Raw genomic sequence first — 54160 nt, forward strand, 5'->3', positions numbered from 1 at the left:
ACTTCATCGAGGAATGGGCCCGGTCGGGGCTGGTCAACATCGTCGGCGGCTGCTGTGGCACGACCCCCGACCATATCCGCCACACCGCCGAGGCGGTGGCGAAGCTGCCCACGCGCGAGATTCCGGAACGGGCGGTGGCCATGCGGCTGGCGGGGCTGGAACCGTTTGAGCTGGTGGCGTGATGGGTACCTGGGGACTCGCTGCTTTCGAGAACGACGACGCGGTCGACCTTCGATACGAAATCGAGGAAGGGGGCTGGACCGTCGCGACCAGGGCGATGGCGAAGGTAATCCTGAAATTCGGCTATCTGGAAGCGCCCGACAGCCAGAGAGGCGTTGCCGCCGCGACGCTCGTCGCCGCCAAGCGGAGACCGGATGTCGTAGACCTCTCTCCAGAGGTGGCGATCCTGCGTGATCTATTACCGCCGCCCCCTCCGTTTTCGGCACAGCTCGCAAGGTTGACGCTCAACAGGGTGATGAGGCGCTCGGAGTTGCAGGAACTCTGGGCCGAAAGCCCGGAGCTCGACGAGTGGCGAGCAGAGACCAGCAAGGGTTTACAGGCTCTCTGATGCGTCCCACCTTCATCAATGTCGGCGAGCGGACCAATGTCACCGGCTCGGCCAAATTCCGGAAGCTGATCGTCGCGGGTGACTATGCGGCGGCACTGGATGTGGCCCGTCAGCAGGTCGAGGCGGGCGCGGCCATCATCGACGTCAATATGGACGAGGGCCTGCTGGACGGCGCCGCCGCCATGCGGACCTTCCTCAACCTGATCGCGGCCGAGCCCGACATCGCCCGCGTGCCGGTGATGATCGACAGCTCCAAGTGGGAGGTGATCGAGGCGGGGCTGAAGTGCGTCCAGGGCAAGCCGATCGTCAACTCCATCTCGATGAAGGCGGGCGAGGCCGAGTTCCGTGAGCAGGCGGTCAAATGCCTGCGCTACGGCGCCGCCGTGGTGGTCATGGCCTTCGACGAGGTCGGCCAGGCCGACACCGCCGCGCGCAAGATCGAGATCTGCACCCGGGCCTACCGCATCCTTGTGGACGAGGTCGGCTTCCCGCCCGAGGACATCATCTTCGACCCCAACATCTTCGCCGTGGCGACGGGGATCGAGGAGCACGACAACTACGCCGTCGACTTCATCGAGGCGACGCGGGCGATCAAGGCCACCCTGCCCTACGCCCGCGTCTCGGGCGGGGTGTCGAACGTCTCGTTCAGCTTCCGCGGCAACGAGCCGGTGCGGCGGGCGATCCACAGTGTCTTCCTGTATCACGCCATTCAGGCGGGCATGGACATGGGCATCGTCAACGCTGGCGACCTGCCCGTCTATGACACGCTTGACCCGACGCTGCGCGAGGCCGTCGAGGACGTGATCCTGAACCGGCCGCAGCGGACCAATGTGTCCAACACCGAGCGGCTGGTCGACCTCGCCCCGAACTACAAGGGCGACAAGGGCGCGGCGCGGGTCGTCGATCTGAAATGGCGCGACCAGCCGGTCGGCAAGCGGATCGAACACGCCCTGGTCAACGGCATCACCGACTATATCGACGCCGACACCGAGGAGGCGCGCCTGTCGTTCGACCGGCCGCTGCACGTCATCGAAGGCCCGCTGATGGACGGGATGAATGTGGTCGGCGACCTGTTCGGCTCGGGCAAGATGTTCCTGCCGCAGGTGGTAAAGTCGGCGCGGGTGATGAAGCAGGCCGTGGCCTGGCTGGAGCCCTATATGGAGGCGGAGAAGGCCGGCAAGCCGCGCGAGCAGGCGGGCCGCATCCTGATGGCCACGGTCAAGGGCGACGTCCACGATATCGGCAAGAACATCGTCGGCGTCGTGCTCCAGTGTAACAACTATGAGGTCATCGACCTGGGCGTCATGGTCCCGGCCGACCGGATCCTCGACGCCGCCGTCGAGCACAAGGTCGATATCGTCGGCCTGTCGGGCCTGATCACGCCGTCGCTGGACGAGATGGTGTTCGTGGCCTCGGAAATGGAGCGGCGCGGGTTCGACATTCCGCTGCTGATCGGCGGGGCGACGACCAGCCGGACCCATACGGCGGTCAAGATCGAGCCGGCATATCACCGCGGGTCGACCACCTATGTCATCGACGCCAGTCGTGCCGTCGGCGTGGTCTCGGGCCTGTTGTCGAAGGACGAACGGGCGAGGAACGAGGCGCTGACCCGCGACGAATACGTCCGCATCCGCGAGCAATATGCCCGCAGCCAGGACACCAAGGCGCGCACCTCGATCACCGACGCCAGGGCCAATCGCTGGCGGGCCGAGGCGGATGCCCCCTTGCCCGGCGCACCGTCATTCATCGGTATACGGACGTTCGACGCCTGGGACCTGTCCGATCTGGCCGACCATATCGACTGGACGCCCTTCTTCGCCAGCTGGGAGCTGATCGGGCGCTATCCGCTGATCCTTGAGGACGAGATCGTCGGCGAGGCCGCGCGCGACCTGTTCGCCGACGCCAAGGCGATGCTGAAGCGGATCATCGACGAGCGCTGGTTCACGGCAAGGGGCGTGGTCGGCTTCTGGCCGGCCCGGGCCGAGGGCGACGACATCGTGGTCTTCACCGACGAAGGCCGAAGCGACGAACTGGCCCGGTTCCACACCCTGCGCCAGCAGATCAAGAAGTCGAACGGCAAGCCCAATCTGGCCCTGTCCGACTTCGTCGCCGAGACCGGCCAGGACTATATCGGCGCCTTTGCCGTGACGGCGGGCCATGGCGAGCTGGAGATCGCCAAACGGTTCAGGGACGCCGGCGACGACTATTCCGCCATTCTGGCCACCGCGCTGGCCGACCGGCTGGCCGAAGCCTTTGCCGAGGCCCTGCATCGCAAGGTGCGAACCGAGCTGTGGGGCTATGCGGCCGATGAGGCCCTGGACGTCGACGCCCTGATCGCCGAGCAATATCAGGGCATTCGCCCCGCCCCCGGCTATCCCGCCCAGCCGGATCACACCGAAAAGGCGACTTTGTTCCGTATACTGAATGCTGAGCAGAATGCGGGCATGGCGCTGACGGAAAGCTATGCCATGACGCCGCCGGCCTCGGTCTCCGGCCTCTATTTCGGGCACCCGGGCAGCCACTATTTCGGGGTCGGCAAGATCGACCGCGATCAGGTCGAGGACTATGCCCGACGCAAGGGTTGGGATGTGGCCATGGCCGAACGCTGGCTGGCCCCGATCCTCAACTACCAGCCGGAGCGCAGAGCGCGCAGCGACGCGGCTTGAGCCCTACTCGGTCGCAGCGGCCGGTGGTTCCAACCCGACGTCCGCCAGGGTGGCGGGCGGCGTGGTGATGTTCTCGCGGATGCGGCGGGCGGCGTGCTCACACCGGCCGGGCAGGCCGAAGAACAGGCCGAAGGTCTCATCCCGGGCAGTCAGATCCTGCTCCATCATGCGGGACCAGCGGGCACGGACACCCGCGGCGGCCGTGTCGGCGAGCTCCAGCATATCAGGGCTCTGCCGCGGGCCGGCGACCTCGAGTGCGCGGCTGAATTTGCGCTCTTCGGCGCGGCCCAGTTCGATCAGCTCCAGATCCAATTCGTCGTCGGTGTTCAGGCTTTCGCCCAGCGCCACATGGCCGCTGACCATGGCCTCGCACCAGGCCACCAGCGGATAGTCGGCGGTCGGCGCGCCGGGCGGCAGCGGGTTGGAATAGGCCACGGCCTCCCACATGCGCTCGGTGTTCTGGGAGGCGAAGACGGCATCGGTCCCGCCTGTGCGGATGACCGCGTCCTGGGCCGCGGCCGTGCCCGCCAGGCCGATCGCCATAGCGGTTCCGAGAAGAAGTGTACGAACAGTCATCGACATCCTGAAGTCTGAGGGGGACACCCCCTTAATGCGTGGGCCAGCGTCACGGTTCAACCGGGCATTTTGACGGCGGTTCCCGGCTACGCGCAAAGAAAAGGGCGGCGAACCCGAAGGTCCGCCGCCCCAGTCTTGTATCTGGCTTACCGTTTAGAAGCGGTAGGCCATGCTCAGACGCACGCCGCGCGGGGCCTGATAGGCCGTCGGGCGACCGAAGTTCGGGTCGGGCGTCGAGGCGTCCAGATCACCGAATTCGTTGTAGTCGGTCTCGGCTTCGAAGCCGAAGACGTTGAACACATCGGCACGCAGAACCAGGGAGTCACCGGGAATGGTGAAGACTTCCGACAGGTTGTACGCGAACGTCAGGTCCAGGTTCTTGGTCCAGTCGCTTTCGAAGACCGAGCCGCGCGGCGTGGCCACGCCCTGACAGAACCACGACGCCGGGCCGTAAAGCGAGGCGAAGAAGTCGGTCGGGTGAACCCCCTGACAGCCGAACTTGCGCGGCGACTGAATGATCAGGTTGGCCCCGATGTTCAGCGCCGGCGTCACCTGCCAGTTACCGAACGCCTTGAAGCTGTGCGCGCGGTGGTTCGGCAGGAAGCCGTAGGAGTTGTCGGTCAGGCCGGGCTGGTCGAAGTCCTGCGACAGGCCGGGGTCGACCTGGCCGTTGTCGGACTTCAGGGCCCCTTCGTAGTTGCCTTCGCTTTCCGACCAGACGTAGCTGAACCGGGCGCCCCAGATGCCGTCGAAGGATTTCTCCATCGAGATTTCCACGGCCTTGTAGGTCCGCTCGGGCTCCGGATAGTTCAGTTGGTCAGCCGTCAGTGTGATCTCGCGGTCTTGCGTGATCGCACCGCCGGTGGCGCGCGACAGGTCGGCACCCGACAGGGTGATGACCATGTCCTCACCCGGGTTGGTCAGGACGTACTGGTGGAAGCCGTACCACACCGAATAGCACTGGGTGTAGGTCAGGTCCGTCGCGACGTTGTCGCAATAGTCCAGAACGGCGGCGTCGATGGCGACGTCGTCGATGGCCGTGCCCAGTTCACGATAGGTGCCTTTGACGCCCAGGGTCCAGCCGTCCCACATCTGCTGTTCGTAGCCGAGGATGAACTCGTCAACGTACATCGGATCAATTTCAGCATCGACCGAGGTGTTGGTGGCCTTGAGCGTTCCGTCACCGAAGTTGGCGCCACTGACGAAGGTGCCGAGGATCGGCTCATCCGTGGTGTCGTGGATACCGTCGGCGTTGGTGTCGTTCGGGCCACCGCTCAGGTCCAGCATCCAGCGATCCTGGATAAAGAACTCGGCGCCAGCCAGACGCTGGTTGGTGTTCACGGCCACCGGCAGGAAGTAGCGGCCATAGAAGCCGAACAGCTTGGACGTACGGTCGCCCGTGACGTCATAGGTGAAGCCCAGACGCGGAGCCCACTGATCCTGCAGGTCGATGAAGGCCACGCCGGCGAGGTTTTCGTTCTCGAAGCCCTCGTTACGCACGCCCAGGTTCAGGGTCAGCTGATCGGTCACCTGCCAGGAGTCCTGCAGGTAGTAGGCGTTCTGCGTCGACTTCCAGCCACCGTCGTTGTCATAGGCGCGGATACGCACGCGGGTGGGCTGGCCACCGACGAGACGCTCATAGCGATACCAGATACCACCCGTCACCTGACCGGTACAGGCGATGGTCGGAGTGATGCCGCCCGGGCGGCAGTAGTTGTAGCCGGAACCCGAATAGTCGAGCGCCTGGTAGGACTCCAGCTTCTCCTGGTCGATACCGAAGCGGAAGTGGTGAGCACCATAGAAGTCGGCATAGATGTCGACATCAGCGCGCAGGATGGTGCGCTCGTCCTCGTTGACCGAAGGCTGGCCCACACCCCAGATACCGCGACGCGGGAAGCCCGGGTTCTGATCGGTGATCAGGGCCCCGGCGTCGCCCGGCGAGGAGTTGTACTCGTTGTACTCGTTGACGCCGTAGGCGAGCGAGGTCGTCAGCCAGTCGGTCCAGATGCCGGTATAACGGGCAACCCAGTTCGATCCGCCAAACTCGAAGGTCGAGGGCGTGAACTGACCCACATAGTCGCCATTGGCATCGACGAAGATGTTGCTGGTTTCCTGGGTCTGCTCATCCGAGAAGTAGGTGAACTCAACGCGGTGATCGTCATTGATCAGATAGTCGATCTTGGCGCCGTAGAACGGATCGTTCGACGTCACCCGGGTGCCGTTGGCGCCCGCACCGAAGTCCGGATCGGTGGTCGGGGCTCCGATATTGACGAATTCACGGTCGCGGAAATTCACCAGACCGAAGATGAACAGGCGGTCGCGGATGATCGGGCCGCCGAAGTCGAAGATGATGTCGGAGGTTTCGACTTCATCGAAGCGGTTCTGGGCCAGATAGGTGTCCGGCGAGTCCGAACGCAGGGCGTCGGGCTCCCAGTACGCGGTGATACCGAATTCCCACTCATTGCCGCCCGACTTGGTCGTGCCGTTCAGCACGCCGCCGGTGCCGCGACCGAATTCCGACGAATAGCCGCCGGTCTTGGTTTCCAGCGTCTGGTAGAACTCGAACGGAACGGTCGACGACCCGGTGAAGTCACGGAACTTCGTGATGTTCAGGCCGTTGATGAAGTAGGTGTTTTCACCGGCCGAAGCGCCGCCGATGGTCGGGATGCCGCCGAAGGCGTTATCCGAGGCCGTCACGCCCGGAGCCAGCAGGGCCACAGCGCCGGCATCGCGGGCGATCGGCACATTGCTCGACAGCTCTTCAACGTTGACGGTCAGGCCGGTGGTGGTGGCGTCGAAGTCGGACACGGCGGTCCGAACGCCGACGACGACGATGTCATCGACGGTCGAGGCACCCGAGGCGCTGCCGACGGTGAAGACCACCGAGGTGGTGCCGCCCGAGCCGACCGAAATGACGTCGGACAGCGAGGAGAAGCCCGGCGCCGTGATGGTCGCCGTGTAGCGGCCTTGCGGCAGGGCGATGGCGCGGAACGAACCGGAAGCGTCGGTCGTGTAGGTGCGGGTGAAGCCTTGCGACACCGATTGCAGCGTCACGGTGGCGCCGGCGACCGGCGTCTGCGACTGCGTTTCAACGGTGCCGGAAACGGCGCCCTGCACCAGGTCCTGGGCCATGGCGGTGCTGGGAGCCAGCAGGCCGACGGCCGGGGCCGCCACAAGCGCCATGAGGGCGGTACCGCCGATCATGGTCGAGTGCAGCAAGCGTTGGCGAATGGTCTGGGTTTTCAAACTGTGGTCCTCCTGTGGCCGAGACGAAGTTCCCGTAGGTCCCCCGCGTCCCGACAACCATTATCCGTGCGCCCCAATGCACACAGACTGTTTGCCACCGTAGACCCGCATCTTCGGTCGCGCACGACAATTACAGGTCGGTAACCCAATCGTCGCCACATTGTCGCAATCAAGCCACAGTGTCTTTAAATTGCTGATGTTTCGCATGATTTTAGAATGCCCTCGTGTCATCAATGGCGAAGACACCGGTGTCACGCCTCATGCGCGAAACCGCAGTTCGGACCCTGTGCATCGGCTTTCGTGGGCTATTCCAGACAAGAGATGGTCTGCCGTGGCGACCTGAGTCGCCTTGCTGCTACCGCGTTAACGGCTGATCGCCACGCGGCTGGCGTAGGGCACGGGCTCGGGTGTGCATGACGCCACCACCAGCTGGCTCGTCATGATACAGATGACGGCCAACATCACCGGCAAGAGCCGATTTGAAACATCCAGAGCCAGGGTTCGGGCCATGACGCGCACTCCACAGAGGGTTTACGAGACCTTGACGCAAACCCCGGGCCAGCTCCGGGGCCAGCCCGCGTGACCGCCGCGCCCATTCCCTTCGTCCGTGACTTCACGCCCCTGTACGGACAGGCCGAGCGCCTGACGCCGCGCATCCGGCGGGTGCTGGCCAACAATCCCGGCCCCTTCACCTTTGCGGGGACGGGCACGTTTCTGGTGGGCGACGCAGACTCAGTGGCCGTCATCGATCCAGGCCCGGCGGATGACGGCCATCTGTCGGCCCTTCTGCAGGCAATCGAGGGCCAGACGGTCAGCCATGTGCTGGTCACCCACGGCCATGCCGACCACCTGCCGCTGGCCCGCCCCTTCGCCGAGGCGGTCGGGGCACCGGTTCTGGCCCACCCCGCCTTGTCGGCGGATCAGGATCTGACCGACGGCGACCGGATCACCGGCGACGGCTGGACGCTGGACGTTCTGGCCACGCCCGGCCACGCGCCCGAGCATCTGGCCTTTGCCCTGCGCGAGGAGAATGCCCTGTTCAGCGGAGATCATGTGATGGGCTGGTCGACCAGTGTGGTCTCGCCGCCCGAGGGCGACATGGACGCCTATCTGGACAGTCTGGACCGGGTGATGGCGGCCGGGTTCGACACGCTGTGGCCCACCCACGGCGGGCCGGTGACCGCCCCCCTGCCCTTCCTGAAGGCGCTGAAGGCCCATCGGCTGGGCCGGGACGACCAGGTGCTGGAAGCATTGGCGAAGGGGCCATCGTCTGCGCGGGCGATGGTGCCCGCCCTCTATGCGGCCGTGGACCAGCGCCTGTGGCCGGCGGCGGCCCAGTCCCTGCTGGCGCATCTGATCCGGCTGGAGCGACGGGGGGACGTAGAGGCGAACGGGGTGCCGTCGGCCACCACCGTCTATCAGCTACGCGGTTGAAGTTCCGCCACGATCCGGGCGAGGAGGCGGCAGGTCTCGCCGCCCTGGGGCCGTTGATCGCGGGGGGCGACCCGCACATCCGTCTGGCCGGGGCGAATGCGGATGGTGACGTCATGCCTGCGCAGGAACCAGAGCCCTTCGTGGGTGCCCTCAACTTGGAACAGGGAGGATGGCAGGGGTGTAAAGCCTGCGCGCTGCAAGGCCGCGGTCGCATCCTCGGCGCGGACTTGGGAGGGGATGGAGACGACCCCGGGACATGACGTGCTGCGCAGGGTCTGCTCCGGCACTGCTTCAGAGGCGGCCCTCGCAGCCGTCAGCCGGGCCGAAAAGCCGGGCGGATCATCTGCATTCGTAGAGACGCTGCGCGGCGAGGGCTGGGTCATCGAGTACCCGACAGCATGCCGGTCGTAGAGCCATACGCCTCCGCCAACCATGGCTAAGGCAACCAGCCCGACAATCCAGCCCATTACGCCGGTGCGCCGCGCCCGCCACAACAGCAGCAGGGCGCAGATCGCGCCCAGACCCAGCAGCCACGGTGCGACCGTGACGCCCAGCAGGTCGAGCGCGACATCAAGGCCCCACCAGCCGAAGCGCAGGCCGAAGACGCCGATGAACACGACCAGGGGCGCCGACAGCACGCCGGCGACCAAGGCCAGCGTCACCCAGCCGCCTGGGCCCCGCCGCGCCATCGGATCAGCCCTGCGCCGTCGGCAGGACGTAGTCCTTCATTCGCTCGCGCACGAGCTTCTTGTCGATCTTGCCGGTGGCGCCCAGCGGGATGTCGTCGACGAACACCACATCGTCGGGCATCCACCATTTGGCGATCTTGCCCTGCAGGAAATCCAGATGCTCCTGCTTGTTCTCGGTCTCGCCGGGCTTGAGCTTGATCACCAGCACCGGACGTTCGTCCCACTTGGGATGGGCCGCGCCGATCACGGCCGCCAGTTCGACCTTGGGATGGCCGACCGAGATGTTCTCGATGTCGATCGAACTGATCCACTCGCCACCCGACTTGATCACATCCTTGGCCCGGTCGGTGATCTGCATGAAGCCGTAGCTGTCGATGGTCGAGACGTCGCCGGTGTCGAAAAAGCCCTCGTTGTCGAGAATTTTGCCGCCCTCGTCCTTGAAATAGCCCCCGGCAATGGTCGGGCCGCGGACCATCAGGCGCCCATAGGTCTTGCCGTCGTGCGGCATTTCCTGACCGGCGTAGTTCTTGAGCTTCAGTTCGACGCCCAGCGGCGGCATGCCCTGTTTGATGCGCCACTTCATCTGCTCATCGTACGGCAGGGCAGAAAGCTCTGGCGTCAGCCGCGACAGGGTGCCAACCGGCGAGGTCTCGGTCATGCCCCAGCCCTGGAAGACCTCGACGCCGAACTCGTCGTTGAAGGCGCGGATCAGGCTTTCCGGTACGGCCGAGCCGCCGATCAGGACCTTCTTGACCGTCGACAGCTTCAGCGAATTCTCGCGCATATAGGCCAGCAGCCCCTGCCACACGGTCGGCACGGCGGCCGAGAATGTGACCTTTTCGGACTCGAGCAGTTCGTAGATCGACGCACCGTCCATCTGGGCGCCGGGCATGACCAGCTTCGAGCCGGCCGCAGGGCCCGAGAAGGCGATGCCCCAGGCGTTGGCGTGGAACATGGGCACCACCGGCAGGATCACCTCGTCCGGCGTGGCGCCCATAATGGTGGCCTGCAGGGTGACCAGGGTGTGCAGGAAGTTGGAGCGATGCGAATACAGCACTCCTTTGGGGTTGCCCGTCGTGCCTGACGTATAGCAAAGGCCGCAAGCGGTGCCTTCTTCGAAGCCGCCCCATTCAACATCCTCGGAGGATTCCTCGAGCAGTTGCTCGTAGCATTCGGCCCGGGGCAGCTTGGTCGCCGGCATGTTCCACTGGTCGGTCATGACCACCACCCGCTCGACGCTGGGACAGTGCGGCAGGATGGCTTCCAGAAGCGGCACAAAGGTCAGGTCGACGAAGATGATCCGGTCTTCGGCGTGATTGATGATGTAGATTAGCTGTTCCGGGAACAGGCGCGGGTTCAGCGTGTGACACACTGCGCCGATACCCATGATGCCGTACCAGGCCTCGATGTGGCGGCCGGTATTCCAGGCCAGGGTGGCGACCCGGTCGCCGACCTTGACGTCCCAGCTTTTCAGGACGTTAGAGACGCGTTTGGCCCGACCGTGGATTTCACCATAGGTGGAGCGAACGATCGGCCCTTCGACCGAGCGGGTCACGACCTCGCGCTGGGGATGCCAGTTCTTCGCGTGATCGAGGATCTTGTCGACCGTCAGCGGCCAGTCCTGCATCAATCCGAGCATCGGTTTCCTCTCCGAAATTCATGGGTCTGGCCGACGTTGCCCGCGGCACTTGCCGGCAAGCTATCGGCGGCGTGAGGGATAGGCAACGTGACGCAACGTCAGGGGGAGCGACTTTCTGTGCCCCGGACGCGTCGCTTTCGGCTAGTTTGGGCACAAACCTTCCCCGATCTGGCCGACAGGACCCTTCCATGACCCTCGCCCGCACCGCCCTTACCCTCGCTGCCCTGCTGGCCCTTGGCGCCTGTGACAGCATGACCGGGGCGCCCTCGCCTGCCCCGGCGACGGAACCGGAAGCCACGCCTTCCGGGCAGGACGCCGCCGAGGCCGCGCAGGGTGGACTGGCGCTCGAGGGCGAGGGCCTGCGGGCCTTCACCGCGCAAGGCTCGGCCCGGGCCCTGCCCTTCGGCATGTCGCAGGACATGGTCCTGAACGCCGTCTCGACCCTGCTGGGCACCGAAACGCCCCAGGTGACCACCAACAGTGAGTGCGGAGCCGGCCCGACGCAGTTCGCCGAATATCCGAACGGCCTGCAGCTGGCCTTTCAGGACGACAAATTCGCCGGCTGGTTCCTCGACGAGGCCAGTCTGACCACTGCAGATGGCGTCGGTGTGGGCTCCAGCCGGACCGACCTTCAGTCCGCACGGGTCGTGGAAATGATCCCGGACTCGACGCTCGGCACCGAGTTCTCGAGTGGCGATCTGGGCGGCATGCTGTCATCCGAGGGGCCGGATGCCACGGTCGAAACCCTGTACGCCGGCCTGACCTGCTTCTTCCGCTAGAGCCGATCCATGGCCATTCTGATCGCCATCACCGGCGGCTCGGGCTCGGGAAAGAGCACCCTGGCCGAGGCCCTGATCCGGCACCTGCCGGAGGGAGTCGCAGCCCTGGTGCGCGAGGATTCCTATTATCGGGACGCCGCCTCCTTGCCCGACTTTGACGCGGCGACCTTTGATTTCGACGACGTGTCCGCCCGGGACCATGATCTGCTGCATCGCCACCTCAGCGCGCTGAAGGCGGGGCAGCCGGTCGAGGCGCCGGTCTATTCCTTTGTCACCCACGGGCGTGAACCGGGGGGCGAGCCCGTGCCCGCCGCCGATGTGATCGTGATCGAGGGCACCCACCTGCTGTGCACCCCGGCGCTGGTCCAGCTGTTCGACATCCGGGTATTCGTGGACACGCCGTCGGACATCCGCTTCATCCGGCGATTGTTGCGCGACCAGGTCGAGCGTGGTCGCACGGCGCAGTCGGTCATTGACCAGTATCTGCTGACGGTCCGCCCGGGGCATGAGCGGTTGACGGAACCGGCCAAGGTACATGCCGACTTCATCGTGGCCGATGCGACTGCCGCCGTCGTGCTGACCGACCCGCAGTCGGTGGACCGGCTGGTGGCCCCGGTGCTGACCCATCCGCTGCTGGAGCGGTGGCTGGGGTGAGGTCGGGTAACGTCGGTCGATTTTAATCTTGCGAGACGGCGTTATCCACGCCACCCTTCGTGCTCATGAGTCTGCCCCAACCCGCCCGGCCTGAGCCGGCCACCTTCTTCCAAGTTGACAGTGAGGACCCCCGGCGCCGCAATGTGCTGGCCGAGGCCCGACGCCAGTTCATGGCCCAGGGGTTCGCCGCGACGCGAGTCGAGCCGATCGCCCGCGAGGCCGGGGTTTCGACCGCCACCCTCTATACCTTCTTTCCCTCAAAGGCCGAGCTGTTCCACGCCGTCATTGAGGACGCCTCAAACGAATTCGCTCGCCAGATCAGCCATGTCCGAGCTGTCGACGGTCCCGCGCGCTGCCAGTTGATCCGGTTTGCTGAAGCCTATGCCGCCTTCATGAGTGATCCGCTGGTCCGGTCCGTCTTCCGGCTGGTCATGGCCGAGCGTCCGCGCTTCCAGGCCATGGCCAGCCATTTCTTCGAGCGCGGCAAGGCTCAGATCGGAGCGTCCCTGCTCGAGGCCATCGTGGCGCTCGACGCACGCGGGGAGCTGGTTTGCGACAAACCGTCGTGGGCCGCCGGCCAGTTGATGGGAATGGTCGAGCACCCGGTCTTCTTCGTCCCCCTGGTCACCGGTGACTCCGTCCAGGTCACGCGTTCGCACGCCCGCATCGCCGCAGATGCCGTAGAGACCTTCCTCGCCCGGTACGGCGGACCCAATCTGGACCCGGCAGCGCCCGACCTCGATGGCTGATCCTCAGGGATAGAGCCGCTGCGTTTGCCAGGGCGAGTCTGCGTCATCCCGGTGAAGCCGCAGCCGATCATGCAGGCGGAAGGGGCGATCCCGCCAGAACTCGACCTGTACCGGCACCAGCCGCCAGCCGGTCCAGCCCTCGGGGCGCGGCACGTCCTGACCCTCGAAGCGCGCGGTCTGACGCGCCACGGAGGCCTCCAGTTCGGTACGGTCCGCCAGAGGCCGGGACTGGGTCGAGGCCCAGGCCCCGATCCGGCTTTCGCGGGCGCGGCTGGCGAAATAGGCATCGGCTTCTGCCGCGCTGACCGGCTCGACAGTTCCCCTGAGGCGCACCTGACGCCGCAGCGATTTCCAATGGAACAGCAGGGCCGCCTGCGGCTGACCCTCCAATTGCTGACCCTTGTCGCTTTCGCGGTTAGAATAGAAGGTCAGGCCTTCGGCGCTGACATCTTTCAGCAGCACCATCCGGCAGTCGGGCAGCCCGTCGGCATCGACGGTCGCCAGCGCCATGGCGTTTGAGTCGTTGATCTCATGCGCCCCGGCATCGGCCAGCCACCGTTCCAGCAGGGCAAACGGCTCGTCACAGGCAAAGTCCGCCTCATCGCTGTTGGCGGCAAGTGCTGCGGCATAATCGCGGGCATATTCCTCACGCGACGGGCTGGGCGGGATAACGGGCGTGCTCATGCGCCACTCTCTAGCGCAGCCCGCGCCAGTTCGCGAGAGCCAGCTTCACGGTTAACCCGGCATTGACCCTGTTCGTGGCTTTTGGTCGCAATGAGCGGCCCCGACACCTCCCTTTTGACCTATCGCCAGGCGCTGGCGGTGCTGGGCCTGCCCGGCCCGGTCGATCACGAGACGACGCGTCAGGCCTTCCTGCGGGCGGTCAAGGCGGCGCGTCCCGACCATCCCGCAGGGGACGCCGAGCGGTTCCGCGAGGTCATTGCCGCCTGGCACGTCATTCAGGCCGAAAGGCCGGCCCTCCTGGCCCTGGCGCCGCCGATGCGCCGCAGCGCTCCTCTGCCGACCTTGTCCATCGATCCGATGCTGGCACTGAACGGCGGGCCGGTTACGACCCGCCACCGGGGACGCACCTTCCGCCTGACCCTGCCTGCGGGCCTCAGGGCGGGCGAGCATGTGCGGCTGAAGGGTGCCGGTCGGGACGACAGCGATCTGTTTCTGGCCGTCCGCATCCGGGCAGCCCATGGCCTGTCGGTGCTCGGCGACGACCTGTTCATGCAGGCGGAGGTTTCCCCCCGGGTGCTTCAGGACGGCGGCCGCGTCGAGGTGATGACCCACGCCGGACCACGCAATGCCTGGGTCGTCGCGGGGCTTGAGCCGCCGGTGCGTCTGCGCCTCAAGGGACTGGGTCTGCCCGCCAAGGGTCGTCACGGTCAGGGGCATTTGTTCATCACCCTCATGCCCGCCGAGGAAGCACCCTCTGCCGCCGAACATCTGCTCGACCGCTTCGCCCGGGTCTGGACGACACCGCGTCTCGCGGCCTAAGGCCAGAGGGCCATGTCCCACAACAGCTTCGGCCATCTGTTTCGCGTGACCACCTGGGGCGAAAGCCACGGGCCGGCCATCGGCTGTGTCATCGACGGCTGCCCGTCGCGGATCCCGCTGACCGAGGCCGACATCCAGCCGTGGCTGGACCAGAGGAAGCCCGGAGGCAGCCGCTTCGTCACCCAGCGGCGCGAGAGCGACACGGTCCGCATCCTGTCCGGCACTTTTGATGACGGAGATGGCCCGGTCACGACCGGCACCCCGATCAGCCTGATGATCGACAATGAGGATGCGCGCTCAAAGGACTATGGCGAGATCGCCCGCGCCTATCGCCCCGGCCACGCAGACTATGTCTATCAGGCCAAATACGGCGTGCGCGACCATCGCGGCGGGGGCCGCTCCAGCGCGCGCGAGACCGCCCTGCGCGTGGCGGCGGGCGCTGTCGCCCGCCTGATCCTTGGCTCGGACATCGCCATCCGCGCGGGAGTGGTCCAGATCGGGCCGCACCGCATTCCCGATGACGCGCTCGACTTCGACGCAGTGCAGGACAATCCGCTGTTCGCGGCCTCCGCCGAGGTCGTCCAGCCGTGGTCCGACTATCTGGACGGCATCCGCAAGGCCGGATCCTCGATCGGGGCCGTGGTGGCGCTTGAGGTCACAGGCGTCCCCGTTGGCTGGGGTGCGCCGCTCTATGCCAAGCTGGATGCCGAACTGGCCGCGGCCCTGATGTCGATCAATGCCGCCAAGGGGGTCGAGATCGGCGCCGGGTTCGCCTCGGCCGAACTATCGGGCGAGGACAATGCCGACGAGATGCGACTGAGCCCTGACGGACTGCCGGTCTTCATGTCGAACAAGGCGGGCGGCATTCTGGGCGGCATCTCGACCGGCCAGCCGATTACGGCGCGAGTGGCGTTCAAGCCGACCTCCTCGATCCTGACGCCGCGCCGCACCATCACCCGCGACGGCACCGAGACCGAACTGCGCACCAAGGGCCGCCACGACCCCTGCGTCGCCCTGCGCGCCGTGCCTGTGGTCGAGGCCATGGCCGCCTGCGTCCTGGCCGACGCCATGATGCGGCACCGGGGGCAGATGGGTGGCTAGGCTCGGCATTTCGCGCGTCAGAGCGGAAACGCGACCTCCACAACCAGCCCGGTCGGCTCCCATTTGCGACTGAAGGTGCCGTTCAGCTGGCGCACGACACTGGCTTTGAGCGATGAGCCGAAGCCCTCGCGCGTGGGCGCGGTGACAGGCGGGCCGCCGGACTCGCGCCACACCAGCGTCACCTGACGCGCGTCCAGCGTCCAGGTGACCGAGACACGGCCCCCGCCACTGCTACAGGCCCCGTACTTATTGGCATTGGTCGCCAATTCGTGAAGCAGCATGCTGATCGGCTGGACCTGCTCGGGCGAAAGCTCGACCTCAGGACCCTTCACCTCCACACTGTCTTTGGGACAGAGCGCTTCAATCTCCTCGCGGACCACGTCCTCGAGACGCCCGCCTTCCCATTTGCGGCTGGCCAGGGACGCCTGGGCTCGCGCCAGGGCGCTGATGCGCCCGACCAGCGCATGTTTGTAGGTTTCAAGATCATCAGCGCGCGTAAGACGCGTGAGCGACTGCACGATCGAAAGGACATTGCGCGCCCGGTGGTCGACCTCGTGCATCAGAAGTTTGCGCGCTTCCTCCCTGCGCTTCTCCTCGCTGATGTCCCGCGCCTCGATCACGGTGCCGATGACGTTCGCCTCGTCGTCGCGGATCGGACTGGCGGTAAAGGCAACCGGATAGAAGGAGCCGTCCTTATGGACAAAGACCTCCTCGCCCTGCGTTCCGGCCTTTTCGGGGAAAGCACGGTCGATGGCGCACTCCGAGAGCGGAAACGGCGAGCCATCCGGACGGGTGTGGTGGATCACATCGTGCAGCGGGCGTCCGGTCGTTTCATGGAAAGCATATCCCGTGAGCTTCTCCGCCGCCCGGTTCATGAACACACAGTGCTGCCGCTCATCCATCAGAAATACGGACATGGTTGTATTGCTGAGGATGCCATCGAGCCGTCTGGCCGTGTCCCTGAGTTCGGACTCGATGCGACGGTAGTCTGTCGTGTCCTGGATCGCCGCATAGTAAACGGCATCATCACCATCGACGAACAACTGCAGCTTCACAGCGACATTGTAATCCGTTCCATCTTTCCGCCGGTGAACGGTGTCAAAGTCGAGCCTTTCGACTTTCCCCGCCTGAAGCGGCTCAATCAGGGCGAGGAAGGCGTCGCGGCCAATGACCGGCTTGATATCCCACGGCGTCAGACCGGCCAGCTCTTCGATGCTGTATCCCAGATTATCCCGGGCACCCTTGTTCACAAGCCGGAACCGGAAATCCTCTGCGCCGAATATATAGACCTCGCTCGCGGCTCCCTCGACGATGCGGCCAAGACGTTCACTCGTCATACCTGCGGAGTTTGGCATGCTGGGAAACTGTCGCTCCGACGGGAAAAGTGATGAGTACCCGTATATAACCGCCAAACGTGTGGCAATGATCCTGACACGCCGTACGCGGGGCCCCTTTTCGTCACCGGCACAGTTACCTATATAGCGGCCGAACCGGCGCGGGCTGACCCCCGTTCCACCCTCAGGGAGACCGCATCATGATCGACGTCCGACCCTTCAACAGTCTCGGCGGGGCCGACCACGGCTGGCTGAAGGCCCGCCACCACTTCTCGTTCGCGAACTATTATGACCCGGCCCGCATGAGCTGGGGCCGGCTGCGTGTCTGGAACGATGACGAGATCGCCGCGCAATCGGGCTTTCCGCCCCACCCCCACGCGGACATGGAAATCATCACCTATGTCCGGACCGGGGCCATCACCCATGAGGACTCCATGGGCAATCGCGGTCGCACCGGCGCGGGCGACGTCCAGGTGATGAGCGCGGGCACCGGCGTGCGTCACTCGGAGTTCAACCTCGAGGACGAGACCACCACCCTGTTCCAGATCTGGATCGAGACCGACAAACCCGGCGCCAAACCCGGCTGGGGCATGAAACCTTTCCCCAGGTCGGACCGGACCGGCAAATTCCAGGTGCTGGCCTCGGGCGATCCGGACGACGGCGCGCTGGACATCAATGCCGACGCGCGCGTGCTGGGCGCGACGCTCAAGGCCGGCGAAAGCCTGACCTATGACCTGGCCGAGGGCCGGCGTGCCTATCTGGTGCAGGCCGTAGGGTCCATCGACGTCAACGGCACAGTCCTCAATGCCCGCGACGGCGCAGGGATCAAGGACGAGCCCACCATCACGGTGACCGCCCACGAGGACGCCGAACTGGTCATGGTCGACAGCCGCTAGACCTGTCCTCAGTCCTTGTTCATCATTGGCCGGTAACCCTGATCCCGACCCTGGGAGTACCGGCCAATGATCCGTTCCACATCGCGTTTGATCTCGCTTGCGGCCGTGCTCGGTGCATCCCTGATGCTTCAGGGCTGTCTGGTGGGCGCTGTCGTCGGCACGGGCGCTGCCGTGGTCGGCGGCACGGTCAAGGCGACGGGGGCCGTGCTGGGCGCCGGTGTCGACGCCGTCACGACCTCGGACGAGGAAACCCGTCTGAAGCGCGAGCGAGAACAGCGGGGCTATGAGCGCGAGCAACGCCGCTGCGAACAGCGCCGCGCCTCGGGCCGCGACTGCTAGAGCGTCAGCACGCACCGCTCGTTGATGGTCGGGCGGGCCACCTGGATGCGACACAAGCCCGGCCACTCCGGCTTCATCCGGTTGGCGAACCACAGGCACAGGTTCTCCAGGCTGGGCATTTCCAGCCCCGGCTTTTCATTGAGCAGGCCGTGGTCCAGCTCTTCCGCCGCCGCCTTCAACGCCCGGTCCAGCGCACCGAGGTCCGCGACCCAGCCATGCTCGGCATCCAGCGTCTCGGACCGCACCGTGGCTTCGACCGTGAAGGAGTGGCCATGCACCCGGCGATAGATGCTGCCCTCCGGCTCGTTCGGGAAATGGTGAGCCGCGTCGAAGGTGGCCTGTTTGGTGATCTCGAAAGTGGGCATCAACGCACGCCGATATATTTGTGGGTCTGGACGCTCAGGCGCCACTTGGGATGGGTCAGGCAATAGTCAAAGGCCGCCGCCGTGTTGGCCAGGACGTCCGGACCATCCATCGGCTGCAGCCAGAACCGTTCAAAGGCCAGGTCCTCGAACCGTTCGGGCCGGGCCGTGTCCTGCGGATAGACCAGTTTCAGCTCCTGGCCCGTCGTCTGGATCACCAGGGCATCGGCCTTGGGGCTGACGCAAATCCAGTCGATGCCCTCGGGGGCCGCGATCGTGCCATTGGTCTCGACCGCAATCTCAAAGCCGCGCGCGTGCAGGGCCGCGATCAGGGCACCGTCCAGCTGCAAAAGGGGCTCGCCCCCGGTGCAGACGACCAGCGGCCGCCCGCCCTGCCCCGTCCAGAACCCGGCGACGTGGTCGGCCAGGGTCCCGGCCGTCGCAAACTTGCCGCCGCCGTCGCCATCGGTGCCGACAAAGTCCGTATCGCAGAAGGTGCAGACCGCCGTCGACCGGTCCTGCTCGCGCCCGCTCCACAGATTACAGCCGGCAAAGCGCAGGAAGACGGCCACACGCCCCGCCTGTCCGCCCTCGCCCTGCACCGTCAGAAAGGTCTCCTTGACCGAATAGGTCATGCGGCCACCCATTCGGAATGGCCGCGCGCGCGCAGCTCGCACGCCGGACAGGTGCCACAACCATAGCCCCAGACATGTCGCTCCGACCGGTCGCCCCGGTAACAGGTGTGGCTGGCCTCAAGGATCAGCTCGACCAGCGGCTCGCCGCCGATCCGGTGCGCCAGCGCCCAGGTCCCGGCCTTGGTCAGGGCCATCAGCGGCGTCTCGATCCGCACCGGCTGATCCAGACCCAGCGACAGGGCCCGTTCCATGGCGTCGATCGTCTCGCGGCGACAGTCGGGATAGCCCGAGAAGTCCGTCTCGCACATGCCCCCGACCAGCACGTCCAGTCCACGCCGGTCGGCCAGCGCGGCCGCCACGCTCAGGAACACCAGGTTGCGCCCCGGGACGAAGGTGGTCGGCAGGCCCCGCGCGTCCATCTCCATGGCCCGGTCGGCCGTCAGGGCGCTCTCGGCGATGGCGCCATAGCCGGTCAGGTCGACGACATGGTCCTCGCCCAGCCGGTCCGCCCCTTGCGGCAGGGCGGCGCGCATGCCGTCGCGCACCGCAAGCCGGGCCTGCATTTCTACCGCATGGCGCTGGCCATAGTCGAAGCCCACCGTCTCGACGCGCGCATACCGCTCCATCGCCCAGGCCAGGCAGGTCGCACTGTCCTGCCCGCCCGAGAACAGGACGAGGGCCGAAGCGGCGGGCTGTGGGTCGAAAGCGCTCATGACAAATCTGCGGTCGGCCGTCTGGCCGCGCGCATGCGAAAAAGCCCGTAAAGGCGGGAGAGGCGCCTCATACACCCGCGGCGGGATCGATGCAAAAGCGTCGAGAATGCGGCAGGAAAACCGAAGTTTCCCGCGTTTACCAATCTGCAAATGGTTGTCGGTTAAGCCTCACATCCAGTCGAGGGAGTATCGGTCAGTTATGCCGACGATCGAAAAGCTGACCGAAAGGGCCACACCGGTCCCGCCCGAGACGCTCGGAGCGGCGATCTTTGCCCACTTCAAGGATTTTCCGGACGCGCTTGTGATACCGGTGGTCAAGGATGACCGGCCCGTGGGCCTGATCGAGCGCAATGCCTTTCTGCTCAAGGTCGCGGGCCCCTTTGGCCATGCGCTGTACGGCAACCGCCCCATCACCGAACTGATGGACGACGAGCCCTCGGTGGTCGAGGCCGGGGTCCGCATCGACAGCTTCTGCGACGCCATGCTGAGCTCGGGGCCCGGCGCCCTGACCCGGGGCTTTATTGTCACCCGCAAGGGCAAATACTGGGGCATCGGCACGGTCATCTCGCTGCTGAAGGCCATCAATGACGACCAGCGCCGCCAGAATGCCGAGCTGACCGAACAGGCCCGCATGCTGTCCGACACCCGTACCCAGGCTCTGTCCGCAGCGCGCGCCAAGAGCCAGTTCCTGTCGATCATGAGCCATGAACTGCGCACACCGCTGAACGGCGTGCTGGCAGTGGCCGAACTGCTGCGTCGACAGCCGCTGAATGCGGCGGCCCAGTCCCACGTCCAGACCATCGTCGACTCGTCGGAAGTCCTGCTGCAAATCCTGCAGGACGCCCTCGACCTGTCGCGCGCCGAGGCCGGCGAGCTGGACATCAATCTGCAGCCCACGCCGCTCCGCGCCCTGATGGACGATGTCGCCGCCATGTGGGAGCCGCGCGCCTCACAGGACAATGTCCATCTGGTCGTCAGCTATGAGGGCGACACCGAACTGGCCGCGAAGATTGACCCGGTCCGTATCAAGCAGATCTTCAACAACCTGATCGGCAATGCGCTGAAGTTTGCCCGCAATGGCATGGTCGAGGCCGGGCTGAAGGCCTGGATCGAGGGCGACCGCGTCGTCATGCAGGCACGTGTCCGCGACGATGGCCCGGGTGTCCCCGCAGACCGGGTCGATGTGATCTTCGAGCCCTTTGTGCACGGCTCCGGCCCCGACGGTGCGGGTCTGGGTCTGGCCATCTGTCGCCAGATCATGGACCGGCTGGACGGACGCATCTGGGCCGAGAACAACCCGGGCCGGGGCGCGACCTTTGCGTTCGACATCTCGGCCGAGCGTGCCGAGCGGCCCGTCGAGGCCGACAGCAATGTCTCGGACATGGTCGAATCCGACATGATCGCCAATCCGCATATCCTGATCGTCGACGACAACGCCACCAATCGCGTGGTCGCCCAGGCCCTGTGCGAAATGTTCGGCTGCACGTCCGAGACGGCCGACGACGGCATGGAGGCGCTGGACGCCATCAAGGAACGCGACTTCGATCTGGTCCTGATGGACATCAAGATGCCGCGTATGGACGGGCTTCAGGCCACCCAGGCGATCCGCAAGCTCAAAGGACCGATGCGCGATGTGCCGATCATCGCCCTGACGGCCAATGCCGACCCCGAGGACGCCCGTCGCTACATCGCGTCCGGCATGGCCGCCGTTGTCGAAAAGCCGATCAAGCCCGAGCGCCTGCGCCACGCCATGAACGCGGCTCTGTCCGCGCCCCAGGTCGAGGACGAGGCGATGGCGGACGGACCCCAGGTCGCCGCAGGCTGAGTTCGAAGACGCGCTCCGCCATTTGCAGGCATCGTTCGGCGCGATAAGCACGGGGTATGGACGTTCCCGCAATCGCCCCGCTTCTACCGCAACTGGCCTCGGGTGCAGCCCACACCCACGCGCTCGGCTTCACCTATGAGTCGCTGGACGGCGATCGCGTCCGCATCCGGGTGCCCTGGCGCGAGGATCTGGTCGGTGACCCGGACACGGGCGTCATCGCCGGCGGTGTCGTCACCACACTGCTGGACCATGTCGGCGGACTGGCCGTCTGGGTTTCGCTGGACAACTTCAAGCCACTGGCGACCCTGGACCTGCGCGTCGACTACATGCGCGCCGCCCGGCCCCGCGCCGATCTGATCGCCGAGGCGCGCTGCTATCGCCTGACGCGGTCTATCGCCTTTGTCCGCGCCTGGGCGTTCGAGGATGCGCCCGACGATCCGGTCGCGGCGGCCCAGTCCGCCTATATCCTGACCACGACACGGCCTGAACGCCGTCCGAAGCCGGAGGCCGGGGAATGAGCCGCGTGATCGAGGCCATGCCCTATGCCCGCTTCCTCGGCCTGACCGCCGAGCAGGCCGGCGATCTCCTGACCGTGACCATGCCGTTTTCCGATCATCTGATCGGCAATCCGATGCTGCCGGCCCTGCATGGCGGATCAACGGCGGCCCTGCTCGAGATCACGGCCATGGCCCAGGTCGCCGAGAGCTTCCCCGGCATGCACCTGCCCCGTCCGATCAATGTCTCTGTCGCCTATCTGCGCTCGGGGCGGCCCCAGCACGTCTATGCCCGGGCCCGCATCAACAAGGCCGGGCGGCGTGTCGCCCACGTACTGGCCGAAGCCTGGCAGGAGGACGAGGCCCAGCCCATCGCCGCCCTGACCGCGCACTTCCTGCTGGAAGACAGCCCCGGGTTGTAAGTTTACGCAGGTTATGGTTGTATTTTCCCGTGGCAACCCGCCACAGGGGAGATTCGCACATGACCCGTTCCGACGTCGGCCAGACACTGGCCCATCGCCTGTATGCCGCTGAATCGGCCATTGACGCCGCCCTGATCCACACCGCCCGGCTGGCCGCCTATCTGCCCGAGGCCCGGGCCGAGGCCTATCTGTCGGCCGTCACCGGACAGAAGGCCTTCGAGGACACCGCTCAATCCGTCGTGGCCCTGTCCGAGGCCCGCGGCCACATCGTCCGCACCCACGGGCGGCTGGCCGCCCTCGCCCGAAGTCTGGGACTGGAGGCCCTTGCAGTCGGCCCGGTCGACAAGCCCGAGGATGAGCCACCGATCGGCGGAGGCGTTACCGGGACTATTTCTTCGAAAACCTGTGTTTCAAGGCGGCCCGAAGCGTGTTAAGGTTTGCTTAACCATAGTTGCTTGGAGGGTTTCATGGACAGAACACAAGTCATCGCTGGCGTTGCCAAGGATTTGCACGCTACGGAAAAGGCCATTGATGCGGCCATCACCCAGACCACGACCCTGGTTCAGTCCATGATCGGCGCCCGCGCCCTTCTGGAAGTCTCGCCGGTCGCCGGCGCCGGTAGCCAGGCCAAGGCCATGGAAACCATCGCCGCCCTCAGCGAAGCCCGTACGGCCATCGTCGCCTGCCACGCCGAGCTGCAAAAGGACCACCGCAAGATGGGCTGGGGCGTCTACGCCGTCGGTCCCGTCGACAAGCCCGACGATTGGGAAACCCCGGTGGGCGGAACCCCGCCGACCAAGGGTCACCTGCGCCTGGCCTGAATTCGGCGTAATGTTTGACACCGGACATTCCGGTCAGACCCGATTCAATGCATGATCGCCCTCTGAGTGTTTCGCTCAGGGGGCGATCTCATGTTTGACACCCTCTATTCCCAGATCGGCGCGGCCTTCATTGTGCTGGTTCTGGGATTCGCCTTCCTGAAAGGCGAGGAGACCGAGCGGATCGCTGCCGGCGCCTATGGCCTCGGCTGGCTGGCATCGATGCTCGTCCAGAACGACAGCGACCTCTACAGCGCCCAATGGAGCATGCTGGCCATTGATGTGGTCATGCTGCTGGTGCTGGGGGCCCTGGTGTGGAAATCGCATCGCACCTGGCCGACCTGGGCCTGCGCTGCCCAGCTGCTGGTGGTCACCGCCCACGCTCTTATGACCCTCGATATCCGCCCCTCGATCTCGTCCTACTACACCGTCATCAACCTGGCCGGTTACGGCGTGCTGGTCGCCCTCGCCGTAGGCACCTTCTGGGCCTGGCAGGAACGTCGCGCCGCGGGCTTGGAGTAGGCTTCTTTTCCTATATCCTGTCCCTCTGATTCGCGTGGAGGGCTGATGTGCCGCTCACTCATGTGCAGATATGGCGGGGGCTGGACCGGCTGGCGCAGGCCGAGGGGCTGACGGCCTCGGGGCTGGCGCGGCGGGCGGGACTGGATCCGACCGCCTTCAATCCGTCCAAACGCCTGGGACCGCCGCCCGAGGCACGGCCGCGCTGGCCCTCGACCGAAAGCCTGACGCGCGTTCTGGCGGTCTGTGGCCTGTCGCTGGGCCAGTTCGCCCGTCTGGCCGAGGATGCGGAGGAGCCACCGACCGCCGTGCCGCTGCTGGGGCTGGCCCAGGCCGGTCAGGACGGATTTTTCGACGAGGCGGGCCTGCCGACCGGTGAGGGTTGGCTGGAGACCGACCTGCCCCAGCCCCGCGATGGGCTCTACAGCCTTGAGGTGTCCGGCGAGTCCATGGCGCCGCTGTATCGCCCCGGTGACAAGCTGATCGTTGATGCCGAGCCCCGACCCGTGCGGCGCGGCGACCGGGTGGTGGTGCGTACCCATTCCGGCGAGACCCTGGTCAAGGAGGTGGAGCGCACCGATGCGTCCGGGCTGACGCTGCTGTCGATCAATCCGGACTATCCCCCGCGTCAGGTGGCGCGCGCCGATCTGGCCTGGGTGCGCCGTATCCTGTGGGTCAGCCAGTAGACGCACACGAAGACGGGGCGCGCCCTTGCCGGACACGCCCCGCTCGTCAGCTCTGGGACCCGATCAGTAGGTCAGATAGTGGGCGCTGACCCAGCCACCGTTGCTCAGTTGCACCCATTCGCCCTGCGAACCCGTCACCTGCGCCGACTGGCCGGCGCTCAGGCTGCCGATCTGGCGATAGTTGGTGCCGGGCCCCGAACGGACCCGCAGATTGCTGGTGGCGCGGACGGTGGCCCCGCCCTGTTGAGCCTGAGGCGCCTGGCGGGCACGGTCGCGCTGCTGCTGGCAGCCGACGTAGGAGCCCGCAGCGGCACCCGCAGCCGCACCGGCCACGGCGCCCAACTCGCGCTCATTGTCCGAAATCTGGCTGCCAGCCAAGGCGCCCAGCACACCACCGATCACGGCACCGGCCTGTTGCCGCCCGCCGGGGGCGTCGCAGTTGGTGATTCCATTGGCCGACTGCGCGCTGGCGATACCCGGCACCGCCGACATGGCCACAAGGGCCGCACCGGCCATCAAAGCTCTGTTGATCATCTTCGACATGACTCACTCCATCAGTGGGGTCGTGTCATGAAAATGCGCGGACGCAGCGAAAGGCTCCCATGAACGGATTGTTGTTTTCGGTTCATATTGTTGACGCGCTACCGCTCGGCTCGCGGAGCCTCGCTGCTTGAGCACGGTACATTCCTCCCCCATCGGGGGAGGGGGACCATGCGCAGCATGGTGGAGGGGGCCACCCCTACCCCGCCAGTTCGCCGCGCGCGCCCTTCTCGATCAACTCGATCGTCTGGGGCAGGCCATAGATGGCGGCGAAGGACCCAAATCGCGGACCCTGCGACGCGCCCAGCAGCACCTCATACAGCGCCCCGAACCAGGCCCGGAGCGGCTGGAAGTCGTGCGCCTTGCCCACCGCATAGACCTCGGCCTGGATGGCCTCGCCGTCGGTCGTGTCGGCCGGCAGGGCCTTCAGACGCGCGGCCAGGTTCTCGAACGCCGCCCGCTCCTGCTCCGTCGGCGCGCGATAGGTCTTCGAGGGCTTCACGAAGTCCTCGTAATAGTTCAGCGCATGCCCCATCAGCCGATCCAGCGTCGGCTCAGTCTCCGGCGTGGCCTCCGGCAGATACTTGGCGAAATAGGCCCACAGATGGTCCCTGGTCGAGGCATTGGCCACGCTGACCAGGTTCAGCAGCAGGCTGAACGACACCGGGCTGGCGACCTTCGGCGGCGCGCCCGCATGGATCGACCAGACGGCATTGTCGATCTGCTTGGCCGGCTCCTGCGCCTGGAACTGGTCGATGAAGCTCAGATAGTCATCGATCGCACGCGGTATGACATTGAAGTGCAGGCTCTTGGCCGACTTCGGCGACTGGAACATGTACCAGCTCAGCGACTCCGGCGTGCCGTAGCGCAGCCACTCGTCCATCGTCAGGCCATTGCCCTTGGACTTGGAGATCTTCTTGCCCTCGATATCGAGGAAGAGTTCATAGTTGAAGCCCTCGGGCGGGGTGCCGCCCAGCGCGCGACAGATCTTCGACGCCTCGCGCACGCTCTCGATTAGGTCCTTGCCCGACATCTCATAGTCGACGTCCAGAGCGGTCCAGCGCATGGCCCAGTCCGGCTTCCACTGCAGCTTCACATGGCCGCCGGTGACCGGCACCTCGGTGCGGCCGCCTGCCGGATCGTCAAAGACAATGGTGCCCTTCTCGACATTCCGCTCCAGCGTCGGCACCTGCAGCACATGGCCGGTGACAGGGCTGATCGGCAGGAAGGGCGAATAGGTGGCGCGGCGCTCCTCGCCCAGCGTCGGCAGCATGATGGCCATGACCGCGTCATAGCGCTCCAGCATCCGCAGCAGCACGGCATCGAACCGGCCCGAGCGATACTGCTCGCTCGAGCTCATGAACTCATAGTCAAAGCCGAAACTGTCCAGAAACGCCCGCAGCCGGGCATTGTTGTGCGCCCCGAAACTGTCGTGCGTCCCGAACGGATCGCGCACCTTCGTCAGCGGCAGATGCAGGTCCTCGCGCAACATCTCCGGGTTCGGCACGCCGTCCGGCACCTTGCGCAGGCCGTCCATGTCGTCCGAGAACGCGATCAGTCGCGTCGGCCAGTGGTCCCCCGTCAGCGCGCGAAAGGCATTGCGCACCATGGTCGTGCGCGCCACCTCGCCAAAGGTGCCCATGTGCGGCAGGCCCGAGGGACCATAGCCGGTCTCAAGGATCACCGGCCGCTGCAGGGCCTCGAACGTGGCCAGCGCCTCGTCCGCCTTGCCCGCATCGATCAGCATCCGCGCGGCATTCAGCTCGGCGTCCGACAGCCGCTTCTTCAGCACATGGGCCAGAAGATTGCGGGCTTGCTCAAACGGCCACGAGCGGGCCTCACGGGCGAGGGGTTCAAGGTTTTGAAGCATGCTCAGCGTTTGACCCGCTACGCCGCTGCGGTCAACTCACGCCGCTGCGGCGCTCGCCTCAAGCATCGTCGCCTTCACCTTTCAGCATGGCAGGAAGCATACGGCGAAAACCCTCGCGCGCAGATACATCGTCTCGACGCGCCCTCGCATAGATCGCGCCCGCAACACCCACCGGGAACAGGATCACAATCGCCAAGAATAAAGGGTTTGCCACAACGTCGAACCCAAGCATGGATGCCAAGCCTGCCGGAGCCAGCACACATAGGGGCGTGAAGATCGCGCCCAACAGCAGGGCTTCCAGTGCCGTTCCCAGCCTTGAGGGCGTCTGTCGGGGAGCTCCTCGGTTGGAAATCTCTCGTCCGTTGGAAAGTCTCTCAAGCCGCCGGAGCTCGTCAGTCTGGGCCCGACTGCGGATTTCCGTGCGCTCGAAAATGTGGCCTTCGGGCCAGATCAACGAGGCATCTACAGCGGCTTCCTTGAGGGCCGGGAGACTTTCCACGCGCCGGTACGCCCAGACTCTCCAGCGCGGCACTTGCACCGACCAGACCAGCCACGCCAGCCCGATACCGCACAAGATGAAGCCGACCACCAAGACTAATGACCAGGCGTCGGACACGCCAGCCAGCAAGCGCGCTGTCACGCCGAGCTCTCCGGAAACTCCGAGTAGGACCATGGGGGCGAGCATGCATGTCCAGACTGGAACGTGGATCCACAGGAAGCCCACGAGGATCGCGCGTCCTATGCTGACTTGTTTCGCCACCCGCACCCCCGTCTTGTCCTGCTTCGGGAAGCCTATCACGCAGAGAGTGTAGCCGTCAGGGTCGGGCTCGCGCTCGCCTCCGCCCACTCCTCGCGCCAGGGGCGGCTGGCCTGGGTGAACAGTTTGTCGAACATCTCGGCGGCGTTCAGCGGCTTGGCGATGCAGTCGTCCATGCCGACGGCGAAATAGAGCTCCAGCTGTTCGGCAAGCGTATTGGCGGTCAGGGCGATGATCGGGGTGGCCGCGACCTCGGCATCCAGCGCGCGGATGCGACGGGTGGCCTCGACGCCGTCCATGACCGGCATCTGGATGTCCATCAGGATCACGTCCCAGCCGCCGCGGCGGGCGGCCTCGACGCCCTCGGCTCCGTCATCGGCGGTTTCGCAGATCACCCCTTGGGCGGTCAGCAGGGTCGAGACCAGCACCCGGTTGCTTTCATTGTCATCGACATAGAGGACGACCATGGCGCGCCCCTCGCCCTCATCCTCGACGGACGCGTCTACGGCGGCCGGTTCGGGCATGTCAGGCCGCGTCGCGGCCGGCCTCGGCCGCATCAGGTCGTCCATATCGATCGCCCCGCCCCAGTCATCGCGCTGCGACAGGTCGATCATTCGCTCGACAACAGTGTGCAGGGCCTCACCGGCGGCGGTGATCCGCGCCACATGCGCCGCCTGATCCGGGTTCAGCCCGGACCGGTCCAGGACGTCGGCAAAGCCCATGACCGCGTTCAGGGGGGTGCGCAGCTCGTGCGACATGTCGCTCAGGAATCGTTGCCGCGCCTCGGCCATGGCGACCTTCTGCTCGGCGGCGGCACGCGCGGCCTCGGCCTCGACCCGGTCGGTCACGTCGCGCTCATTCAAGAGGACGCTGACGGCGCCCGTCACCGGATCCTGAACGGGCCGACAGTCGATATGGTGCCAGCGCGGGCCCTTCAGCGTCACCATGCGGTGCACCTCGGCCGTCGTACGCTCAGCCAGCGCAGTATCCAGAACTGCCTGCCCGGCAGCCCGGTCCTCGAACCGGTCGATCAGGCCCACACCCTCGCCATAGGCCGAAAAGGCCCCGGGATTGGCAAACAGCACCGCGCCTGTGGCGTCGAACAGGCCGACCGGCCCGGCCGAATGGCGCAAGGCCTCGACCGCGCGGCGTTCCTCGACCCCGACCTCGGCCTCCGTGGCCTCAAACAGCAGCACCTTGCGGCCATCGTCCAGCGCCACTGTTGAAATCAGCGCCTGAACCGTTAGCGGCTCGCCATTGGGATAGAAGGTCCAGCGTTCCTCGACCGGTTCGCCGTCGGCCGTCACGGCCTTCAGCCGGTCTGTCCGGGCGCGGACGGCCGGCGACAATTTGGAAAAATCGCGCGACAGTAACTCGTCCAGATCCGCCGCACCCCACAGGGCCAACGCCGTCCGGTTGGCATAGACGCCGAAGCAGGTATCCGGGTCGAACAGCCACACAGCCCGCCGCAAACTGTCCCATGCGGTCAGCGGGGCCCCGTCGGCCAGTGCGGGAAGCGTCAGACTCATAGGCCCTTCTTGCCTGAAACGCCTGAAGCAACGCTTAAGGGAGGCCCTTTGCTCGCTTGACCGCGCCGCGACGCCATGACCAAAACCGCCGCCTCATGAAGACCGCCGATTTCGACTTTCACCTGCCCGAGGATCACATCGCGCTCCGCCCGGTCGAGCCGCGCGATTCCGCCCGGCTGCTGGTCGTGCGTGACGGCGGGCTTGAGGACCGGATCGTGCGCGATCTGGCGGACTTTCTTCGCCCCGGCGACGCCCTGGTGTTCAACGACACGCGTGTGATCCCTGCCCGCATGTCCGGCTCGCGCCATCGCATCAGCCCCGAAGGCGAGACGCTGAGCGTGCCCGTCGAGGCGACCCTGCACCACCGCGATGCGCCAGACGTCTGGGCGGCCTTCATGAAGCCGGGCAAGCGCATCAAGCCGGGGGACCGCATCGTCTTCGGGGCGGATTGCGATGCGGCCTGCCTGATGTCAGGCCTTGGCGCGACGGTCATGGCCAAGGGCGAAGACGGGCTGGTGACCCTCAAGTTCGCCCTGTCGGGCCCGGCGCTGGACGATGCCATCCGCGACATCGGCGTAATGCCCCTGCCCCCCTATATCGCCGCCAAACGGGCCGAGGACGACCGCGACCGGTCGGATTATCAGACCGTCTATGCCGAACACGACGGCTCGGTCGCCGCACCCACGGCGGGCCTGCACTTCACGCCGGAACTGCTGGATGCCATCCGTGCAAAGGATGTCTCGACCCACGCCGTGACCCTGCACGTCGGCGCCGGCACCTTCCTGCCCGTCAAGGTCGACGACCTGGCCGAGCACCGCATGCACAGCGAATGGGGCACAGTGTCAGAAGAGACCGCCGAGGCCCTGAACAAGGTGCGCGCAAGTGGGGGACGCATCGTCTGCGTAGGCACGACGTCCCTGCGCCTGCTGGAATCGGCCACCACTGAGGACGGCGTGATCGGGCCCTTCCACGGTGACACCGCCATCTTCATCACACCGGGCTACCGCTTCCGCGCGGTGGATATACTGATGACCAACTTCCACCTGCCGAAGTCGACCCTGTTCATGCTGGTCTCGGCCTTCGCAGGCACGGACACCATGAAGACCGCCTACGCCCACGCCGTTGAAAGCGGCTACCGCTTCTACTCATACGGCGACGGCAGCCTGCTGTTCCGGGGGTGAGCGCGCGAAGCGGGTTCATAACGGCGACCACGGGGCTTCACAGCGAGCACGGCGCGGTTGAGTCTTGACGCTGCCCCGCTGTGGTCGCCGTGCCCTCGCTGTGCCCGCTGTGATGAACCCCCTTCTACAGTCCCCTCTCCATTGGGAGAGGGGGTTGGGGGTGAGGGGCTCACCGCATTCTTCGGCGTGAGCCGTCGCATAGTCTCTGCCACGGCGATCGCCGACGGACACCACCGACCCTCATCCGTCGCTCACGCGCCACCTTCTCCCATCGGGAGAAGGAGACATGACAGTGGGTCGAGCGCCCCAGCTATTAAACCCGCCGCCAAATTCCTCATCCCTTTCAACACCCCTGCTCCCTCCCGCACCGTTCTTCCCGACCGGGTCGACACCGCGCCCATACTGCCCGGTTGCCTCCGGAGGACGCGACCGTGATTTCAGACCATTCAGACGGTTCAGACGGCGTTTTTGTCAGACTCGTCTGCGGCCGACCTCGCCCCGGCGGTCCAGCCCTAAAGACCCAGTGCCCGGAACCAGGCGTCGATCTCCATGGCCTCGGCGCGGATGGCGGCGGTGCGTTCGGCGGCCTCGGCGTCGATGCCCCACTGGCTCTCCTGAAACGCCTCGTCCAGCCGGCTGAGGTCGTGAGCGGCCTCGGCGGACAGGGCCCCCTTCAGCACCGCCAGCGCCAGAATAGCCGAGCCATACATGGGCACCAGAGAGGCCAGACCGGTCAGGGCGAAATCGTCCAGCTCCAGCGCCAGCGCCTTCACCCGCGCCAGCGCCTCGGGCGACTGGGCCCGGTGGACGATGCCCGAGCCGGGCTCCAGCCGGATGCCGTGTTCGGCGGCCCAGTTGCGCCAGCGGCCCCATTCCGCGTCCTGTCGGGCGCGCAGGCTGGTCGGCGCTTCGGCCGGGTAGCAGATCAGGTCCGTCCCGGCGTAAGCCGCGATCTCATCGGCCACGGCCTCGCGCGCCAGGCAGACGGCATCCAGCGCCGTCGAGGCCAGCCGGGTGGCGGGCATGGTCGCGGGCTCGATCACCTCGGTCTGGCGGTCCCACTCGGCGGCCACGCGCCGGGCGGTCTCGGCGGTGGGCAGGACCAGCGGGCGGCCCGCCGGCGTCTTGGGCGTGCGACCGTCCAGCTGGACGGCGTGGCCGCCCTCGACCTCGGCCACCCCGGCGGCCTTCCAGAAGCGTTTCGGCCGGTCGCCGGGTTCGCGAAAGCCCTTGGCGGCGGCGACATTGGGGTCCAGCGGCGGGATATGGCTCATGTCGTCTCCCTCTGGCGGGCGGCAAAGGTCTCAAGCTGGCGGGTCAGGTCATCGAAGGTCGCGGCCACATGATGCGCCCCGGCCTCGACCTGTTCGGCCTCGGTGTGAAAGCCCCAGCCGACCCCCTGCGCCCACACATCGGCGGCGCGCGCCATGCGCATGTCGTGGCCGGTGTCCCCGATCATCACAGTCTGCTCCGGGCGCGCCGCACAGGCGGTGATCGCCGCGTTCAGCATCGCCGGATGGGGCTTGCCCGGCCCGTCCTCGGCGCAGTGGCTGGACAGAAACAGATCGGCCCAACCGGCCCGCGCCAGGTTGCGGGCGACGCCGCGCCGCGACTGGCCGGTCGCAAGCGACAACCGCCAGCCGCGCCGCTTCAGATCAGCCAGCAGGTCCATGGCGCCCGCATAGAGCGGCTCCTCGAAGCCCGGCTCGGCATGCATGGCGACGAAGGCGGCCTTGTAGTGGTCGGTATAGCGGTCGACCTCGTCGGGCCCCAAATCGGGTGCCAGCCGCGCCATGGCCTCGGTCAACGACAGGCCCACGCCGCCCCGCACCACCTCATAGTCCGGCTCGGCCAGGCCCATGGCCCGCGCTGCCGTCCGGGTGGCGCTCAGGATGGTCGCCCGGCTGTCCACCAGGGTCCCGTCGATGTCGAACACCGCCAGCATGGGCTAGCGCCGCATCCCCGCGAAGGGGTCGAAATCGGACTCGTCCTCGACAAAGCCGAAGTTCTCGAAGCCGGCCTTCATCTCGGGGCTCAGCGGCGCCTCGACGATCAGCTTGCCGCCGCCGGGGTGGTCCAGCTCGATCCGGCGCGCGTGCAGCTGAAGCTTCAACGACCCGGACAGGGCCGCCGAGGTCTCGTCACCGTATTTGGGATCGCCCAGGATCGGATGGCCGATCGACTTCATATGGGCCCGCAGCTGATGGGTCCGACCGGTGAACGGCCGTAGCGCCAGCCACGCCACCCGCTGTCCGGCCCGCGAGACGGTGGCATAGGCGGTCTCGGCCGTCTCGGCGCCATGCTCCTTGGCATCGGCCGGGCGCATGATCTCATAGTCGTTGATGCCCGACTTCTTGAGCGCCAGTTCGATCCGCCCCGACACGGGCTTGGGGGTGCCGGACACCAGCGCCCAATAGGTCTTCTTGGCCTGACGACGGGCAAAGGCGCCCGACAGGCGTTTGGCGGCCTCGGGCCCCTTGCCCAGCAGGAGCACGCCGGTGGTGTCGCGGTCCAGCCGGTGAACCAGACGGGGCCGCTCCAGCCCCTCACCCCATGCCGACAGCAGAGCATCGACGTGGCGCGTGGTCTTGGTCCCGCCCTGAACCGCCAGCCCATGCGGCTTGTTCAGGACGATGACCATCTCGTCCTCGAAGATCACCAGCGAGCGGGCATAGGCGGCGTCGCGCGGGGAGATGCGGTCGCGCTGGCCCGGCTCGCGCGCCTTGACCTCCGGGATCGGGGGCACGCGGACCATCGAGCCCGCCGCCAGCCGATCCTCGGGCCGGGCGCGGGAGCCATCGACGCGGATCTGGCCCGAGCGCGCCAGCTTCTGGACCTGGATGTGCGACACGTGCGGCCAGCGTCGGCGGATCCAGCGGTCCAGCCGGATGCCCTCTTCCTCGGCGGCCACGGGCAATGTCTTGACTTCGCGGCTCACAGCACGCCTCCCACCATACGGCGCATGATCCAGAGCCCCACGAACAGGGCCACAACCGCCACAATGACCGAGGCCAATGCATAACCCAGCGCCAGCCCCATCTGCCGACGTTCGATCATCAGGGCGACCTCGAGCGAAAAGGCGGAAAAGGTCGTGAACCCGCCCAGCAGGCCCACCCCGATCAGCAGCCGCCAGGTCTCGGCATGGGCGCCGCCGCGATGAGCCAGCCAGCCGACCAGCAGGCCCATGGCGAGGCCTCCCAGACCGTTGACGGCAAATGTCCCCCATGGCCAGGCCGCGCCGGGCAGCATCCGGCCCAGGCCAAGCCCGACCCCGTAGCGCAGGGCCGCACCGACCCCTCCGCCGGCCGCAACGATCAGAAAACGTGTCATGGGCGGGCTTATACCTGTCTTCGAGGCAAAACGAAGGGCACCGGTCGCGCAACGGCACCTGACACAATCTTCACTTGCCGGGAGGGGCCCCGCCCGGCGATGGTTAATCCCGGGGCGCGGGTTCGTGCGTCGGGAGAACGCCGGTGGCCGGACGGCGTGATCTGCGATACTGACCGGTCAGTGAAGCTGGGCTGTTTTCGATCATGACCGACCATACGCCGCCGCCGCCAATGCCGGGATCCGAGCCCGCCCCCATGATCGGGCCCGATCCGGTGGTCGATACGCCGAAGGGTCCGAATGCCCCGCCGCCCGGCGCCGCCGATGTAGAGGATCGCGAGATCCCGGCCGGCCGCCCTCCCCGCCGCGACGCCCACATGCGCACGGCCGACGGCATCCTGAAGCCCATCCAGGACAGCAATTATTTCTCTCACGACCCCGATGAGCTGGCCATGGTGTCGGCCCACATCGACGAATATTACAATCAGGCGCTCGACATTTTCCCCTTCTGGGAGAAGGACGGGAAGCCCGACCGATTCCACGTCCTGTTCACGCGTCAAATCAACGAGCGCTTCCCCGCCGACCTGCCGCTGCGCAGCCATATCCACGACTATGGGCGCGGTGTGTTCGCCGCCCTGATGGTCCATGTCGGGATCAAGCGCCTGACCCAGGCCCTGGCCCTGATCGGGCTGATGGTGCTGGCCACCGTCGGGCCGACCTGGCTGGCGGAATGGACCGGCTCGCGCCCCGTCGGCCTCGGCCTCGCGGCCGGCGGCATGCTGGTGACGCTGGGGGTCTTCTGGGCGCTGCAGGCCATCCTGTTCATCCAGTACCGCTTCCGGCTGGAGAACGATTCCTACCAGCTCTCGCGCGAGATCGTGCAGCAGACGCGCGAGCTGCAGAACCTGTTCACCACCGCCCGGGCCATGGCCGATCAGGCCGAGACCCAATACCAGATGGACGGCAAGGGCTGGGGCCAGCGCGCCCTGTATCTGACCCGGCTGACCATGTGGATCGGCGCGCGGATGGAGTACCTCGAGAAGTACGTCCAGATGGAGCTGTGGCGCGTCCGCCGCGAGCGCTACTGGACCCGCTGGGTGTCGCGCATTGCCACGCCGCTGATCCTGATCGTCTGGCTGGTGGCCTTCGCCTATGAGCGTCCGCCCATCGACGAGGTGGCCTTCCGCGGACTTCAGGCGCTCGCCGTCGTGATCGGCATCATCATCAGCTGGCTGTCCTATTTCCGCTGGCAGACGCCGGTCGGTGCCATCCAGGACAAGCTGGGGGCCGATAGCTGGGTCCGCTACGCCTCGCTCGATGTCGACAATGCCGTGGCCGATCAGGTGCGCCGCGACAAGGAACGTCTGGTCGAATACCGGGCCCTGACGCGGGGGCGCTAGGCTTTAGCGCCAGCCGAGGGCGCGGGTGACCTCACGGGCGTCATAGGCCACGGCGCTGTCGGGCTTGGTCCCGCGTCCCATGACGACTTCGAGCGTGGTCGAGGTGGCGCCCGGTCCGGTCAGGTTGAGGCCGACGCCCACACCGACGCCCGAGGTCGAAAAGCCGCCATAGCGGCCCGAACCGGCACCGATCGAGACGCTGGGGCGCACGCCGCCGCGTGGATCGGGACGGCCGTCGGTCCAGCGCTGCGTCACCTCGAACCAGTCATAGCCGCGCTCCAGCGTCAGCTCGGCCGCCCGCAACAGGGCGTAATCCGCGACCGGCCCAGGATCGCCCACGCCGTTATAGGTCACGCGGTACCGGTTCGACTCGATCGGGGCCTCGCTATAACCTTGACCGCCCTGCCCCATCTGGGGACCGTAAGGTGCGAGGCTGGAGCAGCCGCCCAGCACGAGGATTGAGGCAGCCATGGCTGCCAAGGCGCCGGTGGGATGTCTGAATGTCATGGCATTTCTCCGCTCTATGAGGAACAAGCGCCCGCTTGGTCGGAACGATCCGGCGCGACCAGGCCGGCCGCCGCCATCAAGGTCCTGAAATCATCAGGCACAAGTGCCTCGACCCCTCGCTCGCCCCCCTCCGGATGCGGGAAACGCAGGCGGGCGGCGTGCAGCATCAGCCGCTCCGCCTTCCGACCCGCGAACGTCAGGGCGCCACCGTAGCGCGCATCCCCGACCAGCGGACTGCCCAGATCGGCCATATGCACGCGCAGTTGATGCATCCGGCCCGTATGCGGCTCCAGCTCGACCAGCGCACCCTGATCGCTCCGGGCCATTACGCGATAGCGGCTCTCGGAAGCCTGGGCGTCGGGCGTGTCGTCCGGCACGGCCCGCATATAGCTCTCGCGGCCGATCTCCTGCCGCAGCAGGGCCCGGCGGATCACGCCCTGATCCTGTAGCGGCGGTGTCTCGACCAGCGCCAGATAGGTCTTGGTCAGTTTGCGGGTCTGGATGGCCTTGCCCAAAAATCCGGCCGCCGGCTTGGTCTTGGCCGCCAGGATGACGCCCGAGGTATCGCGGTCCAGCCGGTGAACAAGATGCGGGCGCTTGCCGTTCGACCGGGCAAAGGCCCACAGCAGGTCGTCCAGCGTATTGGCCTTGATCCGCCCGCCCTGGCTGGACAGGCCCGCGGGCTTGTTCAGCACCAGCACATGGGCGTCCTCGAAGACCACCGACGCACGGACGGCAGCGATCTCGGCATCGGAAAGGGTGACGGGCGGCTGGAAACTCACAGTTCCAGCTTAGAGCATGCCGGCCCGCCCGTCAGCCATCAGATCAGCGCAGGACACCCTTGCGAGCCATCGTCCAGGCGTACCAAGCCAGGAAGGCGGCGATCAGCACGATCACCCAGGGCATCCAGCTCATGGCGGCCATTTCGGGCGTCAGAGGCGGCGGGTTGATGAACTTGCCGTAGATCAGGCTGACGACGGCGCCGACCAGCGACAGGGCGAAGGCCCAGACGGCCCAGCGCATACGCAGTAGCAGAAAGATCGAGCCGATCACTGCGCCCCAGACGCCAAGAATCCACGGCACCCACATCCAGTCCGGCATGGCCATGTAATAGTCGATCATCTCCTGCGAGAACTTCATGCTGCGCATGTAGGTCTCACCCTGCGTCGACGTCATGATGAAGTCATAGGCGCCGAAACCATTCCACAGCAGCGACACCACCCCCACCGCCCACAGGTGCCAAGGCGTTCTTACCGTCATCGAAGTCATGTCTTTCCCCTCCCAAGGTTGACGCAAGGGAGGTTACGCCGAATTTCGAAAACGGCAACGCTTCTCGTGGGGCCTATTCGGCCTTCATATGCGCGCGCAGGGCTGCCCAGCGGTCAAGACGTTCCTTGACCTTGGCCTCATGGCCCTCGCCCTTTGGCGCATAGAAGACGCGGCGCTCCATCTCGTCGGGGAAGTAGTTGGCGCCCGAGAAGCCTTCGGGGGTGTCCGGGTCGTACTGATACCCCTTGCCGTAGCCGAGCGACTTCATGAGTTTGGTTGGCGCATTGCGGATGTGGGCGGGGGGCATCAGCGAGCCGGTCTCACGCGCGGCCCTGGCGGCGGCCTTATAGGCCTCATAGACGCCGACCGATTTCGGCGCAGTCGACAGGTGCACGACCGCCTGGGCCAGGGCCAGTTCGCCCTCGGGACTGCCCAGAAAGTCATAGGTGTCCTTGGCCGCATTGGCGACCAGCAGCGACAGAGGGTCGGCCTCGCCGATGTCCTCGACCGCCATCCGCACGATGCGGCGCGCCAGATACAGCGGGTCCTCGCCCCCGTTCAGCATGCGTGCCAGCCAGTAGAGGGCCGCGTCCGGATCCGATCCTCGGACAGATTTATGCAATGCCGATATGAGGTTATAGTGTTCTTCTCTACTTTTGTCATAAGCGGGGGCGCGCTTCTGCAGGGTGCCGGCCAGCCCCTGCACGTCCAGCGGGGCCTCGCCCGACAGACCGAACAGTACCTCGGACATGGTCAGCAGATATCGACCGTCGCCGTCCGCCAGCGCCAGCAGGGCGTGGCGCGCCTCCGGGGTCAGAGGGAGGGTCTTTCCCTCCTGCGCCTCAGCACGAGTCAACAGTTGATCCAGCGCCTCGTCGTCCAGCCGTCTCAGCACAAACACCTGCGAACGGGACAGCAGCGCCCCGTTCAGTTCGAACGACGGGTTCTCGGTCGTGGCGCCGACCAGGGTCACGATCCCCTCCTCCACAAACGGCAGGAAGCCGTCCTGCTGGGCGCGGTTGAAGCGATGGATTTCATCGACGAACAGCAGGGTCGACTGGCCGGCGGCGCGGCGCATGCGGGCCGCCTCAAACGCCTTCTTCAGATCGGCCACACCCGAGAAGACGGCCGAGATCTGCTGATACTCATAGCCCGCCGCCCGGGCCAGCAGCCGGGCGATAGTGGTCTTGCCGGTGCCCGGTGGACCCCAAAGGATCATCGAGCCCAGTCGTCCGCCCTCGACCATCCGCCGGATTGGGCCGCCCTCGCCCAGCAGGTGATCCTGCCCCACCACCTGATCCAGGGTGGTTGGCCGCAGCCGGTCGGCCAGCGGCGCGTCAGGCGGATGGATACCCGAGGCTTCGAAAAGATCGCTCATGCGCGTATGTAGGGGCCGGACGCCCTGCCGACAAAGGACAACTTATGGCCGACACTGCCCCGCCGACCCCCGTCGGACTGATCCCCTATCTGACCATCCCGTCGCGGGGTGGACAGGCGGCGGTGGAGTTCTATCGCGCGGCCTTTGGCGCCGAGGAGCTGTTCCGCAATCTGGCGGATGACGGCGAGCGGCTGATGCACAGCCGGCTGAAGATCAACGGCAGCCTGATCTTCCTGTCGGACGAATTCCCGGAATACGGCCAGACGCCGGATATCAAACCCGCGGGTGTCACACTTCACCTGCAGGTCGATGACGCCGACGAGTGGTGGAAGCGCGCCCTCGTCGCGGGCGGCATCCCGCTGATGCCGCTGGCCGACCAGTTCTGGGGCGACCGCTATGGCCAGCTGACCGACCCGTTCGGTCACATCTGGTCGATCGGCGCTCCGATCAAGGCCTGATCCACCGTCAGCGCATGGTGCCGTTCAGGCTCTGACCGCCGCGCTGAATGACGACCTGCGCGCCCCGACGCAGTTGCGCCAGGTCCCGGGCCGTATCCACGGCCTGTCCATTGACCGACACGATAATGTCCCCGCGCCGGAAGCCCTGACGCGCGGCTATGGAGTTCTGGGCAAGTCCACCAACGATCACCCCTTCGGCGAAGGGATCACCCAGCAGCCGGTCAGCGATCGCCGGGTTCAGGGCCAGCACCTGGGCTCCGGCCATGGCACCCTCGCGGATCACCACGGCGGCCTCTAGGTTGATCTCGCCCGGCAGGGGCTGGACACGGGCGTTCACCTGTTGCTCGCGGCCGTCGCGGATCAGGGTCACAGCCACGGTGTCGCCCGGCGCCCGGGTGCCGACACGGAAGTTCAGCCCGCCCTGATCGTTGATCTCATTGTTGCCGACGGCGAGGATCACATCGCCCTGCCGGATGCCGGCCCGAGCGGCCGGGCCATTGGCGAACAGATCGGTGACCTTGAGCCCGCGCGGACGGTCCAGACCCATGCGCGTGGCCTCTTCCGCCGTCAGGGGTTCGCCCTTCACGCCCAGCCAGGGCCTGACGACCGTGGTCTCACCGTCCAGCGCGGCATCTACCACGCGCTGAACCATGGTGGCGGGCACGGCAAAGCCCACGCCCGAGGACGAGCCCGAGCGCGAGAAGATCGCCGTATTGATGCCGATCAGGTCGCCATCCATATCGACCAGCGCCCCGCCGGAATTGCCCGGATTGATGGCCGCGTCGGTCTGGATGAAGGAGCCGGAGTCCGAAATGCCGGTCTCGGTCCGGTTCAGGGCGGAGATAATGCCGTTGGTCACCGTCTGGCCGACGCCAAACGGATTGCCGATCGCCAGCACCAGATCGCCGATCTGCTGGTCTTCGCCCGCATCGATGCGCAGCACCGGCAGCGGCTCCTCGACGCCCTCCAGCTGCAGCACGGCGATGTCCGACCGCTCATCGGCCAGCAGCACCTTGGCGGTGAACTGGCGACGGTCGTTCAGGCCGACGATGATCTCGTCCATGCCCTGGATGACGTGGGTGTTGGTGACCACAATCCCGTCGGCCCGCACGATCACGCCCGAGCCGACCGAGCCGGTCGGCTGCTGGCGGAACTGGCCCCAATAGGGGTCGCGATAGGTCTGCACCCCGCGGGCCGAGATATTGACGACGGCGGGGGCTGTGCTGCGCACCACGGGGGCAAAGCTGGCCTTGACCTCAGCCGCATCGCGCGGGACCGCCCGCTCGGCCGCAGGCTCGAACACACTGTCCTGGGCCTTTGTGTCGTCAGGCGCGCCACATGCGGTCAGGGCAAGCGCCAGAACAGAGATGGCAAGAGGCGGGAATTTCATCGGCAATCCACTGAAATCGACAGACGGCTTGGGCCAATATTGCACCGCCGCAATGGGACGGCATCAAGGCGAGCTCCGAACCATGGAGAATCCTTAATCTGCAACCGGCGGTTTCCAGCTTGCGGTGTGGCGCCTGCCCGGTCACCCTCCCCGCCATGAGCGCAGTCATCGAAACCCGCAATCTCACCAAGACCTATGGCACGGTCAAAGCCCTGGACGGTCTCAGCCTGACCATCCCCAAGGGCGGCGTCTATGGCGTGCTTGGGCCCAACGGGGCCGGCAAATCCACCCTGTTTCGCATCCTGCTGGGCCTGATCGCGCCCACCGAGGGCGACGCGTCTGTCATGGGCGGGGCCATCCGCGACCCGAAGGCCATGCGGCGTATGGGCTCTATGATCGAGACCCCGCGCTACCCCCCCTATATGAGCGCCCGTCAGGTGCTGACCTGGCTGTCGCTGGCCCACGGGCTGACGTCCGACACCACGCGCACCGATCGCTGGCTGGAGCGGGTCGGCCTGACCGAGGCTGCAGACCGCCGGGTCCGGGGCTTCTCCGTCGGCATGCTGCAGCGCCTCGGCGTCGCCGCCGCCCTGATCACCGAGCCCGAGCTGATCATTCTGGATGAGCCGACCAGCGGCATGGATCCGCCCGGCATTCAGGAGATGCGGGCCCTGATCCGCAGCCTCGCGCATGACGACGGCCTGACCGTCGTGCTGGCCAGCCACCAGTTGCTGGAGGTCCAGCGCGTCTGCGACCGCGTGGCCATCCTCAACAAGGGCAAGCTGGTCCGCGAGGGCACGGTGTCGGAACTGACCACCACGGGCGAGCGCCTGCGCCTGTCGCTGACGCCGCTGGACAAGGCGAGCACGATCTTGGGCGAACGCGGCACGGTGGACGGCACCGCCATCCTCGCCAATGTGCCCCGCGCCGAGGGCCCGGCCCTGATCCGCGCCCTCGTCGAACAGGGCATCGACATCGACGAGGCGCGCTGGGTCGGCACCGACCTCGAGAGCGTCTTCTTTACCGAGACGGGTTCCATCCAGACGCCGGAGCATGACCATGTGGGCTGACGCCATCCGCGCGGAAGCCTTCCGCCTCTCCAAAAGCCGTACGACCTGGTTCTGGAGCGTGTTCTTCGCGCCCATCCTGCTGCTCATCGTGGGCGCCATCAGCAGTCTGGTGATTGACGCCAATGCCACCAAGCTGGCTGCCGACCCCGATGCCCCGCCCGAGCTGACCCAGATGCTGTCGATGCAGCCGCTGGACATGGGTCAGGCCATGATCGCCAACGCCGGCAATCTGTCGAATGCACTGGTGCTGCTGTTCATTCTGATCGGGGCAGCCACCGTCTATGCCGGTGACTATCGCTGGGAGACCTGGCGCCTGATCAGCGCGCGCAACACCCGGCCCAACCTGCTGCTGGGCAAGCTGGCCGTGGTGACCGGCCTGTCGCTGGTCGCCATGCTGGTCATGCTGATCTCGGGCACCCTCAGCGACCTGATCCAGGCCGCCGTGTTCGACCGGGGTCTGACCTTCACCATGGATGCCGGGGATGTGGGCCAGTTCTTCCTGCTGGCGGGACTGTCTTTGCTGCGAATCCTGCAGTTCACGATGATCGGCCTGCTGGCCGCCGTCATGACCCGCTCGCTGCTGGTCGCCCTGTTCGTGCCGCTGGTGCTGGCCATCGCCCAGTTCTTCCTGCCTATGCAGGTGCTGCCACCCATGGGCTTCATGCCCGACAGCTGGCTGTCGGTCCTGGTCGATCCCGGTGGGGCCCTCGACTCGATCAAGGATCTGGTGCGGGGAGGTGATGCCGCCGCTGGCGTGCCGGACGGTGTCCTTCCCAAGGCATGGATCAGCGTCGCCCTGTGGACCCTGCTGCCCGCCGCGGGTGCCATCGCCTGGTTCAACCGCCAGGATCTGTCGAAGGAATAGGCACCACACAACTCTGTTATTTGACGAGCAGTTGACGCAATCTTAGCGTGATCATCGGTGAAAGAGTTCACCGATGGGGGGAACCACTATGAAACGTCTTGTTGCTTTTGCGTTCCCGATCGCCTTGGCCTTGGCCGCTCCGACGCCGGTGGCCATGGCGCAAGTCTGCAATTCTGCTGACGATGAATGCTTCATCGAATGCGTCGCTGGCTGTATTTCAACAGGCGGGACGTATTCGGAATGCTCGTTCTACTGTCAGATAGTCACATGTCAGAAGTAGGGTCTGCGGTGAAGAACCGGCTGAAATTTCAGAATGCAAAGAATAATGCCGGCTACCCGATCCCATAAATGACACTGCTCACAATGAAGTTCGGCGTATTAGGAGGGGCATGTCTTCTCGTTTCCGCCTTGGCACCAACTGTCGCATGGGCTCAAGACTCGTCGGCAACTATACCCGAGACCACGGTCGAGGACATCGTGGTGCTGGGCATGCCCCTCCGCGAGCAGGTAGAAACCTTCGTTGACGATGTCACAGCGCCCGCAACGGGGTGGGGGCCGGCCCGCTGGGATGAGAGATCCGGAATCTGTGTCGGTGTGGTGAATCTTCGCCCTGACGCCGCTCAGGCCATGGCAGACCGCGTCTCGGAAGTCGCGCTCGACCTGGGCCTGACCGTGGGTGAGCCGGGCTGCAGCCCCAATATTCTTGTAATCGCCACCGACGACGCGCCCGCGCTAGCGACGGCCCTTGTTCAGCAGAGCCCCAACGCTTTCCGTCCTCGCTATTCCGGGGCCGCACGACGGCCATCGGCACTGAGGGCATTCCAGTCCAGCGACAGCCCCGTACGATGGTGGCACGTCAGTATGCCGATTATAAGAGAGACAGGCCAGCCAGCCGTCAGACTCCCTGGTGGGGACGCACCGTGGATACCAAGTTGGGGGAGCCGCTTGACTTCGCCCATCACCAGCAAGTTGCTGCGGGCCTATGTGATCATCGACATCGATCAGGCCGAAGGGCTGAGTTTTAGTCAGCTAGCTGATTATGTGGCCATGGTGGCTTTTGCCCAGATCGACCCCGACGCCGATGTCTCGGGCTTTCCGACTATTCTCAATGTCTTCGACAACCCGACCATCGCGTTCGGAATGACGGATTGGGATGAAGCCTATCTCGGTTCCCTTTACGGCGCCGAAATGAACCAGCGCAACCCGAACGCCCAGTCCGGGGCGGTCGCAGCCCTGATGTTCCGGGACCGTCAGCGTGTCGCGGGTGACGATGAGGTCGAACTGGAAGATGCTGACGCCGAGTGATCAGCCAAGAGGCGACGTCGGACATGAAAACCTTTACCCTCGGAATTGCGCTTGCGGTTCTGGTCGGGCTGATGCCGGCCACTGTCGCAGCTCAGGAAACCCGGCCCCCCGAGGAGACCACGGTCGAGGACATTGTTGTCCTCGGCACGCCCTTGCGGGAACAGGTCGAGACCTTTGCCGATACCGTGGTCGCGCCGCCGCACGGGCGCGGCCCGGCCCGGTGGAGCGCGCGCTCGGGTATCTGCGTGGGTGTGGTCAATCTGCAGCGCGAGGCGGCCCAGGCCATGGTCGACCGGGTGTCCGAGGTGGCGCTCGACCTTGGCCTTCCCATCGGTGAGCCGGGCTGTAGTCCCAATGTGCTGATCATCGCCACGGACGATGCGTCGGCCCTGACCGCCGCCTTGGTCGAGCGCAGCCCCAACGCCTTTCGGCCTCCCTATTCCGGCTCGTCCCGTTCGCGCCTTCAACTGCGGCGCTTCATTGAGTCCGACGCACCGGTGCGCTGGTGGCATGTCAGCCTGCCAGTCAACAGTGAGACCGGCGGCATAGCCGTACGCATTCCCGGCTATGCCCCGCCGCAAACCGGCACAATGGCCAGCCGACTGACCACAGTCATCCAGAACGACCTCAGGCGCGCCTATGTGATCATCGATATCGACCAGGCGGAAGGCGTCACCTTCCAGCAACTGGCTGATTACGTCGCCATGGTCGCCTTTGCCCAGGTCGACCCGGATGCCGATCTGTCGGGCTTTCCGACCATTCTCAATGTGTTCGACAACCCGACCATCCCCTTTGGCCTGACCGACTGGGATGAGGCTTACCTGGGTTCGCTTTACGACGCCGAGCTGAACCAGCGTAGCGCGAACGCCCAGTCGGGGGCTGTCGCCACCCTGATGTTCCGCGAACGGAGGCGTGCCGAGGCGGAGGCTGAAGCCCTCGCGGACGCGCCATCGGAGTAGGTCGTCGCCCCCGAACAGAAAAGGGCGGTGGATCGCTCCACCGCCCTTCAAATCTGTCCGACGTGAGCCGGGATTAGTCTTCGGCGTCGTCGTCGTTGCTGAACACCGGGCCGGAGTCGAGACCCTTGGCGGCGGTGTCGCGATCAACGAACTCGATGACGGCCATGGCGGCGTTGTCGCCGTGACGGAAGCCGGCCTTCATGATGCGGATATAGCCACCGTTACGGTCGGCGTAGCGCGGTCCGATGGTCTCGAACAGCTTGCCGACCTGCGGCACGTCACGCACCTGGCTGATGGCCTGACGACGGGCGTGCAGGTCGCCCTTCTTGGCCAGGGTCACCAGCTTCTCGACGAAGGGGCGAAGCTCCTTGGCCTTGGGCAGGGTCGTGGTGATCTGCTCGTGCTTGATCAGCGAGGCCGCCATGTTGGCAAACATGGCCTGGCGGTGACTGGTCGTGCGACCAAGCTTGCGATAGGCGGCGCCGTGGCGCATCGGGGTCTCTCCTACTCAGTCCCGGTTCCCGCATGCTCTTGGCGGGCCTGGGCCTTTTCCTTCTAACCGCTCCGTCAGCCATCTGGCCTGGGGCGGAGGGGTTGAACTCAGATCTGGTCGTCGAACTTCTTGGCCAGGTCTTCGATGTTTTCCGGCGGCCAGTTGGGCACATCCATGCCCAGGCTGAGGCCCATGGTCGCCAGCACTTCCTTGATCTCGTTCAGCGACTTGCGGCCGAAGTTCGGGGTGCGAAGCATTTCGCCCTCGGTCTTCTGGATCAGGTCACCGATGTAGACGATGTTGTCGTTCTTCAGGCAGTTGGCCGAGCGGACCGACAGTTCCAGTTCGTCGACCTTCTTCAGCAGGGCCGGGTTGAACGGCAGCTCGGGCTTGCCGTCCGACTGCTCGACCACGGCCTTGGGCTCGTCGAAGGTGATGAAGATCTGCAGCTGATCCTGAAGGATGCGCGAGGCGAAAGCCACGGCGTCCACCGGCGAGACCGCACCATTGGTCTCCACTTCCAGAACAAGCTTGTCATAGTCCAGCGACTGGCCCTGACGGGTCGGCTCAACGCGATAGGCGACGCGCTTGACCGGCGAATACAGGGCGTCGACGGCGATCAGGCCGATCGGCGCGTCTTCCGGACGGTTGGCTTCCGAGGCGACATAGCCCTTGCCGTTCTGGACGGTCAGTTCCATGCGCACCGAGGCGCCGTCGTCCAGCGTGCACAGCACGTGGTCGGGGTTCAACACTTCGATGTCGTGCGGTAGCTCGATCTGGCCGGCGGTCACCGGGCCGGGGCCGGTCGCCTTCAGCATCATGCGCTTCGGGCCTTCCGAGTGCATGCGCAGGGCCAGTTGTTTGATGTTCAGCACGATGTCGACCACGTCCTCGCGCACGCCTTCCAGCGACGAGAATTCGTGAACCACACCATCAATCTGGATCGCGGTCACCGCGGCGCCTTGCAGCGACGACAGCAACACGCGGCGCAGGGCATTGCCGAGCGTCACACCGAAACCGCGCTCGAGAGGTTCGGCCACCAGGCGCGCCTTGCGCAGCGGGTCGGTACCGGTCTCGATCTGCGGTTTCTCGGGACGGATCAGCTCTTGCCAGTTTCTTTCGATCATAGGGTCCCTCGAACGGGTTTCGTCGATCTGGAAAGTCCGCGATTGCGAACAGCCCGACCAACGGGAAAAGAATGCTTCAGCGGGCCTTAGACGCGGCGGCGCTTGGGCGGACGGCAACCGTTGTGCGGCATCGGCGTGACGTCACGGATGGTGGTGATGGTCATGCCGGCGGCCTGCAGGGCGCGCAGGGCCGACTCACGACCGGAACCGGGGCCCGAGACGTTCACTTCCAGCGTCTTGACGCCGTGCTCGCTGGCCTTCTTGGCCGCGTCCTCGGCGGCCATCTGCGCCGCATAAGGGGTCGACTTGCGCGAGCCCTTGAACCCCATGTGACCGGCCGAAGACCAGGAAATCGCATTTCCCTGGGCGTCGGTGATGGTGATCATGGTGTTGTTGAAGCTGGCGTTCACATGCGCCACGCCCGAAGTGATGTTCTTGCGCTCGCGGCGTTTGACGCGACCCGTGTCCTTGGCCATCGATCAGCTCTTTCTCTTACTTCTTCTTGCCGGCGATCGGCTTGGCCGGACCCTTGCGGGTGCGGGCATTGGTGTGGGTGCGCTGGCCGCGGACCGGCAGGCCCTTGCGGTGACGCAGGCCGCGATAGCAGGCCAGGTCCATCAGACGCTTGATGTTCATCGAGGTTTCGCGGCGGAGGTCGCCCTCGACCGTGTGGTCGGCGTCGATCGTCTCGCGGATCTGCAGGACTTCGGCGTCGGTCAGGTCATTGACCCGGCGCGCGGCCTCAATGCCCACCTTCTCGGTGATTTCACGGGCGGCGGCGGGGCCGATGCCATGGATGTACTGAAGCGCGATGACAACGCGCTTGTTGGTCGGAATGTTGACGCCAGCGATACGGGCCACGAATATCTCCAATAACGCGTTTCCAGACGCAGAAACCGCTCCGGTCAACAGACCAGGAGCGTGTCGCGTCCTTCGCGGAAGCGCGCCTTATACAGGGGATTCACGCGCCGTCAACGGTTGTGGGGCGCTTCACGGCGCATTGCGTCCGAAGCGAATGGTTATCACAGCCCGCAGGTCAAAGTCAGGGCGGCCATCGACCATGCCCGGGCGGAACCTGTATTCGGCAACCGCCGCTGCGATACCGGCGGCGCCAAAGCCTTGGCCGGGCGGCGTCTCGCTCAGGACCCGGCACTGATCCAGCACCGTATCCTGCCGGATCCGGCAGCTGACGACGGCGGTCCCCGACACGCCCCGGCGCAAGGCCTCGCGCGGATGATAGGGCCGCAGGGCGTCGGGACGCGGCTCGCGCAGGTTTCGCGGGCCGGTCCGCGTGCCTGCGTCCGGGCCAGCGCCTTCGCCCCTACCGGTCCCCGTGCCGGTCCCCTGCCCGCCCAGCCCCTGACCCGGCGTGGGCGTCGGCAGCGGCGCAATACCAACCCGGGGTGTCGGCTCAGGCGCAGGCTCAGGCGGTGCGACCAGCTCGCGTTCGACCTCGGGCGGGGGCTCGGGCGGCAGGTTTACGACCGAGGGACTGGCCGGCGCCCCTCCCCCGGTCTCGACGGCCGGCGCAGCCGGTGGCGGCGGTGGCGGCGGGGGCGGCTCGGGGGAATAGAGGAAGACGTCGATCGTCCTCAGCGGCGCCTCGGGCAGAGCAGGAGTCGAGCGGCTGACGGCCAGCAGCACCAGGCCGTGAACGGCCAGAGCCACGACCATGCCACCGCTCCAGCGGGACGCCCGGCGTTGTCGGGGAGACAGAGAGGAAAAAGACAGGCCCATCGGCCCAGCTTAACGCCCGAAACCGGGTTCGGTCGCCTGTCGCGCTCAGGCGTCGGCCAGAACGGTGTCGATGGCCCCGGCGACGGCGTCGATCGAAGCCATGCCGTCGATCTCGACCAGCTTGCCCTGGCCCTCATAGTAGGGAAGCAGCGGCGCGGTTTGCCGGTTGTAGGCTTCCAGCCGGACGCGGAAGCTTTCGGGGTTGTCGTCCGGGCGCCCCTGTTCGGCATAGCGCTGGGCGATGCGGGCCTTGAGCGCCTCGTCATCCACCTTCAGGCGGACCACCCGGTCGATGGTCGAGCCGCGGCGGGCCAGCATGGCATCCAGGGCCTGGGCCTGGGCCACCGTGCGGGGAAAGCCGTCGAAGATGGCGCCCCCGGCAGCCTCGGCCTCATCCAGCCGCGCCTCGATCAGGGCCACGACGATCTCGTCGGTGACCAGTTCGCCACGTTCCATGATGCCCTTGACCGTCTGGCCGAGGTCGGAGCCAGAGGCGATGGCGGCGCGCAGCATGTCTCCGGTCGACAGCTGGACCATGCCTCGCGTCTCGACCAGCCGCTTGGCCTGGGTGCCCTTGCCGGCCGCAGGCGGCCCGAACAGGATCAGGTTCATGGCGTTCCCCCTCTGGCCTAGCGGCGTGCAGGTGCCGGCATGCCACCCCGGCCGCCGCCGCCACGTCCGCGCAGCTTGGCCTTCTTGATCAGCCCCTCATACTGGTGCGCCAGCAGGTGCGACTGGATCTGCGCCACCGTATCCATGGTCACGGAGACCACGATCAGGATCGAGGTGCCGCCGAAAAGCAGGCCACCCATCGAGCTGGCCATGAATTCCGGCAGCAGGCAGACGGCGGTGATGTAGGCCGCGCCGATCACCGTCAGGCGGGTCAGCACATAGTCCAGGTACTCGGCCGTGCGCTTGCCCGGACGGATGCCCGGCAGGAAGCCGCCGTACTTGCGCAGGTTCTCGGCCGTGTCCTCGGGATTGAAGGTGATCGAGGTGTAGAAGAAGCAGAAGAAGATGATCAGGAACGCATACAGCGCCATGAACAGGGGCTGTCCGTGCGACATCTGGGCGGTCACGAACGGCAGCCACCCCATCCACGACGGTAGGTCCGCATTGGCCGTCATCTGGGCCACGGTCGCCGGTAGCAGCAGCAGGGACGAGGCGAAGATCGGCGGAATGACGCCCGCGGCATTGACCTTCAGCGGCAGGAAGCTGCGCTCCCCCCCGGCCATGCGGTTGCCTTCCTGACGCTTGGGATACTGGATCAGCAGCCGACGCTGGGCCCGCTCCATGAAGACGATGAAGACCACGGTGGCGATCGCAAGCGCGCCGAGGAACAGCAGCAGGAAGGCCGACATCTGGCCCTGCTGGGCCAGACCCAGCAGCCGCGCGACACTGGACGGCAGGACCGCGACAATACCGGCAAAGATGATCAGCGAGATGCCGTTACCGACGCCGCGCGCCGTCACCTGCTCACCCAGCCACATCAGGAACATGGTGCCGCCCGTCAGGGTCACGACGGTCGAGACGATAAAGAAGATACCCGGTGCATCGACCAGATTCGGCTGGCCGTTCAGGCCCACGGCGATGCCCAGCGACTGCATCAGCGCCAGCAGCACGGTCAGATAGCGGGTGTACTGGTTCAGCTGCTTGCGACCGGCTTCGCCACCTTCCTTCTTCAGCTTCTCCCAGGGCGGATAAACCGCGCCCATCAGCTGCACGATGATCGACGCCGAGATGTAGGGCATGACGTTCAGGGCGAACACGGCCATGCGCTCGACCGCGCCGCCGGAGAACATGTTGAACATGTCCAGGATGCCGCGCTGGCCGTCCGGGTTCTGGAAGAACTGCAGGAAGGCCTCGGAATTGATTCCGGGGATCGGCACGAACGTCCCGATCCGGTAGACCAGCAGCGCACCCAGCGTGAAGAGCAGGCGCTTGTGCAGCTCGGTCGCTTTCGCGAACGAGCCGATGTTCATATTGGCAGCAAGTTGTTCGGCGGCCGAAGCCATAGCGGTTTACCCCGACGTTTCAGTCCAAGACCGGCCGCAAGCGACCGGGTGCCCATTCCCAGATAGGCGAAGGGCGGCCTCTTAGCGAGACCGCCCCGGCGGGTTTATTTTTCAGCCTTGTCCGCAGCCTGGCGGCGGGAGCGGGCCGAGACCTTGTTGGCGTCGCCACGCGGCGCCTTGGCGGGGGGAGCCTTGCCCTTGGCGGCATTGCGCTTTTCGATCCGCGCGGCGGCCTTGGCTTCAGCGGCGATCCGCTCCTGAACGACGGTTCCGCCGGCGGCCTCGATGGCCTTGACCGCGCCGGCCGAGGCCGACCACACGACCAGGTTCAGCTTGGCCTTCAGCTCACCGGTGCCCAGCACGCGCACGCCGTCCTTGGTGCGGCGCAGCACACCGGCGGCCACCAAGGCGTCGCCGTTGATTTCGTTCTTGATGTCCAGCTTCTTGGCGTCCACCGCGTCCTGCAGACGCCACAAGTTGACCTCGGCCAGCTTCAGCGCGCCGGGGTTGTTGAAGCCGCGCTTGGGCATGCGCATGTACAGCGGCATCTGGCCGCCCTCGAAGCCCAGCAGGCTGACGCCCGTCCGCGACTTCTGACCCTTGACGCCGCGGCCCGAGGTCTTGCCCTTGCCGGAACCGGGGCCCCGGCCGACGCGCATGCGCTTTTTGTGAGCGCCTTCGTTGTCACGGATTTCGTTCAGTTTCATGTGCCTGATCCTTTCGGGTGCTAGCGCCTGGCGAGGCCAGACTCGGCGTTGAAAAAAGAAAGTGGCGAGTGGCGAGTGATGAGTGCCGAGTCAAGCAAAATCGGATGAACCGACCCCCTGCCTACTCGTCACACGCCACTCACCACTCGCCACTTCGCGTAGCGAATTCGCTTACTTTTCGACCACTTCGACCATGTGGGCGACCTTGGCGATCATGCCACGGACGGCCGGAGTGTCCTCAAGGGTCGATTCACGGCCCATGCGGTTCAGGCCCAGACCCATCAGGGTGGCGCGCTGGTCCGACTTGCGACGGATCGGGCTGCCGGTCTGGCGGACGGTGACGGTGGAGGTGTCTTTCTTGGCCATGATCAGCTCTCGACGGCTTCCGGCGCCGAAGCACCGTCATTGCGACGTCCCATCAGATCCGCAACCTTCTTGCCGCGCTTGGACGCGATCTGGCGCGGCGAGGACTGAACCTTCAGCGCTTCAAAGGTGGCACGGATCATGTTGTACGGGTTGGACGAACCGGTCGACTTGCCGACCACGTCCTGCACGCCCAGGGTTTCCAGAACGGCCCGCATCGGACCGCCAGCGATCACGCCGGTGCCGGGAGGCGCCGAGCGGACCATGATCTTGCCGGCGCCCCAACGGCCGTTGCCGTCGTGGTGCAGGGTGCGGTTCTCGCGAAGCGGAACACGGATCATCGTCTTCTTGGCTTCTTCGGTCGCCTTGCGGATGGCTTCCGGCACTTCGCGCGCCTTGCCGTGACCGAAGCCGACACGGCCCTTGCCGTCGCCGACGACCATCAAGGCCGCGAACGAGAACCGGCGGCCGCCCTTCACAGTGGCCGCGACGCGGTTGATGTGAACCAGCTTTTCGATGATGTCCGAGTCCGGACCCTCGGCCTGGGGAGCGTTGCGGTTGTCACGACGACTGCGATCGTTGCCGCCGCCGCCGCGTTGGGGTTGATGCGCCATGCTGCGGTTCCTTAGAAGTTCAGGCCGGCTTCACGCGCGGCATCCGCCAGCGCCTTCACCCGACCGTGATAGATGTAGCCGCCCCGGTCGAAAACGACGTCGGTGACGCCCTTTTCCTTGGCGCGGTCGGCGATCAGCTTGCCGATACGCGCCGCAGCGGCGGTGTCGGAGCCCTTCTGCTTCTTGCCCTTTTCGCCTTCCAGCGAAGAGGCAGCAACCAGGGTGACGCCGTTGGCGTCGTCGATGATCTGGGCCGAGATGTTCTTGTCCGACCGATGGACCGACAGGCGCATGCGACCGTTGGCGACCGCCTTGAGGCGACGACGGGTGCGCTCGGCGCGACGCTTGGCATTCTGTTTGAGCGTAGTGGCCATGACTTACTTCTTCTTGCCTTCCTTGCGCCGGACGGTCTCGCCCGCGTAGCGCACACCCTTGCCCTTGTAGGGCTCCGGCGGACGCAGCTTGCGGATGACGGCGGCGATCTGACCGACGGCCTGCTTGTCATTGCCCGAGATCTTCACTTCGGTCTGCTTGGGCACGGCAAAGGTGATGCCGGCCGGCGGAGCGATGTCGATCTCGTGCGAAAAGCCGAGTTGCAGCGACAGCGACTGGCCCTTGAGCGCGGCGCGATAGCCGACGCCGACCAGTTCCAGGGTACGCTCGAAGCCTTCGGTGACGCCCGTGACCATATTGTCGACGAGGGTCCGCGACAGACCCCACATGGCGCGGGCACGCTGGGTGTCCGCACGCGGGGCCAGGTTCAGACCGTCGTCACCCTGGGTGACCTCGATCTCTTCGGCCACGGTCCAGGAGCGCTCGCCCTTGGGGCCCTTCACCACGATGGTCTGGCCGTCGATGTTGACGGTCACACCCTTCGGGATGGCGATGGTTTTCTTACCGATACGGGACATCTTAGTAGACCCTGCAGAGGACTTCGCCGCCAACGTTGGCGTCGCGGGCAGCCGTGTCAGACATGACGCCCTTGGAAGTCGAAAGGATCGAGATGCCGAGGCCGTTCTTGATCGGCTTCAGGTCGGTGATCGCGGAGTAGACGCGGCGGCCCGGCTTGGACACGCGGCTGATCTCGGCGATGACCGGCTGGCCGTCGAAGTACTTCAGCTCGATCTCGAACTGCGGGAATTCGCCGGGGTTCTGAACCAGCGAATAGCCGCGGATGTAGCCCTCGTCCTTCAGCACGTCGAGGACGCGCTGACGCAGACGCGAGGCCGGGGTGAGCACCTTGGAACGCTTGCGGGTCGCCGCGTTCTTGATGCGAGCGATCATGTCGCTCAGGGGATCGTTGATCATCATGGCGTTTTTCCCCTTACCAGCTCGACTTGGTCAGGCCGGGGATCTGACCCTTGTTGCCCAGTTCACGCAGCGCGATACGGCTCATCTTGAGCTTGCGGTAATAGGCGCGCGGACGGCCTGTCACCTCGCAGCGGTTGCGGATGCGGCTGGGCGCGGAGTTGCGCGGCAGCGCGGCCAGCTTGAGGCGTGCTTCGAAGCGTTCCTCCAGGGGCAGCGATTCATCGTTGGCGGTCGCCTTGAGGGCGGCCCGCTTCGCGGCATACTTCGCAACAAGCTGCTTGACGTGCTCGTTCCGGTTTACGGCGCTTTTCTTAGCCATTGTGCTTTTCCTTTCCCGCTCAGTTCACGAACGGGAATTTGAATTCGGTGAGGAGAGCCTTGGCCTCTTCATCCGTTTTGGCCGTGGTGCAGACGATAATGTCCATGCCCCACATCTGGTCGATCTGGTCGTAGTTGATCTCCGGGAACACGATGTGCTCCTTGAGGCCCATCGCATAGTTGCCACGACCGTCGAACGAGGTGCCCTTCAGGCCCCGGAAGTCCTTCACGCGCGGCAGCGCGATCGTGATCAGCCGGTCCAGGAACTCGTACATCTGGTCGCCGCGCAGCGTGACCTTGCCGCCGATGACCATGCCTTCGCGCAGCTTGAAGCCGGCGATGGAGTTACGGGCCTTGGTCGGCACGGCCTTCTGGCCGGCGATCGCGGTCAGGTCCTTGAGGGCGGCGTTCGCCTTCTTGGAGTCAGCCACGGCTTCACCGATGCCCATGTTCAGGACGATCTTGTCCAGGCGGGGCATCTGCATCGGGTTGGTGTAGCCGAACTTCTCGGTCAGCACGCCCTTGATGCGCTCGTTATACTCGCCCTTCAGGCGCGGTGTGTATTTGGATTCGGCCATCAGATGACGTCTCCCGTCGTCTTGGCGAAGCGGACCTTCTGGTCGTTCTCCACCTTGAAGCCCACGCGGGTCGCCTTGCCGTTGGCGTCAGCGATCGCGACGTTCGACAGGTGAAGCGAGGCTTCCTTATTCTTGATGCCGCCCTGCGGATCAGCCTGGGTCGGGCGCGTGTGGCGCTGAACCATGTTGATGCCTTGCACGACGACGCGATTTTCGGTCGGCAGAACCTTCAGCACCTTGCCGGTGCGTCCCTTGTCCTTGCCGGTCAGGACGACGACGGTGTCGCCCGATTTGATCTTGGCGGCCATGGTTACAGGACCTCCGGAGCCAGCGAGATGATCTTCATGTGGTTCTTGGCGCGCAGCTCGCGCGGAACCGGGCCGAAGATGCGGGTGCCGACCGGCTCGTTCTGCTTGTTGACGATCACGGCAGCCGACTTGTCGAA

The 54160-nt window shown here is 65.9% G+C and carries 63 protein-coding genes and 1 pseudogene (2 of these 64 only partly in view); 25 read left to right on the top strand and 39 right to left on the bottom strand.

The features are described 5' to 3' along the window. The 3 genes in view from B4K74_RS08915 to metH are tightly spaced (each overlapping or abutting the next) and all read left to right on the top strand, a layout consistent with a single transcriptional unit that may run on beyond the window. Nucleotides 1-182, top strand: partial view of a homocysteine S-methyltransferase family protein gene (locus tag B4K74_RS08915; RefSeq protein ID WP_286692651.1) — the end only. The gene continues 886 nt to the left of window position 1, outside the view; 182 of the gene's 1068 nt are visible here — the last part of the coding sequence; its start codon lies off the left edge, out of view; its stop codon occupies nucleotides 180-182. Continuing rightward, nucleotides 182-568 carry a DUF4259 domain-containing protein gene (locus B4K74_RS08920; RefSeq protein WP_286692701.1) on the top strand — a complete coding sequence of 129 codons (387 nt, stop codon included), beginning with the start codon at nucleotides 182-184 and terminating at the stop codon, nucleotides 566-568. The genes B4K74_RS08915 and B4K74_RS08920 overlap by 1 nt, the downstream gene beginning before the upstream one ends. After that, entirely contained in the window at nucleotides 568-3234 is a 2667-nt protein-coding gene (gene metH / locus B4K74_RS08925; protein ID WP_286692652.1) for a methionine synthase, read from the top strand. The genes B4K74_RS08920 and metH overlap by 1 nt, the downstream gene beginning before the upstream one ends. A gap of 3 nt (nucleotides 3235-3237) precedes the next feature. Here the strand turns inward: metH and B4K74_RS08930 are convergent, their stop codons facing one another. Both B4K74_RS08930 and B4K74_RS08935 read right to left on the bottom strand, forming a co-directional pair. Continuing rightward, nucleotides 3238-3777, bottom strand: coding sequence for a hypothetical protein (locus tag B4K74_RS08930; RefSeq protein ID WP_286692653.1), 540 nt, complete (start codon nucleotides 3775-3777; stop codon nucleotides 3238-3240). A gap of 186 nt (nucleotides 3778-3963) precedes the next feature. Continuing rightward, a complete protein-coding gene (locus B4K74_RS08935) occupies nucleotides 3964-7056 on the bottom strand; it encodes a TonB-dependent receptor (protein ID WP_286692654.1) in 3093 nt (1030 codons plus the stop codon). Nucleotides 7057-7635: 579 nt separating this feature from the next. Here B4K74_RS08935 and B4K74_RS08940 point away from each other — a divergent pair. Further along, nucleotides 7636-8490, top strand: coding sequence for an MBL fold metallo-hydrolase (locus B4K74_RS08940; protein WP_286692655.1), 855 nt, complete (start codon nucleotides 7636-7638; stop codon nucleotides 8488-8490). On the opposite strand, the gene B4K74_RS08945 is transcribed toward B4K74_RS08940, so the two are convergent. After that, nucleotides 8475-9152, bottom strand: coding sequence for a hypothetical protein (locus tag B4K74_RS08945; protein WP_164461742.1), 678 nt, complete (start codon nucleotides 9150-9152; stop codon nucleotides 8475-8477). The two genes, B4K74_RS08940 and B4K74_RS08945, sit on opposite strands and share 16 nt — an antisense overlap. A gap of 31 nt (nucleotides 9153-9183) precedes the next feature. Then, nucleotides 9184-10818, bottom strand: a complete 1635-nt coding sequence (locus tag B4K74_RS08950; protein ID WP_286692656.1) for a long-chain-fatty-acid--CoA ligase — start codon at nucleotides 10816-10818, stop codon at nucleotides 9184-9186. Nucleotides 10819-11006: 188 nt separating this feature from the next. Between B4K74_RS08950 and B4K74_RS08955 the strand changes: the two genes are divergently transcribed. From B4K74_RS08955 to B4K74_RS08965, 3 genes are all read left to right on the top strand, one after another. Continuing rightward, the gene (locus B4K74_RS08955; RefSeq protein WP_286692657.1) at nucleotides 11007-11597 is read left to right on the top strand and encodes a hypothetical protein; all 591 of its coding nucleotides are present in this window, start codon (nucleotides 11007-11009) and stop codon (nucleotides 11595-11597) included. Between the two features lie 9 nt (nucleotides 11598-11606). Continuing rightward, entirely contained in the window at nucleotides 11607-12251 is a 645-nt protein-coding gene (gene udk, locus B4K74_RS08960; protein ID WP_123285796.1) for a uridine kinase, read from the top strand. Between the two features lie 65 nt (nucleotides 12252-12316). After that, on the top strand, nucleotides 12317-13000 hold the full coding sequence (locus B4K74_RS08965; protein WP_286692658.1) for a TetR/AcrR family transcriptional regulator: 684 nt from the start codon (nucleotides 12317-12319) through the stop codon (nucleotides 12998-13000). Nucleotides 13001-13003: 3 nt separating this feature from the next. On the opposite strand, the gene pdxH is transcribed toward B4K74_RS08965, so the two are convergent. After that, a complete protein-coding gene (gene pdxH, locus B4K74_RS08970) occupies nucleotides 13004-13684 on the bottom strand; it encodes a pyridoxamine 5'-phosphate oxidase (protein ID WP_286692659.1) in 681 nt (226 codons plus the stop codon). A 90-nt stretch (nucleotides 13685-13774) separates the two neighbouring features. Here pdxH and B4K74_RS08975 point away from each other — a divergent pair, with 90 nt between their 5' ends. Both B4K74_RS08975 and aroC read left to right on the top strand, forming a co-directional pair. Continuing rightward, nucleotides 13775-14503: a DnaJ C-terminal domain-containing protein gene (locus tag B4K74_RS08975; protein WP_286692660.1), complete on the top strand. Its 729-nt coding sequence runs from the start codon at nucleotides 13775-13777 to the stop codon at nucleotides 14501-14503. Nucleotides 14504-14515: 12 nt separating this feature from the next. After that, nucleotides 14516-15604: a chorismate synthase gene (aroC, locus tag B4K74_RS08980; protein ID WP_286692661.1), complete on the top strand. Its 1089-nt coding sequence runs from the start codon at nucleotides 14516-14518 to the stop codon at nucleotides 15602-15604. A 17-nt stretch (nucleotides 15605-15621) separates the two neighbouring features. Here aroC and B4K74_RS08985 read toward each other — a convergent pair whose 3' ends face one another. Next, nucleotides 15622-16941 (bottom strand): PAS domain S-box protein, encoded by a 1320-nt coding sequence (locus tag B4K74_RS08985; protein ID WP_286692662.1) that lies wholly within the window; start codon nucleotides 16939-16941, stop codon nucleotides 15622-15624. A 197-nt stretch (nucleotides 16942-17138) separates the two neighbouring features. On the opposite strand from B4K74_RS08985, the gene B4K74_RS08990 reads away from it, so the two are divergent. After that, nucleotides 17139-17834 carry a pirin family protein gene (locus B4K74_RS08990; RefSeq protein ID WP_286692663.1) on the top strand — a complete coding sequence of 232 codons (696 nt, stop codon included), beginning with the start codon at nucleotides 17139-17141 and terminating at the stop codon, nucleotides 17832-17834. A gap of 66 nt (nucleotides 17835-17900) precedes the next feature. Further along, nucleotides 17901-18173 carry a hypothetical protein gene (locus B4K74_RS08995; RefSeq protein WP_286692664.1) on the top strand — a complete coding sequence of 91 codons (273 nt, stop codon included), beginning with the start codon at nucleotides 17901-17903 and terminating at the stop codon, nucleotides 18171-18173. On the opposite strand, the gene B4K74_RS09000 is transcribed toward B4K74_RS08995, so the two are convergent. Genes B4K74_RS09000 through queC form a run of 3 tightly spaced genes read right to left on the bottom strand, consistent with a single transcriptional unit; the run spans nucleotide 18170 to nucleotide 19883 of the window. Continuing rightward, nucleotides 18170-18541, bottom strand: a complete 372-nt coding sequence (locus tag B4K74_RS09000) for a 6-pyruvoyl trahydropterin synthase family protein (protein WP_164461744.1) — start codon at nucleotides 18539-18541, stop codon at nucleotides 18170-18172. The genes B4K74_RS08995 and B4K74_RS09000 overlap by 4 nt on opposite strands. Continuing rightward, nucleotides 18538-19170 (bottom strand): 7-carboxy-7-deazaguanine synthase, encoded by a 633-nt coding sequence (gene queE / locus B4K74_RS09005; RefSeq protein ID WP_286692665.1) that lies wholly within the window; start codon nucleotides 19168-19170, stop codon nucleotides 18538-18540. The genes B4K74_RS09000 and queE overlap by 4 nt, the downstream gene beginning before the upstream one ends. Then, nucleotides 19167-19883: a 7-cyano-7-deazaguanine synthase QueC gene (queC, locus tag B4K74_RS09010; protein WP_286692666.1), complete on the bottom strand. Its 717-nt coding sequence runs from the start codon at nucleotides 19881-19883 to the stop codon at nucleotides 19167-19169. The genes queE and queC overlap by 4 nt, the downstream gene beginning before the upstream one ends. A 199-nt stretch (nucleotides 19884-20082) precedes the next feature. Between queC and B4K74_RS09015 the strand changes: the two genes are divergently transcribed. From B4K74_RS09015 to B4K74_RS09045, 7 genes are all read left to right on the top strand, one after another. After that, nucleotides 20083-21708 carry a response regulator gene (locus tag B4K74_RS09015; protein ID WP_123285807.1) on the top strand — a complete coding sequence of 542 codons (1626 nt, stop codon included), beginning with the start codon at nucleotides 20083-20085 and terminating at the stop codon, nucleotides 21706-21708. 56 nt (nucleotides 21709-21764) lie between these two features. Then, nucleotides 21765-22226, top strand: a complete 462-nt coding sequence (locus tag B4K74_RS09020) for a PaaI family thioesterase (protein WP_286692667.1) — start codon at nucleotides 21765-21767, stop codon at nucleotides 22224-22226. Further along, complete coding sequence (locus tag B4K74_RS09025; RefSeq protein WP_286692668.1) at nucleotides 22223-22624, top strand: PaaI family thioesterase; 402 nt, start codon at nucleotides 22223-22225, stop codon at nucleotides 22622-22624. Before B4K74_RS09020 ends, B4K74_RS09025 begins: the two co-directional genes overlap by 4 nt. A 59-nt stretch (nucleotides 22625-22683) precedes the next feature. Then, entirely contained in the window at nucleotides 22684-23058 is a 375-nt protein-coding gene (locus B4K74_RS09030; RefSeq protein WP_286692669.1) for a hypothetical protein, read from the top strand. 33 nt (nucleotides 23059-23091) lie between these two features. Beyond that, nucleotides 23092-23445 carry a hypothetical protein gene (locus B4K74_RS09035; RefSeq protein ID WP_123285811.1) on the top strand — a complete coding sequence of 118 codons (354 nt, stop codon included), beginning with the start codon at nucleotides 23092-23094 and terminating at the stop codon, nucleotides 23443-23445. Between the two features lie 90 nt (nucleotides 23446-23535). Beyond that, nucleotides 23536-23964 (top strand): hypothetical protein, encoded by a 429-nt coding sequence (locus B4K74_RS09040; protein WP_286692670.1) that lies wholly within the window; start codon nucleotides 23536-23538, stop codon nucleotides 23962-23964. A 47-nt stretch (nucleotides 23965-24011) separates the two neighbouring features. Continuing rightward, nucleotides 24012-24647 carry a S24 family peptidase gene (locus B4K74_RS09045; protein ID WP_286692671.1) on the top strand — a complete coding sequence of 212 codons (636 nt, stop codon included), beginning with the start codon at nucleotides 24012-24014 and terminating at the stop codon, nucleotides 24645-24647. A gap of 63 nt (nucleotides 24648-24710) precedes the next feature. On the opposite strand, the gene B4K74_RS09050 is transcribed toward B4K74_RS09045, so the two are convergent. The 4 genes from B4K74_RS09050 to B4K74_RS09065 all read right to left on the bottom strand — a co-directional run bounded on the left by B4K74_RS09050 (nucleotide 24711) and on the right by B4K74_RS09065 (nucleotide 29343). Then, entirely contained in the window at nucleotides 24711-25190 is a 480-nt protein-coding gene (locus tag B4K74_RS09050) for an SH3 domain-containing protein (RefSeq protein WP_123285814.1), read from the bottom strand. A 196-nt stretch (nucleotides 25191-25386) separates the two neighbouring features. Beyond that, nucleotides 25387-27057, bottom strand: a complete 1671-nt coding sequence (locus B4K74_RS09055; protein ID WP_286692672.1) for a lysine--tRNA ligase — start codon at nucleotides 27055-27057, stop codon at nucleotides 25387-25389. A gap of 58 nt (nucleotides 27058-27115) precedes the next feature. After that, a complete protein-coding gene (locus B4K74_RS09060) occupies nucleotides 27116-27697 on the bottom strand; it encodes a hypothetical protein (protein WP_286692673.1) in 582 nt (193 codons plus the stop codon). A 155-nt stretch (nucleotides 27698-27852) separates the two neighbouring features. After that, nucleotides 27853-29343, bottom strand: coding sequence for a response regulator (locus B4K74_RS09065; protein WP_286692674.1), 1491 nt, complete (start codon nucleotides 29341-29343; stop codon nucleotides 27853-27855). 95 nt (nucleotides 29344-29438) lie between these two features. Here B4K74_RS09065 and queA point away from each other — a divergent pair, with 95 nt between their 5' ends. Next, nucleotides 29439-30524 (top strand): tRNA preQ1(34) S-adenosylmethionine ribosyltransferase-isomerase QueA, encoded by a 1086-nt coding sequence (gene queA, locus B4K74_RS09070; RefSeq protein WP_286692675.1) that lies wholly within the window; start codon nucleotides 29439-29441, stop codon nucleotides 30522-30524. Nucleotides 30525-31036: 512 nt separating this feature from the next. Here the strand turns inward: queA and B4K74_RS09075 are convergent. The 4 genes from B4K74_RS09075 to crcB are packed head-to-tail and all read right to left on the bottom strand — an operon-like array spanning nucleotide 31037 to nucleotide 33854. Next, nucleotides 31037-31798: an ATP12 family chaperone protein gene (locus tag B4K74_RS09075; RefSeq protein ID WP_286692676.1), complete on the bottom strand. Its 762-nt coding sequence runs from the start codon at nucleotides 31796-31798 to the stop codon at nucleotides 31037-31039. Next, the gene (locus B4K74_RS09080; protein WP_286692677.1) at nucleotides 31795-32469 is read right to left on the bottom strand and encodes an HAD-IA family hydrolase; all 675 of its coding nucleotides are present in this window, start codon (nucleotides 32467-32469) and stop codon (nucleotides 31795-31797) included. The genes B4K74_RS09075 and B4K74_RS09080 overlap by 4 nt, the downstream gene beginning before the upstream one ends. 3 nt (nucleotides 32470-32472) lie before the next feature. Next, nucleotides 32473-33462, bottom strand: a complete 990-nt coding sequence (locus B4K74_RS09085) for an RluA family pseudouridine synthase (protein ID WP_286692678.1) — start codon at nucleotides 33460-33462, stop codon at nucleotides 32473-32475. After that, nucleotides 33459-33854, bottom strand: coding sequence for a fluoride efflux transporter CrcB (gene crcB, locus B4K74_RS09090; RefSeq protein ID WP_123285822.1), 396 nt, complete (start codon nucleotides 33852-33854; stop codon nucleotides 33459-33461). The genes B4K74_RS09085 and crcB overlap by 4 nt, the downstream gene beginning before the upstream one ends. Before the next feature lie 203 nt (nucleotides 33855-34057). Here crcB and B4K74_RS09095 point away from each other — a divergent pair, with 203 nt between their 5' ends. Then, entirely contained in the window at nucleotides 34058-35251 is a 1194-nt protein-coding gene (locus tag B4K74_RS09095) for a hypothetical protein (protein WP_286692679.1), read from the top strand. Nucleotides 35252-35254: 3 nt separating this feature from the next. On the opposite strand, the gene B4K74_RS09100 is transcribed toward B4K74_RS09095, so the two are convergent. The 4 genes from B4K74_RS09100 to B4K74_RS09115 all read right to left on the bottom strand — a co-directional run bounded on the left by B4K74_RS09100 (nucleotide 35255) and on the right by B4K74_RS09115 (nucleotide 38405). Further along, complete coding sequence (locus B4K74_RS09100; RefSeq protein WP_286692680.1) at nucleotides 35255-35758, bottom strand: CC0125/CC1285 family lipoprotein; 504 nt, start codon at nucleotides 35756-35758, stop codon at nucleotides 35255-35257. Nucleotides 35759-35772: 14 nt separating this feature from the next. Beyond that, nucleotides 35773-36540 carry an RluA family pseudouridine synthase gene (locus tag B4K74_RS09105; protein WP_286692681.1) on the bottom strand — a complete coding sequence of 256 codons (768 nt, stop codon included), beginning with the start codon at nucleotides 36538-36540 and terminating at the stop codon, nucleotides 35773-35775. Between the two features lie 43 nt (nucleotides 36541-36583). Then, complete coding sequence (locus B4K74_RS09110) at nucleotides 36584-37027, bottom strand: hypothetical protein (protein ID WP_164461746.1); 444 nt, start codon at nucleotides 37025-37027, stop codon at nucleotides 36584-36586. 73 nt (nucleotides 37028-37100) lie between these two features. Next, on the bottom strand, nucleotides 37101-38405 hold the full coding sequence (locus tag B4K74_RS09115; protein WP_286692682.1) for a replication-associated recombination protein A: 1305 nt from the start codon (nucleotides 38403-38405) through the stop codon (nucleotides 37101-37103). 44 nt (nucleotides 38406-38449) lie between these two features. Here B4K74_RS09115 and B4K74_RS09120 point away from each other — a divergent pair, with 44 nt between their 5' ends. Beyond that, nucleotides 38450-38863 (top strand): VOC family protein, encoded by a 414-nt coding sequence (locus B4K74_RS09120; protein WP_123285828.1) that lies wholly within the window; start codon nucleotides 38450-38452, stop codon nucleotides 38861-38863. Nucleotides 38864-38870: 7 nt separating this feature from the next. Here the strand turns inward: B4K74_RS09120 and B4K74_RS09125 are convergent, their stop codons facing one another. After that, on the bottom strand, nucleotides 38871-40253 hold the full coding sequence (locus B4K74_RS09125) for a trypsin-like peptidase domain-containing protein (protein WP_286692683.1): 1383 nt from the start codon (nucleotides 40251-40253) through the stop codon (nucleotides 38871-38873). Nucleotides 40254-40408: 155 nt separating this feature from the next. Between B4K74_RS09125 and B4K74_RS09130 the strand changes: the two genes are divergently transcribed. The 4 genes from B4K74_RS09130 (at nucleotide 40409) to B4K74_RS09145 (ending at nucleotide 44452) form a co-directional block, all read left to right on the top strand. Continuing rightward, nucleotides 40409-41323: an ABC transporter ATP-binding protein gene (locus B4K74_RS09130; protein ID WP_123285830.1), complete on the top strand. Its 915-nt coding sequence runs from the start codon at nucleotides 40409-40411 to the stop codon at nucleotides 41321-41323. Next, nucleotides 41307-42188 carry an ABC transporter permease subunit gene (locus B4K74_RS09135; protein WP_206423357.1) on the top strand — a complete coding sequence of 294 codons (882 nt, stop codon included), beginning with the start codon at nucleotides 41307-41309 and terminating at the stop codon, nucleotides 42186-42188. The genes B4K74_RS09130 and B4K74_RS09135 overlap by 17 nt, the downstream gene beginning before the upstream one ends. A gap of 348 nt (nucleotides 42189-42536) precedes the next feature. Next, nucleotides 42537-43493 (top strand): hypothetical protein, encoded by a 957-nt coding sequence (locus tag B4K74_RS09140; RefSeq protein WP_286692684.1) that lies wholly within the window; start codon nucleotides 42537-42539, stop codon nucleotides 43491-43493. A gap of 23 nt (nucleotides 43494-43516) precedes the next feature. Further along, nucleotides 43517-44452 (top strand): hypothetical protein, encoded by a 936-nt coding sequence (locus tag B4K74_RS09145; protein ID WP_286692685.1) that lies wholly within the window; start codon nucleotides 43517-43519, stop codon nucleotides 44450-44452. A 73-nt stretch (nucleotides 44453-44525) separates the two neighbouring features. On the opposite strand, the gene rplQ is transcribed toward B4K74_RS09145, so the two are convergent. From rplQ to rplN, 17 genes and pseudogenes are all read right to left on the bottom strand, one after another. Continuing rightward, on the bottom strand, nucleotides 44526-44945 hold the full coding sequence (gene rplQ / locus B4K74_RS09150) for a 50S ribosomal protein L17 (protein ID WP_123285834.1): 420 nt from the start codon (nucleotides 44943-44945) through the stop codon (nucleotides 44526-44528). Nucleotides 44946-45052: 107 nt separating this feature from the next. Next, nucleotides 45053-46072 (bottom strand): DNA-directed RNA polymerase subunit alpha, encoded by a 1020-nt coding sequence (locus B4K74_RS09155; RefSeq protein ID WP_123285835.1) that lies wholly within the window; start codon nucleotides 46070-46072, stop codon nucleotides 45053-45055. Nucleotides 46073-46158: 86 nt separating this feature from the next. Further along, entirely contained in the window at nucleotides 46159-46548 is a 390-nt protein-coding gene (gene rpsK / locus B4K74_RS09160; RefSeq protein WP_123285836.1) for a 30S ribosomal protein S11, read from the bottom strand. Nucleotides 46549-46564: 16 nt separating this feature from the next. Beyond that, entirely contained in the window at nucleotides 46565-46933 is a 369-nt protein-coding gene (gene rpsM, locus B4K74_RS09165) for a 30S ribosomal protein S13 (RefSeq protein ID WP_123285870.1), read from the bottom strand. A 129-nt stretch (nucleotides 46934-47062) separates the two neighbouring features. Next, nucleotides 47063-47746, bottom strand: a complete 684-nt coding sequence (locus B4K74_RS09170; RefSeq protein ID WP_286692686.1) for an energy transducer TonB — start codon at nucleotides 47744-47746, stop codon at nucleotides 47063-47065. Between the two features lie 108 nt (nucleotides 47747-47854). Continuing rightward, nucleotides 47855-48421: an adenylate kinase gene (locus B4K74_RS09175; protein ID WP_123285838.1), complete on the bottom strand. Its 567-nt coding sequence runs from the start codon at nucleotides 48419-48421 to the stop codon at nucleotides 47855-47857. A 17-nt stretch (nucleotides 48422-48438) separates the two neighbouring features. Beyond that, complete coding sequence (gene secY / locus B4K74_RS09180; RefSeq protein WP_123285839.1) at nucleotides 48439-49824, bottom strand: preprotein translocase subunit SecY; 1386 nt, start codon at nucleotides 49822-49824, stop codon at nucleotides 48439-48441. Nucleotides 49825-50090: 266 nt separating this feature from the next. Continuing rightward, nucleotides 50091-50531, bottom strand: a pseudogene (gene rplO, locus B4K74_RS09185) (50S ribosomal protein L15); the annotation flags it as partial. A 171-nt stretch (nucleotides 50532-50702) separates the two neighbouring features. Then, nucleotides 50703-50897: a 50S ribosomal protein L30 gene (rpmD, locus tag B4K74_RS09190; RefSeq protein WP_123285841.1), complete on the bottom strand. Its 195-nt coding sequence runs from the start codon at nucleotides 50895-50897 to the stop codon at nucleotides 50703-50705. Nucleotides 50898-50899: 2 nt separating this feature from the next. Further along, on the bottom strand, nucleotides 50900-51508 hold the full coding sequence (rpsE, locus tag B4K74_RS09195) for a 30S ribosomal protein S5 (protein ID WP_286692687.1): 609 nt from the start codon (nucleotides 51506-51508) through the stop codon (nucleotides 50900-50902). Nucleotides 51509-51519: 11 nt separating this feature from the next. Further along, complete coding sequence (rplR, locus tag B4K74_RS09200) at nucleotides 51520-51882, bottom strand: 50S ribosomal protein L18 (protein WP_123285843.1); 363 nt, start codon at nucleotides 51880-51882, stop codon at nucleotides 51520-51522. Between the two features lie 3 nt (nucleotides 51883-51885). Further along, nucleotides 51886-52419 (bottom strand): 50S ribosomal protein L6, encoded by a 534-nt coding sequence (gene rplF, locus B4K74_RS09205; RefSeq protein ID WP_286692688.1) that lies wholly within the window; start codon nucleotides 52417-52419, stop codon nucleotides 51886-51888. A 1-nt stretch (nucleotide 52420) separates the two neighbouring features. Next, complete coding sequence (rpsH, locus tag B4K74_RS09210) at nucleotides 52421-52819, bottom strand: 30S ribosomal protein S8 (RefSeq protein ID WP_123285845.1); 399 nt, start codon at nucleotides 52817-52819, stop codon at nucleotides 52421-52423. 13 nt (nucleotides 52820-52832) lie between these two features. Then, nucleotides 52833-53138, bottom strand: coding sequence for a 30S ribosomal protein S14 (rpsN, locus tag B4K74_RS09215; protein ID WP_123285846.1), 306 nt, complete (start codon nucleotides 53136-53138; stop codon nucleotides 52833-52835). Nucleotides 53139-53157: 19 nt separating this feature from the next. After that, nucleotides 53158-53715 (bottom strand): 50S ribosomal protein L5, encoded by a 558-nt coding sequence (gene rplE, locus B4K74_RS09220; protein WP_286692689.1) that lies wholly within the window; start codon nucleotides 53713-53715, stop codon nucleotides 53158-53160. Next, complete coding sequence (gene rplX, locus B4K74_RS09225; RefSeq protein ID WP_286692690.1) at nucleotides 53715-54023, bottom strand: 50S ribosomal protein L24; 309 nt, start codon at nucleotides 54021-54023, stop codon at nucleotides 53715-53717. The genes rplE and rplX overlap by 1 nt, the downstream gene beginning before the upstream one ends. Nucleotides 54024-54025: 2 nt before the next feature. Further along, on the bottom strand, nucleotides 54026-54160 hold the end of the coding sequence (rplN, locus tag B4K74_RS09230) for a 50S ribosomal protein L14 (RefSeq protein WP_123285849.1). The gene runs 234 nt beyond the window's last position; 135 of the gene's 369 nt are visible here — the last part of the coding sequence; the start codon falls outside the window, past its right edge; the stop codon is at nucleotides 54026-54028.

It is taken from the genome of Brevundimonas sp. UBA2503 (assembly GCF_002341485.1).
In the GTDB taxonomy this organism is placed as follows: Bacteria; Pseudomonadota; Alphaproteobacteria; order Caulobacterales; family Caulobacteraceae; genus Brevundimonas; species Brevundimonas halotolerans.

Coding starts and splice junctions, on each gene's coding strand:
- B4K74_RS08920 (WP_286692701.1), top strand. CDS start 182: ATGGGTACCTGGGGACTCGCTGCTTTCGAGAACGACGACGCGGTCGAC.
- metH (WP_286692652.1), top strand. CDS start 568: ATGCGTCCCACCTTCATCAATGTCGGCGAGCGGACCAATGTCACCGGC.
- B4K74_RS08930 (WP_286692653.1), bottom strand. CDS start 3,777: ATGGCGATCGGCCTGGCGGGCACGGCCGCGGCCCAGGACGCGGTCATC.
- B4K74_RS08950 (WP_286692656.1), bottom strand. CDS start 10,818: ATGCTCGGATTGATGCAGGACTGGCCGCTGACGGTCGACAAGATCCTC.
- B4K74_RS08955 (WP_286692657.1), top strand. CDS start 11,007: ATGACCCTCGCCCGCACCGCCCTTACCCTCGCTGCCCTGCTGGCCCTT.
- udk (WP_123285796.1), top strand. CDS start 11,607: ATGGCCATTCTGATCGCCATCACCGGCGGCTCGGGCTCGGGAAAGAGC.
- B4K74_RS08965 (WP_286692658.1), top strand. CDS start 12,317: ATGAGTCTGCCCCAACCCGCCCGGCCTGAGCCGGCCACCTTCTTCCAA.
- pdxH (WP_286692659.1), bottom strand. CDS start 13,684: ATGAGCACGCCCGTTATCCCGCCCAGCCCGTCGCGTGAGGAATATGCC.
- B4K74_RS08975 (WP_286692660.1), top strand. CDS start 13,775: ATGAGCGGCCCCGACACCTCCCTTTTGACCTATCGCCAGGCGCTGGCG.
- aroC (WP_286692661.1), top strand. CDS start 14,516: ATGTCCCACAACAGCTTCGGCCATCTGTTTCGCGTGACCACCTGGGGC.
- B4K74_RS08985 (WP_286692662.1), bottom strand. CDS start 16,941: ATGACGAGTGAACGTCTTGGCCGCATCGTCGAGGGAGCCGCGAGCGAG.
- B4K74_RS08990 (WP_286692663.1), top strand. CDS start 17,139: ATGATCGACGTCCGACCCTTCAACAGTCTCGGCGGGGCCGACCACGGC.
- B4K74_RS08995 (WP_286692664.1), top strand. CDS start 17,901: ATGATCCGTTCCACATCGCGTTTGATCTCGCTTGCGGCCGTGCTCGGT.
- queE (WP_286692665.1), bottom strand. CDS start 19,170: ATGACCTATTCGGTCAAGGAGACCTTTCTGACGGTGCAGGGCGAGGGC.
- queC (WP_286692666.1), bottom strand. CDS start 19,883: ATGAGCGCTTTCGACCCACAGCCCGCCGCTTCGGCCCTCGTCCTGTTC.
- B4K74_RS09015 (WP_123285807.1), top strand. CDS start 20,083: ATGCCGACGATCGAAAAGCTGACCGAAAGGGCCACACCGGTCCCGCCC.
- B4K74_RS09020 (WP_286692667.1), top strand. CDS start 21,765: ATGGACGTTCCCGCAATCGCCCCGCTTCTACCGCAACTGGCCTCGGGT.
- B4K74_RS09025 (WP_286692668.1), top strand. CDS start 22,223: ATGAGCCGCGTGATCGAGGCCATGCCCTATGCCCGCTTCCTCGGCCTG.
- B4K74_RS09030 (WP_286692669.1), top strand. CDS start 22,684: ATGACCCGTTCCGACGTCGGCCAGACACTGGCCCATCGCCTGTATGCC.
- B4K74_RS09035 (WP_123285811.1), top strand. CDS start 23,092: ATGGACAGAACACAAGTCATCGCTGGCGTTGCCAAGGATTTGCACGCT.
- B4K74_RS09040 (WP_286692670.1), top strand. CDS start 23,536: ATGTTTGACACCCTCTATTCCCAGATCGGCGCGGCCTTCATTGTGCTG.
- B4K74_RS09050 (WP_123285814.1), bottom strand. CDS start 25,190: ATGTCGAAGATGATCAACAGAGCTTTGATGGCCGGTGCGGCCCTTGTG.
- B4K74_RS09055 (WP_286692672.1), bottom strand. CDS start 27,057: ATGCTTCAAAACCTTGAACCCCTCGCCCGTGAGGCCCGCTCGTGGCCG.
- B4K74_RS09065 (WP_286692674.1), bottom strand. CDS start 29,343: ATGAGTCTGACGCTTCCCGCACTGGCCGACGGGGCCCCGCTGACCGCA.
- queA (WP_286692675.1), top strand. CDS start 29,439: ATGAAGACCGCCGATTTCGACTTTCACCTGCCCGAGGATCACATCGCG.
- B4K74_RS09075 (WP_286692676.1), bottom strand. CDS start 31,798: ATGAGCCATATCCCGCCGCTGGACCCCAATGTCGCCGCCGCCAAGGGC.
- B4K74_RS09080 (WP_286692677.1), bottom strand. CDS start 32,469: ATGCTGGCGGTGTTCGACATCGACGGGACCCTGGTGGACAGCCGGGCG.
- crcB (WP_123285822.1), bottom strand. CDS start 33,854: ATGACACGTTTTCTGATCGTTGCGGCCGGCGGAGGGGTCGGTGCGGCC.
- B4K74_RS09095 (WP_286692679.1), top strand. CDS start 34,058: ATGACCGACCATACGCCGCCGCCGCCAATGCCGGGATCCGAGCCCGCC.
- B4K74_RS09100 (WP_286692680.1), bottom strand. CDS start 35,758: ATGACATTCAGACATCCCACCGGCGCCTTGGCAGCCATGGCTGCCTCA.
- B4K74_RS09110 (WP_164461746.1), bottom strand. CDS start 37,027: ATGACTTCGATGACGGTAAGAACGCCTTGGCACCTGTGGGCGGTGGGG.
- B4K74_RS09115 (WP_286692682.1), bottom strand. CDS start 38,405: ATGAGCGATCTTTTCGAAGCCTCGGGTATCCATCCGCCTGACGCGCCG.
- B4K74_RS09120 (WP_123285828.1), top strand. CDS start 38,450: ATGGCCGACACTGCCCCGCCGACCCCCGTCGGACTGATCCCCTATCTG.
- B4K74_RS09125 (WP_286692683.1), bottom strand. CDS start 40,253: ATGAAATTCCCGCCTCTTGCCATCTCTGTTCTGGCGCTTGCCCTGACC.
- B4K74_RS09130 (WP_123285830.1), top strand. CDS start 40,409: ATGAGCGCAGTCATCGAAACCCGCAATCTCACCAAGACCTATGGCACG.
- B4K74_RS09135 (WP_206423357.1), top strand. CDS start 41,307: ATGACCATGTGGGCTGACGCCATCCGCGCGGAAGCCTTCCGCCTCTCC.
- B4K74_RS09140 (WP_286692684.1), top strand. CDS start 42,537: ATGACACTGCTCACAATGAAGTTCGGCGTATTAGGAGGGGCATGTCTT.
- B4K74_RS09145 (WP_286692685.1), top strand. CDS start 43,517: ATGAAAACCTTTACCCTCGGAATTGCGCTTGCGGTTCTGGTCGGGCTG.
- rplQ (WP_123285834.1), bottom strand. CDS start 44,945: ATGCGCCACGGCGCCGCCTATCGCAAGCTTGGTCGCACGACCAGTCAC.
- B4K74_RS09155 (WP_123285835.1), bottom strand. CDS start 46,072: ATGATCGAAAGAAACTGGCAAGAGCTGATCCGTCCCGAGAAACCGCAG.
- rpsK (WP_123285836.1), bottom strand. CDS start 46,548: ATGGCCAAGGACACGGGTCGCGTCAAACGCCGCGAGCGCAAGAACATC.
- B4K74_RS09170 (WP_286692686.1), bottom strand. CDS start 47,746: ATGGTCGTGGCTCTGGCCGTTCACGGCCTGGTGCTGCTGGCCGTCAGC.
- B4K74_RS09175 (WP_123285838.1), bottom strand. CDS start 48,421: ATGAACCTGATCCTGTTCGGGCCGCCTGCGGCCGGCAAGGGCACCCAG.
- secY (WP_123285839.1), bottom strand. CDS start 49,824: ATGGCTTCGGCCGCCGAACAACTTGCTGCCAATATGAACATCGGCTCG.
- rpmD (WP_123285841.1), bottom strand. CDS start 50,897: ATGGCCAAGAAAGACACCTCCACCGTCACCGTCCGCCAGACCGGCAGC.
- rpsE (WP_286692687.1), bottom strand. CDS start 51,508: ATGGCGCATCAACCCCAACGCGGCGGCGGCGGCAACGATCGCAGTCGT.
- rplR (WP_123285843.1), bottom strand. CDS start 51,882: ATGGCCACTACGCTCAAACAGAATGCCAAGCGTCGCGCCGAGCGCACC.
- rplF (WP_286692688.1), bottom strand. CDS start 52,419: ATGTCCCGTATCGGTAAGAAAACCATCGCCATCCCGAAGGGTGTGACC.
- rpsH (WP_123285845.1), bottom strand. CDS start 52,819: ATGATGATCAACGATCCCCTGAGCGACATGATCGCTCGCATCAAGAAC.
- rpsN (WP_123285846.1), bottom strand. CDS start 53,138: ATGGCTAAGAAAAGCGCCGTAAACCGGAACGAGCACGTCAAGCAGCTT.
- rplE (WP_286692689.1), bottom strand. CDS start 53,715: ATGGCCGAATCCAAATACACACCGCGCCTGAAGGGCGAGTATAACGAG.
- rplX (WP_286692690.1), bottom strand. CDS start 54,023: ATGGCCGCCAAGATCAAATCGGGCGACACCGTCGTCGTCCTGACCGGC.